This is a genomic window from Pseudomonas sp. YQ_6, assembly GCF_043103245.1.
In the GTDB taxonomy this organism is placed as follows: Bacteria; Pseudomonadota; Gammaproteobacteria; order Pseudomonadales; family Pseudomonadaceae; genus Aquipseudomonas; species Aquipseudomonas alloputida.
This window is the reverse complement of record NZ_JBICJR010000065.1, coordinates 1-57,671: the sequence shown is the minus strand read 5'-3', so window position 1 is coordinate 57,671 and position 57,671 is coordinate 1. Positions and strand designations below refer to the sequence as shown.

Annotated in this window: 51 protein-coding genes (1 of these 51 running past the window's edge); 19 read left to right on the top strand and 32 right to left on the bottom strand. The window is 62.4% G+C overall.

Annotated features, from left to right (window positions below):
* From mcpP to ACF8FG_RS22015, 11 genes are all read left to right on the top strand, one after another.
* Positions 1–1,245 carry the 3' portion of a methyl-accepting chemotaxis protein McpP gene (gene mcpP, locus ACF8FG_RS22065; RefSeq protein ID WP_014591271.1) on the top strand. It extends 390 nt beyond the left edge of the window, so only the last 1,245 of its 1,635 coding nucleotides appear in the window; the start codon falls outside the window, past its left edge; the stop codon is at positions 1,243–1,245.
* 179 nt (positions 1,246–1,424) lie between these two features.
* Positions 1,425–1,991, top strand: coding sequence for a nicotinamide riboside transporter PnuC (gene pnuC / locus ACF8FG_RS22060; RefSeq protein WP_014591272.1), 567 nt, complete (start codon positions 1,425–1,427; stop codon positions 1,989–1,991).
* A complete protein-coding gene (locus ACF8FG_RS22055) occupies positions 1,988–2,557 on the top strand; it encodes an AAA family ATPase (RefSeq protein WP_019437159.1) in 570 nt (189 codons plus the stop codon). The genes pnuC and ACF8FG_RS22055 overlap by 4 nt, the downstream gene beginning before the upstream one ends.
* 298 nt (positions 2,558–2,855) lie before the next feature.
* Positions 2,856–3,293 (top strand): hypothetical protein, encoded by a 438-nt coding sequence (locus tag ACF8FG_RS22050; RefSeq protein WP_014591274.1) that lies wholly within the window; start codon positions 2,856–2,858, stop codon positions 3,291–3,293.
* 1 nt (position 3,294) lies between these two features.
* Complete coding sequence (locus ACF8FG_RS22045; protein ID WP_014591275.1) at positions 3,295–3,873, top strand: hypothetical protein; 579 nt, start codon at positions 3,295–3,297, stop codon at positions 3,871–3,873.
* Between the two features lie 49 nt (positions 3,874–3,922).
* On the top strand, positions 3,923–5,374 hold the full coding sequence (locus ACF8FG_RS22040; protein ID WP_318081853.1) for a heme utilization protein: 1,452 nt from the start codon (positions 3,923–3,925) through the stop codon (positions 5,372–5,374).
* A gap of 61 nt (positions 5,375–5,435) precedes the next feature.
* Complete coding sequence (locus tag ACF8FG_RS22035; protein WP_019437161.1) at positions 5,436–6,116, top strand: C39 family peptidase; 681 nt, start codon at positions 5,436–5,438, stop codon at positions 6,114–6,116.
* A 45-nt stretch (positions 6,117–6,161) separates the two neighbouring features.
* Entirely contained in the window at positions 6,162–6,914 is a 753-nt protein-coding gene (locus ACF8FG_RS22030; protein WP_014591278.1) for a hypothetical protein, read from the top strand.
* Positions 6,915–6,960: 46 nt separating this feature from the next.
* Positions 6,961–8,241, top strand: coding sequence for a hypothetical protein (locus ACF8FG_RS22025; protein ID WP_019437162.1), 1,281 nt, complete (start codon positions 6,961–6,963; stop codon positions 8,239–8,241).
* Positions 8,242–8,376: 135 nt separating this feature from the next.
* On the top strand, positions 8,377–10,578 hold the full coding sequence (locus ACF8FG_RS22020) for an LTA synthase family protein (protein WP_318081852.1): 2,202 nt from the start codon (positions 8,377–8,379) through the stop codon (positions 10,576–10,578).
* A 94-nt stretch (positions 10,579–10,672) separates the two neighbouring features.
* Positions 10,673–11,401 (top strand): thioredoxin family protein, encoded by a 729-nt coding sequence (locus tag ACF8FG_RS22015; RefSeq protein ID WP_070383867.1) that lies wholly within the window; start codon positions 10,673–10,675, stop codon positions 11,399–11,401.
* 311 nt (positions 11,402–11,712) lie between these two features.
* On the opposite strand, the gene ureG is transcribed toward ACF8FG_RS22015, so the two are convergent.
* From ureG to xerC, 9 genes are all read right to left on the bottom strand, one after another.
* Positions 11,713–12,336, bottom strand: coding sequence for an urease accessory protein UreG (ureG, locus tag ACF8FG_RS22010; protein ID WP_010953755.1), 624 nt, complete (start codon positions 12,334–12,336; stop codon positions 11,713–11,715).
* Between the two features lie 11 nt (positions 12,337–12,347).
* A complete protein-coding gene (locus ACF8FG_RS22005) occupies positions 12,348–13,022 on the bottom strand; it encodes an urease accessory protein UreF (protein WP_019437165.1) in 675 nt (224 codons plus the stop codon).
* Complete coding sequence (locus ACF8FG_RS22000) at positions 13,022–13,567, bottom strand: HupE/UreJ family protein (protein WP_318081783.1); 546 nt, start codon at positions 13,565–13,567, stop codon at positions 13,022–13,024. Before ACF8FG_RS22000 ends, ACF8FG_RS22005 begins: the two co-directional genes overlap by 1 nt.
* A gap of 18 nt (positions 13,568–13,585) precedes the next feature.
* Complete coding sequence (gene ureE, locus ACF8FG_RS21995; protein WP_019437166.1) at positions 13,586–14,089, bottom strand: urease accessory protein UreE; 504 nt, start codon at positions 14,087–14,089, stop codon at positions 13,586–13,588.
* 9 nt (positions 14,090–14,098) lie between these two features.
* On the bottom strand, positions 14,099–15,802 hold the full coding sequence (gene ureC, locus ACF8FG_RS21990) for an urease subunit alpha (RefSeq protein WP_014591285.1): 1,704 nt from the start codon (positions 15,800–15,802) through the stop codon (positions 14,099–14,101).
* Complete coding sequence (locus tag ACF8FG_RS21985) at positions 15,799–16,116, bottom strand: urease subunit beta (RefSeq protein WP_014591286.1); 318 nt, start codon at positions 16,114–16,116, stop codon at positions 15,799–15,801. The genes ureC and ACF8FG_RS21985 overlap by 4 nt, the downstream gene beginning before the upstream one ends.
* Before the next feature lie 19 nt (positions 16,117–16,135).
* Entirely contained in the window at positions 16,136–16,438 is a 303-nt protein-coding gene (locus ACF8FG_RS21980; RefSeq protein WP_003253929.1) for an urease subunit gamma, read from the bottom strand.
* A gap of 9 nt (positions 16,439–16,447) precedes the next feature.
* Positions 16,448–17,281 (bottom strand): urease accessory protein UreD, encoded by an 834-nt coding sequence (locus ACF8FG_RS21975; protein ID WP_318081787.1) that lies wholly within the window; start codon positions 17,279–17,281, stop codon positions 16,448–16,450.
* 277 nt (positions 17,282–17,558) lie between these two features.
* Entirely contained in the window at positions 17,559–18,473 is a 915-nt protein-coding gene (gene xerC, locus ACF8FG_RS21970; RefSeq protein WP_004576552.1) for a tyrosine recombinase XerC, read from the bottom strand.
* Between the two features lie 215 nt (positions 18,474–18,688).
* Between xerC and ACF8FG_RS21965 the strand changes: the two genes are divergently transcribed.
* Positions 18,689–19,870: an NnrS family protein gene (locus ACF8FG_RS21965; RefSeq protein WP_014591289.1), complete on the top strand. Its 1,182-nt coding sequence runs from the start codon at positions 18,689–18,691 to the stop codon at positions 19,868–19,870.
* Between the two features lie 98 nt (positions 19,871–19,968).
* Here ACF8FG_RS21965 and ACF8FG_RS21960 read toward each other — a convergent pair whose 3' ends face one another.
* The 8 genes from ACF8FG_RS21960 to ACF8FG_RS21925 form a co-directional block, all read right to left on the bottom strand.
* Positions 19,969–22,230, bottom strand: coding sequence for an ATP-dependent DNA helicase (locus tag ACF8FG_RS21960; protein WP_318081790.1), 2,262 nt, complete (start codon positions 22,228–22,230; stop codon positions 19,969–19,971).
* Positions 22,227–23,876, bottom strand: a complete 1,650-nt coding sequence (locus ACF8FG_RS21955; protein ID WP_019437169.1) for a VRR-NUC domain-containing protein — start codon at positions 23,874–23,876, stop codon at positions 22,227–22,229. Before ACF8FG_RS21955 ends, ACF8FG_RS21960 begins: the two co-directional genes overlap by 4 nt.
* A 125-nt stretch (positions 23,877–24,001) precedes the next feature.
* Complete coding sequence (locus ACF8FG_RS21950; protein ID WP_014591292.1) at positions 24,002–25,309, bottom strand: MFS transporter; 1,308 nt, start codon at positions 25,307–25,309, stop codon at positions 24,002–24,004.
* Between the two features lie 99 nt (positions 25,310–25,408).
* Positions 25,409–26,626 carry a fumarylacetoacetate hydrolase family protein gene (locus tag ACF8FG_RS21945; RefSeq protein ID WP_392519210.1) on the bottom strand — a complete coding sequence of 406 codons (1,218 nt, stop codon included), beginning with the start codon at positions 26,624–26,626 and terminating at the stop codon, positions 25,409–25,411.
* Between the two features lie 20 nt (positions 26,627–26,646).
* The gene (locus ACF8FG_RS21940) at positions 26,647–27,705 is read right to left on the bottom strand and encodes an Ldh family oxidoreductase (RefSeq protein WP_318081921.1); all 1,059 of its coding nucleotides are present in this window, start codon (positions 27,703–27,705) and stop codon (positions 26,647–26,649) included.
* 35 nt (positions 27,706–27,740) lie between these two features.
* Positions 27,741–29,282 carry an altronate dehydratase family protein gene (locus ACF8FG_RS21935; protein WP_318081922.1) on the bottom strand — a complete coding sequence of 514 codons (1,542 nt, stop codon included), beginning with the start codon at positions 29,280–29,282 and terminating at the stop codon, positions 27,741–27,743.
* 146 nt (positions 29,283–29,428) lie between these two features.
* Complete coding sequence (locus tag ACF8FG_RS21930; RefSeq protein ID WP_014591296.1) at positions 29,429–30,388, bottom strand: LysR family transcriptional regulator; 960 nt, start codon at positions 30,386–30,388, stop codon at positions 29,429–29,431.
* A gap of 27 nt (positions 30,389–30,415) precedes the next feature.
* Complete coding sequence (locus tag ACF8FG_RS21925) at positions 30,416–31,363, bottom strand: LysR family transcriptional regulator (RefSeq protein ID WP_019437173.1); 948 nt, start codon at positions 31,361–31,363, stop codon at positions 30,416–30,418.
* A gap of 101 nt (positions 31,364–31,464) precedes the next feature.
* Here ACF8FG_RS21925 and ACF8FG_RS21920 point away from each other — a divergent pair, with 101 nt between their 5' ends.
* Complete coding sequence (locus ACF8FG_RS21920; protein WP_003253941.1) at positions 31,465–32,778, top strand: L-fuconate dehydratase; 1,314 nt, start codon at positions 31,465–31,467, stop codon at positions 32,776–32,778.
* A 67-nt stretch (positions 32,779–32,845) separates the two neighbouring features.
* The gene (locus ACF8FG_RS21915; protein WP_014591298.1) at positions 32,846–34,147 is read left to right on the top strand and encodes an MFS transporter; all 1,302 of its coding nucleotides are present in this window, start codon (positions 32,846–32,848) and stop codon (positions 34,145–34,147) included.
* Positions 34,148–34,274: 127 nt separating this feature from the next.
* Here the strand turns inward: ACF8FG_RS21915 and ACF8FG_RS21910 are convergent, their stop codons facing one another.
* From ACF8FG_RS21910 to ACF8FG_RS21900, 3 genes are all read right to left on the bottom strand, one after another.
* Positions 34,275–35,630, bottom strand: coding sequence for a GntR family transcriptional regulator (locus tag ACF8FG_RS21910; RefSeq protein ID WP_081384696.1), 1,356 nt, complete (start codon positions 35,628–35,630; stop codon positions 34,275–34,277).
* Positions 35,630–37,015, bottom strand: coding sequence for a hypothetical protein (locus tag ACF8FG_RS21905; RefSeq protein WP_019437176.1), 1,386 nt, complete (start codon positions 37,013–37,015; stop codon positions 35,630–35,632). Before ACF8FG_RS21905 ends, ACF8FG_RS21910 begins: the two co-directional genes overlap by 1 nt.
* A gap of 516 nt (positions 37,016–37,531) precedes the next feature.
* Complete coding sequence (locus ACF8FG_RS21900; RefSeq protein ID WP_014591301.1) at positions 37,532–38,554, bottom strand: zinc-dependent alcohol dehydrogenase family protein; 1,023 nt, start codon at positions 38,552–38,554, stop codon at positions 37,532–37,534.
* A gap of 206 nt (positions 38,555–38,760) precedes the next feature.
* On the opposite strand from ACF8FG_RS21900, the gene ACF8FG_RS21895 reads away from it, so the two are divergent.
* The 5 genes from ACF8FG_RS21895 (at position 38,761) to ACF8FG_RS21875 (ending at position 41,963) form a co-directional block, all read left to right on the top strand.
* Entirely contained in the window at positions 38,761–39,675 is a 915-nt protein-coding gene (locus ACF8FG_RS21895) for a LysR family transcriptional regulator (protein WP_014591302.1), read from the top strand.
* 144 nt (positions 39,676–39,819) lie between these two features.
* A complete protein-coding gene (locus tag ACF8FG_RS21890) occupies positions 39,820–40,137 on the top strand; it encodes a type II toxin-antitoxin system PrlF family antitoxin (protein ID WP_014591303.1) in 318 nt (105 codons plus the stop codon).
* On the top strand, positions 40,137–40,598 hold the full coding sequence (locus ACF8FG_RS21885; protein WP_014591304.1) for a type II toxin-antitoxin system YhaV family toxin: 462 nt from the start codon (positions 40,137–40,139) through the stop codon (positions 40,596–40,598). Before ACF8FG_RS21890 ends, ACF8FG_RS21885 begins: the two co-directional genes overlap by 1 nt.
* Positions 40,599–40,835: 237 nt before the next feature.
* A complete protein-coding gene (locus tag ACF8FG_RS21880) occupies positions 40,836–41,414 on the top strand; it encodes an NAD(P)H-dependent oxidoreductase (RefSeq protein WP_014591305.1) in 579 nt (192 codons plus the stop codon).
* A gap of 165 nt (positions 41,415–41,579) precedes the next feature.
* Complete coding sequence (locus ACF8FG_RS21875; protein ID WP_003253954.1) at positions 41,580–41,963, top strand: MerR family transcriptional regulator; 384 nt, start codon at positions 41,580–41,582, stop codon at positions 41,961–41,963.
* Between the two features lie 69 nt (positions 41,964–42,032).
* Here ACF8FG_RS21875 and ACF8FG_RS21870 read toward each other — a convergent pair whose 3' ends face one another.
* The 12 genes from ACF8FG_RS21870 to ACF8FG_RS21815 all read right to left on the bottom strand — a co-directional run.
* On the bottom strand, positions 42,033–44,642 hold the full coding sequence (locus tag ACF8FG_RS21870) for an RND family transporter (RefSeq protein ID WP_019437178.1): 2,610 nt from the start codon (positions 44,640–44,642) through the stop codon (positions 42,033–42,035).
* Between the two features lie 33 nt (positions 44,643–44,675).
* On the bottom strand, positions 44,676–45,512 hold the full coding sequence (locus ACF8FG_RS21865; RefSeq protein ID WP_014591307.1) for an outer membrane lipoprotein-sorting protein: 837 nt from the start codon (positions 45,510–45,512) through the stop codon (positions 44,676–44,678).
* A 50-nt stretch (positions 45,513–45,562) separates the two neighbouring features.
* Positions 45,563–46,846 (bottom strand): hypothetical protein, encoded by a 1,284-nt coding sequence (locus ACF8FG_RS21860; RefSeq protein ID WP_392519208.1) that lies wholly within the window; start codon positions 46,844–46,846, stop codon positions 45,563–45,565.
* 2 nt (positions 46,847–46,848) lie between these two features.
* A complete protein-coding gene (locus ACF8FG_RS21855; protein WP_014591309.1) occupies positions 46,849–47,613 on the bottom strand; it encodes an SDR family NAD(P)-dependent oxidoreductase in 765 nt (254 codons plus the stop codon).
* Positions 47,610–48,347, bottom strand: a complete 738-nt coding sequence (locus ACF8FG_RS21850; RefSeq protein WP_019437181.1) for a 3-oxoacyl-ACP reductase family protein — start codon at positions 48,345–48,347, stop codon at positions 47,610–47,612. Before ACF8FG_RS21850 ends, ACF8FG_RS21855 begins: the two co-directional genes overlap by 4 nt.
* A gap of 9 nt (positions 48,348–48,356) precedes the next feature.
* A complete protein-coding gene (locus ACF8FG_RS21845) occupies positions 48,357–51,227 on the bottom strand; it encodes an aminotransferase class III-fold pyridoxal phosphate-dependent enzyme (protein WP_318081864.1) in 2,871 nt (956 codons plus the stop codon).
* 38 nt (positions 51,228–51,265) lie between these two features.
* Positions 51,266–52,477, bottom strand: coding sequence for a beta-ketoacyl synthase N-terminal-like domain-containing protein (locus ACF8FG_RS21840; RefSeq protein WP_019437183.1), 1,212 nt, complete (start codon positions 52,475–52,477; stop codon positions 51,266–51,268).
* Entirely contained in the window at positions 52,474–53,772 is a 1,299-nt protein-coding gene (locus ACF8FG_RS21835; RefSeq protein WP_014591313.1) for a beta-ketoacyl-[acyl-carrier-protein] synthase family protein, read from the bottom strand. The genes ACF8FG_RS21840 and ACF8FG_RS21835 overlap by 4 nt, the downstream gene beginning before the upstream one ends.
* Complete coding sequence (locus tag ACF8FG_RS21830; RefSeq protein WP_014591314.1) at positions 53,769–54,683, bottom strand: beta-ketoacyl synthase; 915 nt, start codon at positions 54,681–54,683, stop codon at positions 53,769–53,771. Before ACF8FG_RS21830 ends, ACF8FG_RS21835 begins: the two co-directional genes overlap by 4 nt.
* A 169-nt stretch (positions 54,684–54,852) precedes the next feature.
* Positions 54,853–56,127, bottom strand: a complete 1,275-nt coding sequence (locus tag ACF8FG_RS21825) for a beta-ketoacyl-[acyl-carrier-protein] synthase family protein (protein ID WP_014591315.1) — start codon at positions 56,125–56,127, stop codon at positions 54,853–54,855.
* 11 nt (positions 56,128–56,138) lie between these two features.
* The gene (locus tag ACF8FG_RS21820; RefSeq protein ID WP_014591316.1) at positions 56,139–56,708 is read right to left on the bottom strand and encodes an acyl carrier protein; all 570 of its coding nucleotides are present in this window, start codon (positions 56,706–56,708) and stop codon (positions 56,139–56,141) included.
* A 291-nt stretch (positions 56,709–56,999) separates the two neighbouring features.
* A partial coding sequence (locus tag ACF8FG_RS21815; RefSeq protein WP_392519205.1) for a citrate:proton symporter occupies positions 57,000–57,671 on the bottom strand: 672 nt, incomplete at its 5' end.

The window sequence follows — 57,671 nt, the reverse complement described above, 5'->3', positions numbered from 1 at the left end:
GAAATGGTCGCCCTTGCCCGCCAGCAGGACGCCGGCCCGGTCAACTATCGCTGGCCCAAGCCCGGCGCCAGTGAGCCGGTAGCCAAGACCTCGTATATTCAGCTGTTCAAGCCGTGGGGCTGGATCATCGGTTCAGGCGTGTACGTCGATGACGTGCAGGCCGAATTCGCTCGCCAGTTGCGCGACGCTTCGCTGATTGGCGTGGGCATTGCCCTGCTGATGGCGCTGGTGGTCATGCTGATTGCCCGCAGCATCGCCCGCCCGCTGCAGGAGGCGGTGCAGGCAATGGGCAACATCGCCAGCGGTGAAAGCGACCTTACCCGGCGCCTGGACACCCATGGCAGCGACGAGATCACCCACCTTGGCGAGCACTTCAACCGCTTCAACGGCAAACTGCAAGGTGTAGTCGGCCAACTGCAAGGCGCGGCCCACGCATTGGCCCAGTCCGCCGGGCACGTCGGTGACAATGCAGGTGCCGCACAACAGCGCAGTGCCCAACAATCGCTACAGATGGACCAGGTGGCCACTGCAGTCAATGAGGTGACCTACGCCGTGCAGGACGTGGCCAAGACCGCGGAACAGGCCGCCGGAGAAATGCGTACGGCACAACAACAGGTGACGCACGGCCAGCAGGCCATCCACGGCAGCCTGGCGCAGATCGACCGCCTGTCGCTGACCATCGATGAGGCCGTACAGGTAATCCGCGACCTGGCCGGCCACAGCACGCGCATCGGCGGCGTGCTGGACGTGATTCGTTCCATTGCCGAACAGACCAACCTGCTGGCGCTGAATGCCGCCATCGAGGCGGCACGGGCTGGCGAGCAAGGCCGAGGCTTTGCCGTGGTCGCCGACGAGGTGCGCCTGTTGGCCCAGCGTACAGCACAATCGACGGCCGAGATTCATACCATGATCGAGCACCTGCAGAGTCAGTCGGACGCTGCGGTCAAGGCCATAGACACCAGCAGCGAGGCATCGCGCCAGACTGTCGAACAAGCCCGCGAGGCCGGCGCCAGCCTGGACGCCATCAACCAGGTGCTGAACAACCTCACCGCATTGAATGCCTCCATTGCCAGCGCTACCTTGCAGCAGTCGCATGTGGTCGAAGAGATCAACCGCAATGTGCTGGATACTGCCGGGTTGTCGCAGCAGACCGCCGATGCGGCGCGTCAGTCCAGCGATGCCGGGGTGGCATTGGGGCGGTTGAGCGAAGATCTGGAGCAGTTGTTGCGGCAGTTCCGGGTCTGAGAACAAGCCCTTTTGCGGGCATGCCTGCGAAGGAAGCAACGCGGTGGGTGGCACCGGCGCTGCCGGTGTTCGCGGGTAAACCCGCTCCTACAACCGGGTATCCCGCCGCTGCGCCCTACACCTTCCCCGGCCGACCCGCTACAATCTCGCCCCTTCCCCGTAGCCTCCAAGGATCGCCGATGTCCGGCCTTGAACTCATTGCCGCCCTCCTCGGCGTAACCGCTGTCTGGCTCACGGTCAAGCAGAACGCCTGGTGCTGGCCGATCGGCCTGGTCATGGTACTGATCTATGGCTGGCTGTTCTACGAGGTAAAGCTGTACTCGGGCATGTTGCTGCAAGTGGCCTACGCCATCCTGCAACTGTACGGCTGGTGGCAATGGAAGCGCCCCGACCACGCTGAAGAGGCCCGTCAGGTCTCCCGCCTGCCACGCCCGGCACTGCTCACCGGCCTGGCCGCCGGGGTGCTGCTGAGCGCCGCCCTGGGCGCGGCCATGGCCAACTGGACCGATGCCGCCCTGCCCTGGCTGGATGCCACCCTGACCGGATTCAGCCTGGTAGCGCAACTGTGGATGGCGCAGAAACGCCTGCAGTGCTGGCCTCTGTGGGTCGTGGTCGACATCATCTATGTGGGCCAATACCTGCATCAGCAGTTGTATTTCACCGCCGGCTTCTTCGCCGTGCTCACCCTGATTGCCGTACGCGGCTGGCTGGAATGGCGCCGCGACCCGGCGCTGGTACAGCCATGAGTGCGTCGCAAGCAATGAAAGTGCTGGTACTGTGCGGCCCAGAATCCAGTGGCAAAAGCTGGCTTAGCGGGGTGATCCAGGCACATTTTGGTGGCCTGGTCGTGGGCGAATACGTGCGCCATTTCATCGACCAGCAATGCCGTGACACCTGCTACGCCGATATTCCCGCTATCGCCCGCGGGCAACTGGCATGGGAGGACCGTGCGCGTGAGCAGGCGCCCCCGCTGCTGATTCTGGACACCCACCTGCTAAGCAACATGCTCTGGAGCCACGCACTGTTCGACGACTGCCCAACCTGGCTGGAAGAGGCACTGCTGGCACGGCGTTACGACCTGCACCTGTTGCTCAGCCCGCAAGGGGTGGACTGGATTGCCGATGGTCAGCGTTGCCAACCCGACCTCAGCGATCGTCAGCGCTTTTTCGATGACAGCCAGGCGTGGCTGAGGCGGCACAACCAGCCGCACCAAATACTTGATGGCAATTGGCCGCAACGCCAATTGCTGGCCTTGCAATCGGTCGCTATGCTGCTTGGTAGCGATGCGCCATCATGCCCAACCGAGTGTTAAACCACTGACACACTCCGGTGGGGCAAAGCCCCCGAAATTGCGGGGCTTCCCCCTGCCCTGGTGGCAGTGTCAAGCCCGTGAAACACACTTGCAAAAACCCTTCCAATCAAGGCCACAGCCGACTTTGCCGGCAACGTGCAGGGCACGCTGTTTCAAGCCTGAGACAACATGCGCCGCATTTTGTCAGCCTCTTGCCCTAACTATCTGACCTGAAACGTATTCTAAAAAGCGGCACACCTTCTGCTCTATCGTTCGCATCGCTGAACTAGGGCCAGCGCTCTAAGAAGGAGTTGCCGTCGTGAGGAAACGTGACAAACGCCTCTATCACCTATTACTGGTGGGTTGTGTACTGGGGTCACTAAGCCTGACAGCTCAGGCGGACAAGGGGATCATCATCATCAAGCGCGATGTGCAGGTGCGCAACGCGACCATCCCACCCCTGATCCCAGACCCGAGCCCTACCACCGTCAATGCCAACCCTTCTGCCCACGTGCTCAAGCAAACCAACGAGCTGAGCGATGGCGACTTCGCCAGCATCAGCAGCGGTGCAGGCATCAGCAACCTGGTCACCCAGCAGACCAACAACCTGGGTGGCAACCTCGGCAACCAGAACCAGCTTCCCAACTTGGCGGGCGGACGCGGCACGGGGTCGGGTAACGGTATCTCGAACATGGTCAACTCAAGCGTGCAGCGAGGCCTCGCGCCACTGCAGATTCTGACCGGCGGGGGCAAGTGAGATGAAGCGCACACTGCTGATGCTGGCCGTCCTTTGCACTGCACCGGCCTTTGCGCAATCCCTGGTTCCCGTCATCAACAACGCCGATATCGACAGCTCCGGCAGCCGCTATCAGGGCAACCTCTCTGTCAACCAGGCCGCTGGTGACAAACAGCAGCAGGTCAATGCGCGCGCCATCGCCGTCGGCCCCGAAGCCAATGCAAGCACCCAGATCCGACAACGGCTCGACACGCCCGCCGACCCCGCGATGGACGCCCGCTCGACCATCCAGGGCAACGCTTTCAGCAACGGCAGCGGCGCCCTGGGGGTCAACCAGAGCGCAGGTGCCAACACCCAGCAAGCCAATGCACTGAGCATCAGCATTGGTGCACAACCGCAAAGCATCGACGACAGCGTCCTCATGCAACAGAACGTGGCGCTGATCAACAACTCGGGAGCAACTGACATTCCAGCAGGCTATCGCCAGGTCACTACCAGTGACCAGGCCTTCACCGGTAGCCGAGGGGTGATCCAGTTGAACCAGAGTGCCGGGGTGGGAAACCGAATGGCCAACACCTTGAGCATCCGGGTCGCGGATTGACCCTGCAGTTAAGAACGACACTTAACCTAATAGCGTACGGAGAATCACCATGAAACCCTCGATGGCAATCAAGCCTCTGGTTTTCGCAATTGCTGCGGTCATGGCTGTTGCTGTACAAGCTGGGCAAAATGATCGGCGTAATGACCACCATAACGGCCACCATAACAATGGTCATCACAAGCCTCCACCCACCAAGATCCCTGTGTATGCAACGGCCAATGCCTGGGATACCCAAACCAGCACTCGCAACCGCATCTCCAATGAAGGCACCATCAACGAAGCCGAGATGAGTGACTCTGGCACCGGCTCCAGCGGCAACGTTGGCATAAACGTGGCGGCCGGTAACGGCAACCAGCAAGACAACGCCGCTGCCATTGCCAACGCAGGCTCCGACTCGAGCCTGGACAACAGCTTCGTGTTCGGCATGGCCAGTGCCACGGCTGACGTCGTGCAAACCAGCAGAAACAACCGGGTCGACAACTATTCGACCCAGTCTTCGGCTGTGATGAGCGGCTCAGCCAGCGGGGCTGAGGGCAACATCGGCATCAACATTGCCGGTGGCGACCTCAACCAGCAGAAAAACACCATGGCCATCGCCAACACCGGTGCTCCGCTGGGTAACGCCACTGCCACGGCTTCGGCCAATCAGGACGGCCCAGGCCTGATTGTAAACAACAGCGCCGACCGCACCTATCGGGTGGATACGATTACCATCACCAAGTCGGCCAGCGGTTCAAGCTCGAAGGAAGGCAGCTTCAACTCGACCGACGACCGCAGCTCGTCTTCGAGCTTCAGCGTCGCCGGTGCGCAAAGCGCCAGTTCCAGCGGCTCCAGTGGCTGGAACGCCAGCGGCTCGCAATCCAGCAATGCCAGCGGCTCCCACAACTCGAGCGCAAGTGGCTCGTTCGGCTGGGGTACCAGTGGCTCTGCCAGCGGCAGCCACAGCGCGTCGAGCAGCGCCAGCCTGGCAGCTTCGCTGGACGCTGACGTTAGCGCCTCGCGTACCCATACCACCGACTATGGCCGTTACGAGCGCTCCCACACCAAGTCCTTCGATGGCTCGCTGAATGCGTCGCTGGATGTGTCGGTCGACAAGTCGCACGAAAGTGCATACGACTCGTCGTTCGAGAAAGCTTTCGACTCCAACTACGACAAGTCGCATCAATCGGCGTATGACAAGTCCAAAGACTCTTCATACACCAAGTCTCACGACTCTTCGTACGAGAATGCTTCGGCGTCCGATTTCTCGAAGTCTGGCGAGCAATCCAAGGAATCCTCGAACGACGTTTCGAAGAGCTACAGCGAAAGCAGCGCCTACGACTTGAGCAATACTGTGTCCTTCCAAGTGCTGACCCCGACCGGCTGGGCCAACCCAGTCACCAACACTGCAACCCTTAGCGGTTCGGTGAACGGTGGCAGCGGTAACCTGGGCGTGAACGTAGCAGCCGGTGTGGGCAACCAGCAAAGCAACTCGCTGGCCATCTCCAACACCTCGTTCTGACCGCTGTGCTTGAGGCCCCCTTCGGGGGGCCTTTCTTCAACACACCGTAAGGCACCCGATCATGCGTATTTTCGCCTTGGCGTTTTTGCTGTGCCTGGCCAGCGTGAGCGAAGCTGCACAAATGCCGCTGTCCGTCCTGCCGGGCGGCGCCGTTGTTTTCAAACCGATCCAGAGCTTGCGCGAACGCAAGTTCGCCGACCTGGTGCAACAAAAGACCGACTTCAGCTGCGGCGCGGCCGCGCTGGCGACCATCCTGCGCCAGGCCTACTGGCTGGATGTGGACGAACATCAGATCATCGAAGGCATGCTGGCCCACGCCGATCAGGACCTTGTGCGCACGCAAGGCTTCTCGATGCTCGACATGAAGCGCTACGTCGAAAGCCTCGGGATGCGTGCCCGCGGTTACCGGGTGGCGCCCGAAACCCTGCACAGCGTGCGCATTCCTGTCGTGGTGCTGATGGATGTGCGCGGCTACAAGCACTTCGTGGTCATGCAGAAAGTCGACAAAGGTTGGGTGTACATCGGTGATCCGGTGCTGGGTCACAAACGATACAAGCTCGACGATTTCCTCAAGGGCTGGAACGGCATCATCTTCGCGGTGATCGGCCAGGGTTACGACAAGAACAACATCCTGCTCGACCCGCCCCTGCCACTGACCGCCAAGGGCCGGGTGAACAACTTCACCCCCGTGCAGGACTCAGAGCTGCTGGACTTCGGCTTCATCAGAAGCGACTTCTTCTAACGACTGTTCTAATGACAAGGAGCATGATGCTCCAGGGAGCATTTCATGAAGACTTCATTGTGGTTGGCCATCGCCTGCCTGGCAGCCAGCTTGCCCAGTCACGCAGAGGCCTTGAAACCCATCGAACTGAAGGACCAGGAGCTGGCCAACCTGCGGGGCCGCTATGTGATGCCCGGACGAATCGTGAGCTTCGGCATTGTCATGTCCAGCACCTGGCAAAATGCAAAAGGGGATGTGATCGGGGCAACGTCCACGCTGCAGGTTCAGCAATCGACCATCAAGCCTCAGTTCTATGTATCGATGATCGATAGAAAAGGCGCAGGTACGGCACCGAGCAGCGCGTCCGCTGCCGGGACTGGCGTGGTAACGGGCGGCAACGGCCTGACCACCACCGAAGGTGTGACCCAGGTGGTGCGTGCAGCCGGTGACAACAACGCCGCTTACAACAACGTCGATATCAACGTGACCAAAGCCAACCAGGCCCCTGCCGTACAACAGCAAGGCCAGGTACTGGCCGCCGGCCAGACCCTGGTCGGGGAAAATGGCGCCGGCGCGCTCAGTGTGTCTTCCAGCGGTGTGGGTGTGCAGCTCAACATCAATGCCAGCAACAACCAGGGCAGCAGCGTGCAACGCCTGGCCCAGGGTGGCCTGCTGCAGAACTCGACGCTGCTCGGCAACGGTAACCTGGTCAACAACGTCACGAGCCTGAACGTTGTCATGCGCGAGAGCGTGCCGACAGCGGCTTCCCTCAACGGTAGCCTCGACCAGCTCAAAGGTCTTCGCACCTTCGGATACTGATCTACGCTCAGTCTCATCGAAAGTAGTTGGAAGGGACGGCAACTCCATGTACCGATCTTTTACGCTCAGAGCTTTTGTGTGCTTGACTACCTTGGCCCCCGCCACCGCACTTTACGCAGCCGCCGACCCACAAGTCGAAGCGCTGAAACAGGAACTGATTGAACTCAAACGCCGCTATGAGGCACAGCAACAGGCGCTGATGGTGCTGGAGCAACGTGTGCGCCAGGTCGAGGAGGCCCCTGCTGCCGCGCAACCCAGACGCTTGGTCAAGTCTCCGGCAGAGGGGGTGAAAGGTGCGCAGACCGTCGCCTCTGGCGCGCCGGGCACTACTGGGAGCTCCTACGGCCAGGCGCTGACAGCCGATTCCGAGCCGGCACAAAGCGTTTCCAACCTGTATGACGAAGCCAGCGGATTCTTTGGCGGGGGCAAGTTCAGCTTCGAAACCGGTGTCACCTATACCCATTACGATACCCGTGCGCTGACACTCAATGGCTTTCTGGCACTGGACTCGATTTTCCTCGGCAGCATCAACCTCGACCGAATCAAGGCTGACAACTGGACCCTGGACATGACCGCGCGCTATAACATGGCGCAGCGCTGGCAGTTCGATATCAACGTCCCCGTGGTTTACCGCGAGTCCACCTACTCGTCCGGGGGGGCGGGTGGGGCCGGGGCAACCACTTCCGATGCCAGCGTGACCCGCGACCCGGAAATCGGCGATATCAACGTCGGGGTGGCCTACAAGTTCCTCGACGAGGACGAAACCTGGCCTGACGCAGTGGCCACCCTGCGCATCAAGGCACCAACCGGCAAAGACCCCTATGGCATCAAACTGCGCGAGGTGGACGGCAACAATAACCTCGCGGTACCGGAAAGCCTACCGACCGGCAACGGTGTATGGTCGATCACACCGGGCATCTCGCTGGTCAAGACCTTCGACCCGGCCGTGCTGTTCGGCAGCCTGTCCTACACCTACAACATGCAAGACTCGTTCAGCGACATCAGTCCGCAGGTGAACAGCAAGGTGCCGGGTGACGTCAAGCTTGGCGACTCGTGGCAGATCGGCGGGGGCATCGCCTTTGCCCTTAACGAAAAGATGAGCATGTCGTTCTCGGTATCCGACCAGTTCGCCCGCAAGAGCAAGATCAAACCTGATGGCGGCGACTGGCAATCGATCTCCAACAGTGACTACAACGCCGCCAACTTCAATATTGGCCTGACCTTCGCCGCCACCGACAACCTGACCATCGTGCCCAACCTGTCCATTGGTCTGACCGATGACGCACCTGACTTTTCTTTCAGCCTGAAATTCCCTTATTACTTCTGATAGTTGCCATCGGCCGGGCCCGTGCGAACGGGCCCGGCTTTGGTTACAAGCCTTGTAACCGGCCGCCTTCCCTGCCCTGGCCTGATATCATCAAGCACAGATGTATGACGATTTAATGGCAAAAGGGAAGTTTTTGTGAAGAACCTGTCCGACCACCCAAGCACCCGGCTTGCCACTTTGGCCGCCCTGGTACTGGTGATCCCACTGGGTACACGCGCCATGCTGGGTTGGTCCAACCCGTTCGGTTACCTGTCCGATCTCGCCCTCGGCAGCCTGTTGATAGTGCTGCTACACCGCAGGCCGTGGTGGCTGGCGCTGCCGGTGCTGCTGGCCTGGGCGGCGCTTTGGGTGGCCTCGGCCGAACTGGTGAGCGCAGTGGGTCGACTGCCCACCAGCGCCGACCTTAACTACCTGACCGACCCGCAGTTCATGGAGAATTCGACCGGTGGCGGCCTGGCCCATGCCTGGCTGCCCTGGGCCCTGGGTGGCGGCCTGCTGGCCTGGCTGGCCTGTGCGTGGCGCAGCCGTGCACGGCGTAGCCAGCCACTGCCGCGCAAAGCCTGGGCCATACCCGTAATGCTGTTCGGCGCGCATTGGGGCAGCCAGCAGTTGCTACCCTCCGATGCCGACCAGTGGCGGCAATACAACCTCCCCCACCAGTTGATGTCTGCCGGGGTCGGTAACCTGCAACGCCAGGTCGAAGGCTGGATGGGCCGCACGCAAACCTTCACCCCGCTGGCCAGCAGCGGCCTGACTCAATCCGACCTGCATGGGCAAAGGCTGCTTGCCGGCCCGGGAAGCGCCCGCAACTTGCTGGTGATTACCCTGGAAGGCATCCCGGGCGCCTACCTGCGGCCTAACCGCCAGGCGCTGAACAGCCGTTTCAACGAAGACTTGATGCCCAAGCTCAGCAAATGGGCCGAGCGCGGCATGAACACCCCAGACTACGTGCTGCACACCCACCAAACCATCCGTGGCCTGTATGCGATGCTGTGCGGCGATTACGACAAACTGGCCAACGGCACGCCCAAGGGCGTGGAACTGCTGACCCAGAACCAACGCAACCAGGCCTGTCTGCCGGCACAATTGCGCCAGGCCGGTTTCACCACCCACTACCTGCAAGGCGCGGGCCTGCGCTTCATGGCCAAGGACCGCATCATGCCGCACATCGGTTTCGATGCGGTGCATGGCCAGGAGTGGTTCAGCAACAAGAACTACCTGCACTTCCCATGGGGCAAGGATGACCGCGCTTTCTTCGAAGGCGCCCTGGGCTATGTGGGCCAGTTGCAGAAGCAGGACAAGCCATGGATGCTGACGCTGCTCACCGTGGGCACCCACCAGCCCTATTCGGCGCCGGCCGAGTACCTCGAGCGCTACGCCACACCGAAACAGGCAGCGGTCGCCTACCTGGATGACGCAGTCGGGGCATTTCTTGACATTCTCGAGCGCCAGGGGGTCCTCAAGGACACACTGGTGGTGGTGACTTCCGACGAGTCTCACGGCATCGATGGCGTGCGCCTGGCCTCGTCCTGGGGCTTCAACCTTACATTGGCGCCGGAGCAGGCCCAACTGCCAACCATCAAGCGCGGCACTTACGGCCACATCGACCTGGCCACCTCGCTGCTCGACTACTTCGCACTGCCCATTCCCGTCGCGCTTGGCGGTCGCTCGTTGTACCGCGACTACGACAGCGGCCGCGAAATGATCTCCTACACCAACGGCATGCTGCGCTACCACAATGGCCAGGGCCTGTTCACCGAATGTGACTTCCAACAGCGCTGCCGGCGTTATGCCAGTGAGGGCTTTATCGCCGACCAGGCCCGCTACCTCGGGCCGGCCGACAGCTTGCTGGGCCAACAGATCGGCGCCTTGGCCGTGGTACTCGACCAATCCTTGCTGCAAACCCCGCTCAACCTGCGCTACCAGTTCGGCGGCCCTTCGCCGATCAAGTTGCGCAAGCGCATTGACGATGACTGGGCCGACAACCTCATTGGCGCCCAGTATCTGGAAATGCCCGGAGGCTCGCACACCCGCGTGCGGGTCAAGGTCCGCTCGCTGGACCCCAAACGTGCGGCCTATATCCGGCTCAAGGCCAAGCAGTTGGAACAGGACGTGCCGCTGGGCCTGCCAGAAGAGGTAAAGGTCACCGCCGACGCGCCACTGGAGATGGAGTTCAGCTTCGACAACCCGACCGAGCGCAAGGCGTTTTCCTTCCACTTGCTGGGCTATGGCGGCGGCAAGGTAGAAGTCAGCGACTTCAGCGTGATCACCGCCCTGCCGGGTGAGGATGACGGCGCCGATGAACTGGCCGAGGGGCATATCGCCCAATCCGGCTAAGCAGGTACCGCTCATCGCCCGGCCACCGGTGCTTGTCGAATCGACCTGATCGTACTCGACCAAGGTGTGAATCCCCCAGCGAGGAGACAGCACCATGAGCAACAGCGAAAGCAGGCACCCGGTGGTTTCCCGCAGCCAGTGGCTGGCGGCTCGCCAGCAACTGTGGCTGCACGAAAAAGCATTTACCCACCACCGCGACGCGCTAGCTGCAGCCCGTCGCGCCCTGCCTTGGGTAAAGGTCGAGCAGGATTACCGCTTCTTCGGGCCAAACGGCGCGTTGAGCCTGGCCGACCTGTTCGCAGGCCGCAGCCAGTTGCTGCTTTACCACTTCATGTTCGCCGAAGGCTGGAGCGAGGGCTGCCCCGGCTGCTCTTTTCTGGCCGACCACTTTGACGGCGCCAACCTGCACCTGGCCCACCACGATGTATCGCTGGTGGCGGTGTCACGGGCGCCGTATGCCGAATTCCAGGCATTTCGCCAGCGCATGGGCTGGCAGTTCCCGTGGTATTCGTCGCATGGCAGCGACTTCAACGAGGACTTTGGCGTCAGTGTCGGCAGTGAAGGCCAGCGGCAGTACAACTATGAGCCGTATGAGGGCAATGAAAGCGAGCTGCCCGGCTTGAGTGCGTTTTTCCGCGAAGCCGACGGCAGTGTGTATCACACCTACTCAACCTACGCCCGCGGGCTGGACATTCTGGTCAACACCTACAACTTCCTCGACATTGCGCCACTGGGGCGCAACGAAGGTGGGACCATGGATTGGGTGCGGCACCATGACCGCTATGAAGGGCAACCGGACAAGCCTCACTGCTGTCACAAATGATGCAGGCAACACCCACACCTGTGGGGGCAACTGTCCTGCTCATCATTCGACCGCCTGCGCGGTCGCCCGTAGGAGCGGGTTCACCCGCGAAAGGGCCGGCCCTGCTGGCCAATCTCGACCTGCCGTTCACTGTTGCGGCCGCTACCGTATTCGCGGGTAAACCCGCTCCTACACAGATTGATGGTGGACACCCATCGGTGGTTGGACACAGCCCGTCGTAGGAGCGGGTTCACCCGCGAACACCGGCAGAGCCGGTGCCATCCACCGCGTTGGTTTCTTCGCGGACATGCCCGCACAGAGTCCTCGATCCGTCAGCCTCGCACCCCCAGCATCCCGCGCTCGACGATAAAATCGATCACGGCCTGCAACCCCTCGCCCTTCTTCAGGTTGCTGAAGGTCCAGGGCCGCTGCGGCCGCATGCGCTGGGTGTCGCGCTCCATCACCTCCAGTGAAGCCCCGACATAAGGCGCCAGGTCGGTCTTGTTGATCACCAGGAAATCGGACTTGGTAATGCCTGGCCCGCCCTTGCGCGGGATCTTCTCGCCCTCGGCCACGTCGATCACGTAAATGGTCAAGTCAGCCAGCTCCGGGCTGAACGTGGCGCTGAGGTTGTCACCGCCGCTTTCCACGAAAATGACTTCAAGATTACCGAACTTGCGCGCCAGCGCTTCGACCGCCGCCAGGTTCATCGAGGCGTCTTCACGAATGGCCGTGTGCGGGCAGCCACCGGTTTCAACGCCAACGATGCGCTCCGGCTCGAGGGCGCCGGCCTCGGTGAGGATGCGCTGGTCTTCCTTGGTGTAGATGTCGTTGGTAACCACGGCGATCTGGTAGTGATCGCGCATGGCCTTGCACAGCGCTTCCAGCAGAGCGGTCTTGCCAGAGCCGACCGGGCCGCCGACACCGACGCGCAGGGGTTGTTGATAGCTTTGCATGCAGGCAGTCCTCAGGAACGGAACAAACGGGTGTATTGGGTTTCGTGACGCGATGAAGCGATGGCCAGCAGCGGCAGGCCGCCGCCGAGCTGGTCATCGCCCAGGACCAGCGCTTGGTCCAGTGCAGCGGGCAATTCGGCGCCAAGGTCGCGCAGCAAGGTCTGGGCAGCCTGCTGGCCGAATGGCACCAGCTTGACGCCCGCCATGACCGCGCCCTCCAACCAGGCAAAGCCATGGCCCAATGCCAGCTGGCGCAGCGGGATGGCCCAGTGTGCAGCCAGCCAGGCCATACCGCCCAACTGGGTCAGCTCAAGGCTGGCACGCCAGGCTGGTGCCTGGCCCAGTTGCCAGCCGTCGAGCAACCGCGCCAGCGCTGCGCCGCGCTGCTGTTCTTCCAGGCGTAGCTCGGCGGTTTCGCGGTTGGCCAGCAAGAACCGGCTCCAGTGGCCGAACGCTTCGGCGTCCTCAGCCTGGCAGGCGTGGTACAGACGCGCCAACACCGGCCAGTCGAGGCAGGCCAGGGTGTCGTGAACCTGCTCACGCTGCCAGCCGACAAAACTGTCCACGCCCCGAACCCAGCCGGCCTCGACCGCCCACTCCAGGCCTTGCGAATAGGTAAAACCACCCACCGGCAAGCCGGGGCTGGCCAACTGCAGTAGGCGCAGCAGCGCCAGGTCGCTGTTCATCAGCCGGCCAGCACCAGCGCGGCGCCGGCCAACAGGCCACCGCCAAAGGCCTTCTGCAGGCCGCTGTGGCGGCGCAGCAGGCAACCGACTGCAAAGCCCGCCGCCAGCAGCAAGCCGCTGACTGCGACAAACCCTGCACTGAATTGCCAGAACGCGGTCGGCGTGGCTTCTACGCCATGGGCCCAGCCATGGAACAAGGCGAACATCGGCATGGCCATGGCCAGCAGCGACTGGCGGCTCGGCAGCAGCACCGCCCCGGCAGCCACCAGCAGCGACACGGCAATCAGGGTTTCCATACCCAGTACATCGCCGAACAGGTGACCGCACACGGCGCCACCGAACATGGCCGCCAGGGTCGCCAGGGGCAAGGTCAGGTTGCGCCGGGTCAACGCGGCGAGCACGCCGGTGCCCAGCAGCATCAACAGGTGATCGAGCCCGGTCAGCGGGTGCAGCAGGCCGTCCTGCAGTGGGTTGCTGTCATGGCCCGGATGGGCGAAGGCTGGCAGTGCCAGCATCAACAGAAACAAGGCGAAAGTCTTTTTCATCGGTTGCTCCAAGGCAGTTCAGGAATGGACAGGCAGGCGTACGAACGGGTGATCGTGGCCATGGGCATGACTGTGGCTGTGGCCATGCGGTGCACTTTGGTAAGCGCCCGCTTCAGGCTCGAACGGGGCCTGTTCGGCCTCTACCGTCAGGCCCAGCCCCCGCAGCATGTCGTCCAGCACATGGTCGTGCTGGAAGCGCAACAGCCCGGGCTCGATCTGCAGCGGCACATGGCGGTTACCCAGGTGGTAGGCCGCGCGGGCCAACAGGTGTGGATCGGCACAGCGCACCGTCGACACCGCCTCGGGCGCCGCCAGCACGCGGATCAGCTGGGTGCCCTCGGCATCGGCCAGTATTTCACCTCCGCGCAGCAGGTGGCCGCGCTCCAGCATCAGCCCGGCTTCGCGGCCATCGTCCAGGGTTACTCGCAGGCGGCTCTTGATACGGCTGTCCACGTCGAGGGTGACAGTGCCACTGACAACCCGCGTGCCGGGTTCGGAGATACGGCGGCTCAAGACAATCATGGGTACTCCTCAGAACAGAAAATAGCGCTGGGCCAGCGGCAGTTCGCTGGCCGGTTCGCAGACCAGCAGCTCGCCATCGGCACGCACCTGATAGGTCTGCGCATCGACTTCGATCAGCGGCTGCAGGGTGTTGTGGACCATGTCCGGTTTGCGTACCCGCCGGCAGCCGTTGACCACGCCAATCAGGCTGCGCAGGTTCAGCTCCTCGGCCAACCCGCGGTCCATTGCCGCCTGGGGCAGGAATGTCATGCGTGTGGCATGCCGCGCCGCCCCCAGCGCGCCGAACATCGGCCTATAGTGCACAGGCTGGGGGGTGGGTATGGAGCCGTTGATGTCGCCCATGGGAGCGGTGACGATCATCCCGCCCTTGAGCACCAAAGCCGGCTTGACCGCAAAGAACGCTGGCGACCACAGCACCAGGTCGGCCAGCTTGCCGACCTCCACCGAGCCCACTTCGTGACCGATGCCATGGGTGAGTGCCGGGTTGATGGTGTACTTGGCGATGTAGCGCTTGACCCGGAAGTTGTCGCTGTATGGGGTGTCCGGTGCCAGCGGCCCGCGACGCAGCTTCATCTGGTGCGCCACCTGCCAGGTGCGCAGCACCACCTCGCCAACCCGGCCCATGGCCTGGGAGTCGGACGAGGTCATGGCAAAGGCGCCCATGTCGTGGAGGATGTCCTCGGCAGCGATGGTTTCGCGACGAATGCGTGACTCGGCGAAGGCCACGTCCTCGGCGATGCTCGGGTCCAGGTGGTGGCAGACCATGAGCATGTCCAGGTGCTCGTCCACGGTGTTGATCGTGTACGGCAGGGTCGGGTTGGTCGAGGATGGCAGCACGTTGGCCTGCCCCGCCGCACGGATGATGTCCGGGGCATGGCCACCACCGGCACCTTCGGTATGGAAGGTGTGGATGGTACGGTCGCCGATGGCCGCCAACGTGTCTTCGATACAGCCCGACTCGTTGAGGGTGTCGGTGTGAATCGCCACCTGGATATCCATTTCCTCGGCCACGCCCAGACAACAGTCGATGGCTGCTGGCGTAGAGCCCCAGTCTTCATGCAGCTTGAGCCCGACAGCACCTGCGGCAATCTGCTCGCGCAGCGCGTCCGGCCGCGAGGCATTACCCTTGCCCAGCAGCCCGATGTTGATCGGCAAGCTGTCGGCAGCCTGCAACATGCGCGCAAGGTACCAGGGGCCGGGCGTGCAGGTGGTGGCATTGGTGCCAGTGGCCGGCCCGGTTCCACCGCCGATGAACGTGGTGACACCGCTGTTCAATGCCTCGTCCACCTGCTGCGGGCAAATGAAGTGGATATGCGAATCGACACCACCGGCGGTGACGATCTTGCCCTCGGCCGCGATCACCTCGGTCCCTGGCCCGACCGGTACGTTCACGCCTGGCTGCACATCGGGATTGCCGGCCTTGCCGATCACCGCGATGCGTCCATGCTTGATGCCGATGTCGGCTTTGACGATGCCCCAGTGGTCGATGATCAGCGCATTGGTCAACACCAGGTCCATGGCCTCGGCCGCCAGCATCTGGCCCTGCCCCATGCCATCGCGAATGACCTTGCCGCCGCCGAACTTCACCTCTTCGCCATAGATCGTGAAGTCTTTCTCGACCTCCACCCACAGCGCCGTGTCGGCCAGGCGCACGCGGTCGCCAACAGTGGGCCCGAACATGTCGGCATAGGCCTGACGGGAAATACGGCTCATACCCTGCCCTCCAGCGCGCCCATCACCTTGCCCTGGAAACCATAGACCTCACGCTTGCCGGCATAAGCCACCAGTTGCACGGTACGCGCCTGACCCGGCTCGAAGCGCACGGCAGTGCCGGCCGGGATGTCCAGGCGAAAGCCCAGGGTGGGCGCCCGGTCGAACACCAGCGCGTCGTTGACCTCATAGAAGTGGTAGTGCGAGCCGACCTGCACCGGCCGGTCGCCATGGTTGGCCACACTGACGCTGACCGTTTCTCGGCCACTGTTCAACTCGATGTCGCCCGCGGCGACCTGGATTTCACCTGGGATCATGCGACGCTCCTTGGCGGTTTCAGACGATGGGGTCATGCACGGTCACCAACTTGGTGCCATCCGGGAAGGTCGCTTCAACCTGCACGTCATGAAGCATTTCAGCGATACCGGGCATCACCTGCTCACGGGTCAGCACTTCACGCCCCAGGCTCATCAGCTCGGCGACTGTGCGGCCATCGCGGGCGCCTTCGAGCACCGCGGCACTGATCAGCGCCACGGCCTCCGGGTAGTTGAGCTTCAGGCCACGGGCCAGACGCCGCTCCGCCAGCAGCGCGGCAGTGAACAGCAGCAGTTTGTCTTTCTCTCTCGGGGTAAGCTCCATGGCGCTCTCTCAGGTAGCCCAGATACGCGGCGGGCAGGCTGGCAGGCCGAGGATGGCCGGGCGCAGCACATGCCACAGGCGTTGCAGGGTGCGTTGCAGGTGTTGGTTGTCATGGTCGAGCACGCGGATCACCAGCAACGACCCGAGCAGGGTCGCACCGGCCGGGTTGCCCAGTTCATCGAGTAGCGGGCGAACCTGCTCCAGCACTGCCTGATCGGCAGGTGCGGCGCAGAAGGTGGCGAGTAGCGGGTGCCCACCCAGCTTGTCCAGGTGCCCGCCTGCGAGTCGCAGGCGCTCATGCAGGCCAACCTCGTCAGGTAGTTCGATGTGCAAAAGGCTGTCGAGGGCGCCGTGGTCGAAACGCTCGTGCATGACCGGACGGCCCAGGCACAGGGTTTCCCAGGCCAGCAGGCGGGCGCCCGGCTCGAGGGTAAAACGGCTGGCGAGGCTGGCGCGGGCGCCGGAGAAGAAGATGCTGTCCTGCGGCAGCCACTCCAGGGTGCTGCCCGCGGCCAAATGGAAGCGTTGGGTCAACCGCGCGGTCGGGCCAATGCTGCGGTAGAACTTGCTGGCGCCGGGCATGGTCAGCAGCGCGTGGCTACCCGGCTCCAGGTGAATGTCCAGTTCCAGGCGGTCGCCGGCGACGATGCCGCCTGGCGGGTGCAGGACATAGACATGGCACGGCGCACCTTCAGGATAGAAAGGCCGCTGCACCAAAAGAGGTCCGAAATGCTTCCACGCACCAAGGCGGGTCACGCCGTCACGCTGGACAAAGCGCATCTGCAGGTGAGCACTCCAGCCCGCATCGTCTTGCTGTTGTTCGATCTGCTCCGCGAGCGACATCCTGCGGCCCCTGAAATCCGTGGCCTGCTGGCCGTTTAGAGGGTCCGGCGCGGGCGCCTGCTAGCGCGCACGGCCTGACCACTCGATCAAATTCGCAGGCTGGATATAGCAGGTTGCGGGCCAACTTCGCAGGTGAACGATGATGAAACCTGTGCTGTGCCCGCTCTGGCATCGGGCATGCGGGAGAATGGCGCACAAAGCAGGGGCGTGTGTCGGCCCTGTTTCGGTGCCGGCATACGTGAAAATGGGGCTGCTTTGAGCCCCACAATATCAAGCCTCAGTAATCGAAGCGGTCCACGGCACGCCGACGCTCGTTGTCATCACGCCGGTCATAGATGGCCGTGGTCTGGATATTGGCATGGTGCGCCAGCTTCTGCGCAATCGACAGGTCGTGCTCTTCGATCACCCGGGTAATGAATGCCCGGCGAAAATCGTGCGGCATGATCTTCACCCCCACCTGCGCGCCGCGCTGGCGGGCAATGTAGTAGATCGCATGCTTGGTAATGCGCGCCCGGGTAATGTGGTTGCCGCGACGGATGCGGTTGAACAGGAACGGGTCATCTTCCGCCCCGGCAGGCAGGTCCTGGCGGCGCAGTTCAAGCCAGGCCTGCAGCTTCTCGAACGCCCACGGCGGTGCGTACTTGACCAGCTGGTGGTTGCCCTTGCCCACTACCTGCAGGCTGCGCGCCTCGAAGTCGACCTGGTCGAGGTCGATGTCGACCGACTCCGACTTGCGCATGCCGGTGCCGTAAAGCAAGGCAATGATCGCCGCATCACGTACCCCCTGTGGCCGCGGGTCGGCGGCGCACACATCCATCAGCTCGCGGATCAGGCTGCGGCGCAGGTTGCGCCCTGGCGGCAGGCGGCTGCCCGTGGCGGGCTTGACCTCGCGAATACGCAACAGCTGCTCGTGGTCGATCAGGCCCTGACGCCAGGCCTCGTTCATCACCCCGCGAATCGCGTTGACGTACAGCGACGAGCTGTTGGGCGCGTAGCCATCGGCACGCAGGGCAGCCACCAGTGCAATCACATGGCCCGGCTCGAGCCGATGCCAAGGCACATCGACAATGTTGCAGTCGACAAAACCTAGCCGGTCGGCGGCGTCCTGAAGAATGTAGCGCATGGTTTGCTGGCTGGATGGGGCCAGACGGGCCATGTACTGCAGCAGCGGATTTTTCGAGAGGTCGGACAAAACGTGAATCCTGTAGCGAAGCGTCAGCCGGCACTGAACCAGGCAAACCCTGAAGCAAGTCAAAACGACATACAAGCTAGTCTGAATGACCGCAACACGCGCGTGTCATTCGGACCCTGAGAAGTGCCATCACCTTGATATTCAAGGGCTTTGCAAGTGGCACGGATCGTGATCTTACCCCAATTGAAGCCTACTGAACGAACCAAGGACTGCCCATGCTCTTGCAACCCACTGCTTCACGCCCACGCCAAGCCGTCTGGAGCCTGGGTTTTCGCCCATTCTTCCTGGGTGGCAGTTTGTTTGCGCTGATCGCCCTGCTGTTGTGGGCCGGCGTACTGGCTGGGGCACTGGCCCCTGCACCGCCCGGGGGTATGCTCGCCTGGCACCGCCACGAGATGCTTTACGGCTTCGCCGCCGCCATTATCGCGGGTTTTCTGCTGACCGCCGTGCAGAACTGGAGCGGCATCCCCGGCTTGAGCGGGCGGGCGCTGCAGGGTTTGTTCCTGCTCTGGCTGCTGGGGCGGGTAAGCTGGTTTATGCCACTACCGGGTAGCTTGCTGGTACTGGTCGAAGGCAGCTTCCTGCCATTGGTGGCACTGAGCCTGGCACGACCGATCCTGCAACGGCGCCTGCGCAACAACTACCCGATCGTCGTACTGGTGCTGTTGATTGCCGCCTGCCAATGGCTGACCTTGGCCGGCTGGCTGCACCAGGACGAACTGTGGCAGCGTCGTGGAATATTTGCTGGGCTGTGGCTGGTGACGGCGATGATGACCGTGCTCGGCGGCCGGGTCATACCATTCTTTACCCGCCGTGGCCTGGGTCACCTTGGCGCGGCCCCTGCCCGCCCATGGCTGGACCGAGCCTGCCTGTTGCTCAGCGTCGCAGTACCGCTGGCGTTTGCCACTGGCCTGGCCGATACGCCGCAAGCAAGCCTGGCGGTGCTGTTTTTTGCCTTGTTCGCGCTGCACGCGACCCGACTGGTGCTGTGGCACGACCGTGGCCTGTGGCGCGTACCGTTGCTGTGGTCGCTACACCTGGCCTACGCCTGGCTCGCCCTGGCCTGCCTGGGCATGGCGTTGTGGCATAGCGGGGTGGCCCTGAGCCCGAGCCTGGTGACCCACGCGCTGACCGTTGGCGCCATGACCGGGCTGATCCTGGCCATGATGGCGCGGGTCAGCCTGGGCCACACCGGCAGGCCATTGCAGGTGCCGACCAGCATTGCCTGGGCCTTTACCCTGATGCAACTGGCGACCTTGGCCCGGGTGATTCTACCGCTGTTCACATCGCTGGGGGTAAGCGTTTCGGCACTGTGCTGGAGCCTGGCGCTGTTGCTGTTCCTGCGCCATTACCTGCCCATCCTGCTAAGGCCCCGGGCAGACGGAATGCCCGGTTGACGCGCTTGGGCCGCCTTGCGGCGGTGTGCCATGAGGGGAACTTGGTGGGTGGTTTGATCCCCCCCTGATTGCGACTGATCGTCAAAGGCGAAAGACCGCTAGACAATAGCCGCCGCCCACCACCCTGGAAACATCTGCTGCACCCGCGGCTCGGCGAAGCGTTCGTCAATCAGCACCAGTACACCACGGTCCTGATCACCCCGAATAACCCGGCCCGCCGCCTGGATCACCTTGCGCACGCCCGGGTAGAGGTACGCGTAATCGAAACCCACGCCAAATTGCCGCCCCAGGCGCTGTTTGAACTGCTCGTTGACCGGGTTGACCTGAGGCAGCCCCAGGGTAGCGACAAACGCGCCAATCAGCCGCGTGCCGGGCAAATCCACCCCTTCGCCGAAAGCGCCGCCCAATACGGCAAAGCCCACACCTCGGCCATCGGCGACAAAGCGATCGAGAAATGCCTGGCGGGCTGCCTCGTCCATGCCCGGCTCCTGTGACCACAGCGGAATCTGCCCATGCTGCTCGGCCAACAGCCCTGCCACCTGTTGCAGGTATTCGAAGCTGCTGAAGAACGCCAGGTAGTTACCCGGCATGCGCTCATACTGCCGGGCAATCAGGTCAACGATCGGCGCCAGGGAGGCTTGGCGCTGCTGGTAACGGGTGGACACCTGGCTGGCAATGCGCACCTCCAGCTGTTCGGCACGGAACGGTGCGGCCACGTCCAGCCAGGCAGTATCGGCTGGCATGCCCAGCAGGTCGCTGTAGAAGTGCCGTGGGCTCAACGTGGCGGAAAACAGCGTCACACTGCGCGCCGCCTGCATGCGTGGTGCCAGCAGCCGCGCCGGGGTGACATTGCGCAGGCACAGCGTGGCCAGCCGCCGCTTGCGCGGGCCCTGGCGCTGGCTGATGTCGAACAGAAAGTGCTCGTCGAACAGCTCGGCAACCCGGCAGAACTGCAAGGCCTGATAGTAGAACTGCAACACCTGGGGGTCGATGTGCGTCGGGGCCTGGTTCATCTGTTCCTGAATCACCCCGACGCACTGCTGCAGGGCGCGCAGCAGGCCTTCGGGCAGCGACTCGCTGGCCTGGTACGGCGCACGCTGCTCTTTATACAGCGCGTTCCACTGCCTGTTCAGGCGGTCCAGCGCACTGACCAGCCCAGGCGGTTTGCTCTGTCGCAACGCCAGCAGCTGGCCCTGGTCAAGGCTGGCGCTGTACATGCCGCGCCCACGCTCGACCAGGTTATGCGCTTCGTCCACCAGTACTGCCACTCGCCACTGGTTGAGCTGGGTCAGGCCGAACAGCAAAGCATGCGCATCGAAGTAGTAGTTATAGTCGGCGACCAGCACGTCGGCCCAGCGTGCCATCTCCTGGCCCAGGTAGTACGGGCACACTTGGTGCGCCAAAGCCACTTCACGCAGGTTTGTGCGGTCGAGCAACGGCAGTGCTGCTGCAGCCTCGCGCGCAGCCGGCAAACGGTCGTAGAAACCTGCGGCCAAGGGGCAGGACTCACCATGACAGGCCTTGTCCGGGTACTCACAGGCTTTGTCGCGGGCGATCAACTCCAATGTGCGCAGGGCAGGTTGCGGCGTGGCATCGGTGATCTGGCGCATGGCATCCAGGGCGAGTGCCCGGCCTGGTGTCTTGGCGGTGAGAAAAAACAGCTTGTCCAGCTGCTGCGGTACCATGGCCTTGAGCAGCGGGAACAAGGTACCGAGGGTTTTGCCAATGCCGGTGCTGGCCTGGGCCATCAGGCAACGGCCGGTGCTCACCGCCTTGTACAAGGTTTCAGCCAACTGCCGCTGGCCCTTTCGGAACTGTGGGTAGGGGAAACTCAGCGCCAGCAGGCCTTGGTCACGTTCGGCCAAGCGTCGTTGCTGCCATCGGGCCCAGCCCAGAAAGCGCTGGCACTGGGTTTCAAAGAAGGCCTGCAACTCGGCAGCCGAACAGTGCTCCGTGAACAGCGTCTGGCTATCGCTGTCCACGTCGAGGTACACCAGCGCCACCTCGATGGCGGGCAGTTGTCGTGCCTGGCACATCAACCAGCCATAGACCTTGGCCTGTGCCCAGTGCAACTGACGGTGATTGGCCGGTTGACGCGCCAGGTCACCACGGTGCGTCTTGATCTCTTCCAGGCGATTGCTGCCAGGGTCATAGCCATCGGCGCGACCCCGCACCCTGAGGGTTTCGAACTGGCCTTCAAGGGCGATTTCCGACTCGTAGCCGGCAGCCCGCCGTGCCACCACCCGCTGATGCCCTTCGATACCCTCCTGGGCAGTGGGCGATGGCGTGAAGCGCAGGTCCAGGTCGCCGACCTTGGCGCTGAACTCACACAAGGCGCGCACCGCTACGCTGTAGCTCAAAGTGTTTCGCTCCAGCGCACGTGGCACACCGCGACCGGCAGGCCGTGTTGCCTGCAGAACTCCAGCCAGCGCAGCTGATTGTCCTGCAGGCGGTCACCGGGCCCCTTGACCTCGACCATGCGATAACGGCCCTGCTCGGGCCAGAACTGAATCAGGTCGGGCATGCCGGTACGGTTGTTGCGAATGTCCTGCAACAGGCGCAGGAAACATTGCTTGAGCGCTGCGGCCGGCAGGCAAGCCAAGGCCTGCTCCAGCAGTTTATCGCTGAGCATGGACCAGGACACGAACGGCGACTGCAGCCCCTGTTTGGCCACGTAGCAGTCGAGAATCGCCTGGCGATGGCTACCCTCGTCGAGCCGCCCGAGGCAGCGTTCGAACAGTGCACTGCGCCGTTGCTGGAAGTCGCTGTCGTGCAGGTCCTGTGGCGCGGCCTGGAACGGGTTGAAGAATGCGCCGGGCACCGGAGCGAAGATGGCCTCCCAGCACAACAGGCCAAACAGGCTGTTGAACAGCGTGTTCTCCACGTAATGCGCATGCCCCCCCTCTTGCATCAGGTGTTGACGCACGGCTTCTTCAACGCCCAGCGCAGCGTGCCCACAGGGCAGTTCGAGCTCGATCAGTTCCAGCGGCGTGGTGCGCTGGCGCCGCTGTGGCGGACCGCCGAGTTTGCGCGCCAGGCGTGGCAGCATGCGCTGCAGCGCCTGCTCCTCCAGCGCATTGGCAGGTGCCGCAGCCAGTTGCAACGCCCGAGCATGGGCCAGGTGCCACTGTTCGCTGCGCTCCAGCACCCTCACCTGGCGAATGCGCGCCTGGGGATGGTTGCACTGCGCATACACAGCCGTGGCCAGGTCCCATTCACCCAGGCGTTCGCATTGTTGGCCCACGGCGAATTGCAGCCGCGCATGGCGCCGGGCCAGCCAGGGGTTGCTGCTGTGCAGGCCCTGCAGGGTGGCAAGGATCGGCAGGGGGTCGCCGCCCTGCTCCAGGCGCTCGGCGCACTGGTGCAGCGCCATGGCCAGGTCGACATCGTCACGTTGCTGCAAGGCACGAGAATCGGAGCTGAACGGCACCTGCTCGTAACGCAGCAAGCCCAGGTCGGCGAGGACGAAGTCTGACCAGTCCTGGTACAGGTTGCCGAAAAACAGCAGGCGTATGCGGTCGCACAGAGGTTGCAGGCACCACTGGAGGATGCGCACCTCGCTGTCAGGAAACCATTCGACCAGTGACCGGGCCGCCAGCGCCAGGGGTTGCAGCTGTGCCAACAATTCATGCTTGGCCGCGCGCGGGCGGCTCAGTTGCCGGGCGAAGCAGCGGGCCAGTTCTTCCTTGCGCAGCAACGCGAATAGCTGTTCTAGGTCCAGTTGCTCGGGCTCCCGTACCCAGCCGAGGGCCAGCAACGGCTGCAGCGCCAGCGCAGTATCGCCGATTTCGGCGTAGTCGAGCCGATCGCTGCGAAACAACTCGCCTTTGCGCATCACCATGCGCACCATCAAGGCCTGGGCTGGCGCTTGCAGTTGACTGAAGGCACGGATGAAGGCCAGTTCCTGGTCATCGAGCAAGTCCTGGTAGCGCTGTTCGACCCACAGCACGACCTGCCGGAAGTTATGCAGGTAGTAGAACGGGTCGTCGACGGAATGGGCGATCACGGGTGGAGGTCAGGTTGCGGCAACAGGCACTGTTTATACATACAGATACCCCTCCATGACAAGCGCCGCGGGTCGCCTCACCATCAACCAATGGTTCAGGGGCTGCATTGCAGCCCCCGCAGCGTTCACGCCTGTTCAGTTGCGCCAGCCATCGCGCCCGCCTCGACCTTGGCAAGGCCAATGGGTGCCTGAAGCAGCAGGAAGTACGCCACCGCCGAGCACAGCGCTACCACCGCGCTGATCATGAACGCTGTGGTGAACGAGCCCGAGTACTGGATGCTGAAGCCCGTCACGATCGGTGCCACCGAGCCTGCGATGTAACCGCCGAAGTTCTGGATCGAGCCAAACGAGGCCACGCGCTGGCTGTCGACAATGGTGTTGACGATCATCCAGGCGGTGGCACTGGCCATATTGATGCTGAACAGCGCCAGGCAAAGCAGCATGATGCACCCCGTCAGGCCGGTGACGAACGACAGTGGCAAGGTGAACAGCGCTGCCAGCACCAGGCCAGTGATGACACTGAACTTGCGGCTGCCCAGCACGCTCATGCCACGCGTTACCAGCCAGTCACAGAAGCGCCCGGCAACGATGGTACCCGCCGCACCGAAGCCATACGCCAGCGACACCACCCAGGCGGTCTTGTACAGGTCCAGGCCATGCTCGCGCTCGAAGTAGCCCGGCAGCCAGGTCAGGTGCAGCCAGAGCATGTAGATCACCCCCATGAAGCCCAACACCGCGCCCCAGGTACTGCGGTGCTTGAACAGATCAAGCCAGCCGGCAAAGTACGAAGCCTTCGGCGCGGTTGCAGTGGCGGCCGCAGCCTGGCGCTCACTCGGCAGCGGTTTGCCCTCGGCGGCAAGCTCTGCCAGAAAACGGGCCTTGCTCTTGTAGAAGGTCAGCCAGCACAGCGCCAGCACCACGCCGATCACGCCGGTAATGATGAACATGCCGCGCCAGCCAAAGTTGACCATGAACAGCGTCAGCAAAGGCGGCGCCAGGCAGGGGCCAAGACAGGTCGACGACCAGACCACACCGGTCGGGGTGCCGCGCTCGTTGGCGTCGAACCACTCCGACAATGCTTTGGCCGCCGATGGGAACATCGGCGCCTCGCCAATCCCCAACAACACCCGCAGGCCCATGAACCCGGCAAAACTGTTGACCATGCCAAACGCCGCCTGGGCAACCGACCAGCCCAGCAACGAGGCGCCGAGGGCGATCTTGCTGCCCAGGCGGTCAATGATCATGCCCATTGGCAACTGGGCAAAGGCATAGGCAATGGAAAACGCCGATAACAGGATGCCCATCTGCGACGGGCTGATCATCATGTCTTTCTGGATGGAGGTATTGGCGATCGACAGCGCACTACGGTCCAGGTAGTTGACGATGCCGATCAGCAGCAGGAACACGACGGTAATGCGCTGGTACTTCTTCATTGGGTTCATGTGATGACCTTTATTATTATTGTTGCCGCGCTGTCAGCGCCTTGACGATCCCTCGATGATGCTGCGCCCCTCCCTGACGCAGCGAGCCGTTCAAAGCGGGCGGGCGGTGGCCGCGACCTTCAGCAGGCCACGCTGGCCGAGGTTGTCGATCAACGCGCGCAGGCCGAAGTCCCACTGCGGTGCCAGATCGCTGGTGGTCACGCGGTTGCACAGAGTACCCAGTTGCGGATTGCTGATGCTCACCACGTCACCCGGTTTGTGGGTAAAGCCGTTACCCGGCTGATCGCGGTCCTGCTTGGGGGCGAACAGGGTACCGAGGAACAGCACCAGGCCGTCAGGGTACTGGTGGTTTTCGTTGAGGGTTTGCTGCACCAGGTCTTGCGGGTCACGGCTGATCTGGCGCATGGAACTGCGCCCGGACAGGACAAAGCCGTCCTCGCCTTCCACCCGCAGGTCCACCTCGGCAGCGCGCACATCGTCCAGGCCGAAGCTTTCGTCAAACAACCGCAGCAGCGGGCCCAGTGCAGTGGAAGCGTTGTTGTCCTTGGCCTTGGACAGCAGCAACGCGCTACGCCCTTCGAAGTCACGCAGGTTGACGTCGTTGCCGAGCATGGCGCCCTTGATGCTGCCATTGCTCGACACGGCCAGCACCACTTCCGGTTCTGGGTTGTTCCAGCTGGACTTGGGGTGGATGCCGATGTCGGCGCCGTGGCCAACCGCGGACAGCGGTTGGGCCTTGGTGAACACTTCGGCATCCGGGCCTATACCCACCTCCAGGTACTGCGACCACAGGCCCTGCTCTACCAGCACCTTGCGCAGCGCTTCGGCCTGAGCCGAACCGGGCACGATCTGCGACAGGTCGGCGCCGATGCGGCTGGCCAGGGTGTCACGGATGGCGTCGGCCTTGGCCGGGTCGCCCTTGGCCTGTTCTTCTACCACACGCTCCAGCAGGCTGGTGGCGAAGGTCACACCGGCGGCCTTCACCGCTTGCAGATCGATCGGCGCCAGCAGCCACGGCTGGTGCGGGGTGCGCCGTGTGGGATCGCTGTTGCCCAGCAATGCCGGCAGCGCAATCAAGGGTTCGGCCAGCGGCAAGGCACGCAGGTAGGCCACCGGATCGTCCACTTCCAGCAGCGCCGAGACGGTCGCCACGTGGCTGCTGATATCGTAGACGGCGCCGGCTTTCACCAGCACCACCGCCGGCCCCTGCGCCGGCAACCAGACGCGCCCTACCCAGCTGCCGCTGTCAAAAACGCTGGCATCATGGCTCAGTGGCAGCGTTTGATTGACGTTCGTTCGATCAGTCATGTGTGTTCCCTTGCTGTGCATCATTGGAAAAGTCCCGGCAGTTGCAACTGCCCAGCCACGCGCTCAAGGTCGGCTATCAGCTGCGGCGAAAGGCTCACGCCCTGCTCCAACGCCTGGCGACGCAGGGCAAGGCCTGCTTGCCCGGGCAGGCGTACCGGGCGTTCGGGGTCGAGCGGGCGGCTTGCCAGAACCAATCCCCCCAGGAAGCTGGTTTCGTCGATGAACGCCTCCAGGCCGCCGAACATGCGCGGGTCAATCACCAGCGCAGTGGCCGAGGCGCCCCACTGACCCGGTGCATCCTTGCGCCCATGGCCGGCCAGCCCCGAGGTGAGGGCTTCGACCAACAGCGCAAGGGCAAACCCTTTGTGGCCAAAGGCCTGGCCGCCGAGCGGCAGGATGCTGCCTTGCGGGCGGGTAAAGAAATCGTCCGGGTCATCGCTGAGCTGCCCGTCATTGCTCACCAGCACCGGGTGCGGCAGACGCCGGCCGGCATCGCGGCATTGGCCGACCAGGCCGAGGGTGACGGTGGACATGCTGACATCCAGCAGAATCGGCTCACCCTGGGTCGGGATACCGGCAGCAATCGGGTTGGGGGTGTACACCGGGTCGATGCCGCCATGAGCACAGACCAACCCCACCGACGGATCCGACGAGTAGACGATGGCCAGCAACCCTTGGTCGGTGTATGGCTTGAGGTAGGCGGCCAGGCAGCCGATATGGGCAGCGCGACGTACTACCGCAATACCGATGCCCTGCTTGGTCGCGCCTGCGGCCGCACAATCCAGTGCCCGGCTGACGCAATAGGGCCCCAACACATAATGGCCGTCGAACAGGCTGGAAATACCACTGTCGGCGACCTGTTCCAGCGCCTGCGCGCGGGCTTTGACCTGCCCGCTGAGCATGCCGTCGATGTAGCGGCTGACCAGGTTGAGGCCATGGGTACGGTGGCCGAGCAGTTCGCCTTCGAGCAGCACCCGGGTCACTACCTGGGCGACGTCCACGTCGGCTCCGGCTTTCATGAACAGTTGCTCGACAAACGTGGTAAGCGTTTGCACGTTGTACCGTGTGGTTTGAATCATTGCAGTTGCCTCGCAAATGGGACGGGAGCGGTCGATCAGGTCACGGCGCCGATCTGCCACGGGACGAACTCGTTTTGCCCGTAGCCGTGCTGTTCGCTCTTGCTGCGTTCCCCGGAGGCAATGCGCAGCATCTGCTCGAAGATGAATGCGCCGCGCTCCTCGATGCTGGCGGAGCCATCGGCGATGCCGCCGCAATTGACGTCCATGTCCTCTTGCTGGTGCTCGAACACCCGGTTGTTGGTTGCCAGCTTGATCGATGGCGCCGGGGCACAGCCGTAGGCCGAGCCGCGGCCGGTGGTGAAGGCGATCAGGTTGGCCCCGCCGGCCACCTGACCGGTGGCCGAGACCGGGTCGTAGCCGGGGGTGTCCATGAACACCAGGCCCTGGGCACGCACGGCTTGCGCGTACTGATACACATCGACCAGGTTGCTGGAGCCCGCCTTGGCCACTGCGCCCAGGGATTTCTCGAGGATAGTGGTCAGCCCCCCTGCCTTGTTGCCGGCCGAGGGGTTGTTGTTCAATTCGGCGTTCATACGCTGGCAGTAGTCTTCCCACCAGCGAATGCGCGCCACCAGCTTCTCCCCCACCTCACGGCTTACCGCGCGCCGCGTGAGCAAGTGCTCGGCACCATAGATTTCCGGGGTTTCGGAGAGAATGGCGGTACCGCCGGCGGCCACCAGGCGGTCAACGGCATTGCCCAGTGCCGGGTTGGCGGTGATCCCCGAATAGCCATCTGAGCCGCCGCACTGCAGGCCGACCACCAGGTGGCGGGCACTGACCGGCTGGCGCCGTACCTGATTGGCCTCGGCCAACAGCGCCTTGACCTGGGCGATACCGGCAGCGATGGTTTTCGAAGTGCCCCCGATCCCTTGGATGGTAAAGGCGCGCAGTTGCGCACTCGCCTGCAGGCCCTGGGTTTCCAGCAGGGTTTCGATCTGGTTGGTTTCGCAGCCCAGGCCGATGATCAGCACGGCAGCGAAGTTGGGGTGGACGGCGTAACCCGCCAGGGTGCGGCGCAACAGGCCCAGGGCTTCACCGCTCGGGTCAACTGCGCAACCGGCACCGTGGGTCAGGGCGACCACACCGTCGACATTCGGGTAGTCGGCCAGCACCTCGGGGTGAATGTCACGGCGGAAATGGTCGGCCACGGCCCGGGCCACGGTCGCCGAACAGTTCACCGAGGTGAGAATGCCGATGTAGTTGCGGGTGGCGACACGGCCATCGGCGCGCACGATGCCCTGGAACTGCGCGGCGCTGCCTGGCAGGCTGCGGGTATCGACACCAAACGCATAGTCACGGGCAAAATCGCCCATCTGCACGTTGTGCACGTGCACATGGTCGCCAGCGTCGATCGCCTGGGACGCAAACCCGATGATCTGCCCGTAACGGCGCAACGGCTGGCCCTGCGCCACAGGCTCGGTGGCGAGCTTGTGGCCTGAAGGGATGGGCTGGCGCACGGTAGTCGCCTCGGCATCCAGGCGCACGCCTGGCAGCAGGGCCTGGCGGGCGATGACGACGTTGTCCAAAGGGTTGAGGCGGATGACGGCGGGGTCACCGGATTTGGCAATCAGTTGCATGGGACCTCTCAGGGCGGAGCGGCTGACTTCTTGTTATGGCTGTAGCCACTGTAAGAAGCCTGGTGCCGCATTCCCAATGAGATGATCCGATCGAGCGATAACCTGGAGTTATCGCAAGGGTATTTCGGTGCGTGATCTTCAATCGGCTAGGCATCTGCCGGAGATTGCCGCCGTCGCTGCGCGCCCTCCAGCAGAATCTCGACAAACGCCCTGGCGGAAGCGCTGAGCGGTTCATCCTTGCGGGTGACCACTCCATACTCCAGCGCGGGCACCTGCAAAGGGCTGCGCAGCTCCTTGAACTGCCCGCTGGCCAACTGCGCGGCCACCATCGAGCGCGGTAGCATGGCAATCATCGGTGCCGATTGCAGCAACTGCAGGAACATGGGCATGGAGATGGTCTCCACGCAGTCGGCAGGCGTGGCGATTCCGGCCACCCGGAACGCCTGCTCCAGGCGGTTGCGGATCGGCGTACCCACCGGGTACAGCACCCACGGCCAATCGCCTAGCGCCTCAAGCGGTGTGTTGTCGAGCTGATTGAGCGGGTGCTCGCTGTTGACCACCAGGCTGAAGGGTTCAGGCTCCAGCGGCTGGAAGTCGAACAGCTGACCGAAGCGTTCCTCGGTGAAGCGGCCAATCATGATGTCCAGCTTGTTCTGCTCGAGCATGGTCAGCAGGTGATCGCTGGAATGCTCCACCACTTCAATCGACAGTAACGGGCTTCGCGCCTTGATGGCGGCGATGGCCTGCGGCAATACCAATGCGGTCGCGGCAAAGATCCCGCCAACGCGGATGAAACCGTGCCCGCCGTTGCGCAGGCGGTTGACCTGATCGACGAACTGTTGCGACTCGGCCAGGGCACCCTGGGCGTATCGCACCACGTATTCACCCAGCTCGGTCGGCGGCATGCTGCGAGGCAGGCGCTCGAACAGGGCAAAGCCGAACTGCTCCTCAAGGTCACGCAGCATTTTGCTGAGCGCCGGCTGGCTGAGGTTCATGCGCGTGGCGGTGGCGTGCATGTTGCGGGTGCGCGCCAGGGTGTCGATCAACACCAGGTGCTTGTAACGGATCCAGTTGCAAAAACTGGAATGGGTCATGTCCGGCGGCATAGACGCAGGGCCTCATGCAGGTGAAAGTTATTGTGCCCGCAGGTAGCGCAGCAAGGTATCAAGGGCAACCGAGTTGGGCCGCGAGCGCAGGGTCAGCACGCCGAGGTTGGCCATCGCCAGGGGCAACTCCACCGGCAGGATGGCGACCATGCCATAGCGGGCATAATGCTGGGCCACGTCATTGGGCACCACCGCAATCATTTCGGACGCTTCGAGCATGGCAGTGGTCGCCAGGATCGACGCGGTTTCGACGATATCCAGCGACTGCACCATGCCGCCGGCCTGCAATGCGCTTTCGACGCGACGGCGCATCGGGCTGCCGATGGGGTGCAAGATCCACGTCAAGCTCACCAGGTCGGCCAACTGCAGCCCTGTGGCTGTCGCCAAGGGATGACCTGCGCGAGCAATCACGCGCATCTGCTCACCGCCGTCGAACAGCTCGATATTCAGTTCCTGGCTGTCGCTCTGGTCCGGCAGGCGCCCCACCACCATATCGAAATCACCGCGTAGCAAGGCCGGCAGCAAGGTGTCGCTGGTGCCCACTTCCAGCGAGATACGTACCTTGGGCTGGTCGCGCTTGTAGGCCAGCACCGCCTTGGTCAGCACGCCCGGTACCGGGCCCATGACGCTGCCCACCCGCACCAGGCCCAACGCACCGCGCGCCAGTTCGGCGATTTGCGCCTGGGCATGATCGAACTCATGCAATGCGTTTTGCGCATAGCGAATCATCACCTCGCCATACAGCGTCGCTTGCATCCCCCGGGGCAGGCGCTCGAACAAACGTACCCCCAGGCGCTCCTCAAGCTGCTGTAGCAACAGGCTGGCGGCCGGTTGCGTGGTGTGCATCGCGGCGGCGGCGCGGCGTAGGTTGCCGAATTCACCCAGGGCATTGAGCAACGTGATCTGACGGCTGGAAATCTTCAAGGCACCGAGGCTGGCAGGCGCCTGGGCCTTGTCAGGTGGCAAGCGAGACATATCGAATCCGGTATCACTGATTAAGATTTGGCGATTATGCCTGTATCGCTCGACAACCTACAGTCAGGTCTCCCTGTGCCTGAGCAGAACAAGAGTCGACCATGAGCATACGCATTACCCACCTGAGCGTTCGCGATATCCGTTTCCCCACTTCGCTGTCGCTGGATGGCTCCGACGCCATGAACAGCGCCCCCGACTATTCGGCGGCCTACGTGGTGCTGCACACCGACGCTGCCGCCCTCGAAGGCCATGGCCTGACCTTCACCATTGGCCGTGGCAACGAGATATGCGCGGCGGCGGTGCAGTCGCTGGCCCCCTTGATCGTCGGCCTTACGCTCGAAGAAATCAGCGCCGACATGGGCGCTTTCTGGCATCGCTTTACCGTCAGCGACAGCCAGTTGCGCTGGCTGGGCCCGGAAAAGGGCGTGATCCACCTGGCCACCGCCGCCATCATCAACGCAGTGTGGGACCTGTGGGCCAAGCATGAGGGCAAGCCTGTCTGGAAACTGCTGGCCGACATGACGCCAGAGCAGCTGGTGCGCTGCCTGGACTTCAGCTACGTCACCGACGTGCTCACCCCCGAAGAGGCCATCGCCCTGCTGCGCCGCCAGGCGCCGGGCAAAGCCCAGCGCGAGGCACACATGCTGCGTGAAGGCTACCCCGGGTACACCACTGCCCCGGGCTGGCTGGGCTACAGCGAAGAGAAAATGCGCAAACTGGCCCGCGAGGCCGTGGCAGACGGCTGGACCCACATCAAACAGAAGATCGGGGCCGACCTGGAAGAGGACATCCGCCGCGCCAGCATCCTGCGCGACGAAATCGGCTGGGAGCGCACCCTGATGATGGATGCCAACCAAGTGTGGGGCGTCGAAGAGTCGGTGGCCAACATGCGCCGCCTGGCCGCATTCGAACCGCTTTGGATCGAAGAACCGACCAGCCCCGATGACATTCTCGGCCACGCCACCATTCGCCAGCGCATTGCGCCAATCGGTGTCGCCACCGGTGAGCATTGCCACAACCGGGTGATGTTCAAACAGATGTTCCAGGCCGGTGCACTGGACTTCTGCCAACTGGACGCAGCCCGCCTGGGTGGCCTGAACGAAGTCCTGATCGTGCTGCTGATGGCCGCCAAGTACGACGTGCCGGTCTGCCCGCACGGCGGTGGCGTCGGCCTGTGCGAATATGTGCAGAACATCGCGCTTTTCGACTACATCGCGGTGTCTGCCTCGCTGCACAACCGGGTGCTGGAGTACGTCGACCACCTGCACGAGCACTTCATCGACCCGGTGGTGATCCATCGCGGGCGCTACATGCCGCCACAACGCCCTGGCTACAGCATCGAGATGCACGCTGAGACCCTGGAACGTTACCAGTACCCCAACGGCGCAGTGTGGCTCGACATCAACCGTTCCTGACCCACAGACCTGAGTGTGCCGCTGCTGCGCGGCACACCACCAGCGCTTTTTCACGGGGAAAAAAACAATGACAACCCTCACCCGCGCAGCGGCTTGCGCCCCTGCCACCACCCATGAGCAGCGCTTGAACGGCCTGCTGCTACGCAAATTGATGCCACTGCTCATCGTCGTCTACGTGATGAGCTTTCTTGACCGCACCAACATCGCCCTGGCGAAAGCCAGCATGGGCATCGACCTGGGCCTTTCGGCAGCAGCCTACGGCCTGGGCGCGGGCTTGTTCTTCCTTACCTACGCCTTGGCCGAAGTGCCCAGCAACCTGATCATGCACCGGGTGGGCGCGCGCTTCTGGATCACCCGTATCATGATTACCTGGGGTTTGCTCTCGGCGGGCATGGCCTTCGTTCAGGGTGAGACCTCGTTCTACATCATGCGCCTGTTGCTGGGGGTAGCCGAAGCTGGCCTGTTCCCCGGGGTAATGCTGTACCTGACCTACTGGTTCGACCGCGAACAACGCGCCCGTGCCACGGGGTACTTCCTGCTGGGTGTGTGCCTGGCCAACATCCTTAGCGGCCCGCTGGGCGGTGCCCTGCTGGAGCTGGACGGTGTACTGGGCTGGCATGGCTGGCAATGGTTGTTCGTGCTCGAAGGCCTGCCCGCCGTAGCCCTGGCCTATGTGGTGTGGAAAAAGCTGCCGGACGGTCCAGCCTCGGCGCCTTGGCTGACGGCTGCCGACGCCCAGGACATCGAGCGCCGCCTGGCCGCAGAGCAGGCGGCCGCACCGCAGCAGAGCAAGCTGGGGCAGATGTTCCGCGACCGGCAGATCTGGCTGGCGATCGCGGTCTACTTCGTGCACCAGATCACCATCTACACGGTGATTTTCTTTCTGCCGGGCATTATCGGCACCTACGCTGCGCTTTCGCCCTTCCAGGTCGGCCTGTTGACAGCGGTGCCGTGGATTGCAGCAGCCATTGGCGCAGCTACCTTCCCACGCCTGGCCACCTCGCCGCGCCGCTGCCGCACCCTGCTGTTCCTTGGCCTGCTGACCATGGCGGCCGGATTGCTGCTGGCATCGCTGGCCAACTCGTTCATTGGCCTGCTCGGGTTTTCCCTGACCGCGCTGATGCTGTTCGTGGTGCAGTCGATCATCTTCGTCTTCCCCTCCAGCCGACTGAGCGGCAGTGCGTTGGCGGCGGGACTGGCCTTCGTCACCACTTGCGGTCTGTTTGGCGGCTTCGTCGGGCCGTCGGTGATGGGCTTGATCGAGCAGACCACCGGCAGCACCCGCAACGGGTTGTGGATCATTGCCGCGTTGCTGGTAGGTGCGGCGCTGATCAGTACCCGTTTGCGTCAGGGGCAAGAGCAACCCTGAGGAGTACTCAATTTACGCCCCCTGCAGGTGGCTCTTTGTGCTGCGAATGAGCCTTGAGGTTTACAGGCCGTCATTTCACTTGTCGGCCCTCTCGCAGCACTTGGCGGCACCTGCAAGCGTCTTGATCTCAACTTGAGAAGCGGGTGTTTCGCCCGCAGCGCGCCTCCAGCGCCTGCGCCAGTCGCCTTACCGCCAGTTGCAGTTCATCCGGGCGCCCCCCCAGCCAGATCAGCGCAAGGTGTTGAGGGTAATGCCCCGGCAGGCCGAACTGCTCGCCCGGTAGTGCGTGCAATGCAGAGCCTGCCAACGCTGCGGCAATACCGTCCCACGCCAGCGGCTGGCAAAAGCTCACCCACAGCATTTGCCCACCTTGCGGCATGTCGAAAACCACCCGTTGGCCGAATTGCGATTGCAGTACATCCGCCAGGTGTTGCGTACGCCTTTGCAAGTCTGTGCGTAGCTGTAACAGCTGCGTTTCGATTTCCCCCTTGCCGAGCATGTGAGCAAGCGCCTGCAAACGTAGCGGCGCAAGCCGAAACGCCCGTTCAGCGAATGCCTTGGCCAACACAGCGTCACGGCTCAGTAAATAGGCATACGGCGCCTCTGCCCCCACTGCGGCCTCGAACGTGCCCATCACCAAAAGCCAGCGCGGGTCGATCCAGTCACGCAGTCGTGTGCTCGGCGGCCCGTCATAACAGAGCTCGCTGTCCAGGTCGTTTTCCAGCAGCCATACAGGGTGTTGGTCAAGCAAAAGTCCAAGCTGCTGCTGGTAATGCGGTGAAGCTAGCCGCCCTTGTGGCATGCCCAGGCATGACGGCATGACCAGCAGGCTTACCGGCTCGCTTCCCAGCAGCTTGGCCAATGCGTGCAGCTCTGGGTTGCCACGGGCATCCAGTGGTGTTTCCAGCACGCGCATGCCGGCACGCGCCAGGGCGCGCAACACTTGCCAGCAACAGGGCGAATGCACCAATGCGGTACCACCTTGCATGGCCAGCGCCGCAAGCAGCGTCTCCAGCAACGCGAGCACATCGGGGGCCAGATGGACGTCATCGGCATGCCAGTACTGGTTGGAGCAGCGGGTGTATCGCTCAGCCACGGCATTGCGCAAACGGGCGCTACCCAGCGCTTCCCAGGACGCAACGCTGCGGTCACGCTGACGGGCCAAACGCCGTTCGTGGCCAAGCAGCATGCGCTCCAACAGTGGCTGCGTCGGCAAGGGAGGCTGCCGGGCCACGGCCACGGCCTGATCTTTGCCACCGTTCTGTACGTAATAGCCCGACCTCGGCAGGCAGTGTACACGGCCCTCCTCTTCCAGCAGGCTGTAGGCACTTTGTACCGTGGCCAACGACACCCGCAGCCGCCGGGACAGCTCACGCAATGACGGCAACCGGCATGTGCCAACGCCTGCAGCTTGATCGATCAACGCTTCCAGGTAGCGATACACCTTGCGATACGCGAACTCGCCTGGGGCCGCTCGCCCCATCAAGGCAGCCCCGCAACACCACGCCGCCGCCCCAACGCCAGCTGTGGCAGCAGCCTCAGGTGTGCATCGCGGCGGGCCAGGTTGTTAAGCAGGCGCCATCCCGCCAACGGCAACTGCCCATCATAAATTTGCCGCAGTTGCCCCAACGGCAAGCCACTGGTATTCACCAGCCAGGCTTTGACTGCATCGGGGCAGGGTTTGCCTTGCAAGGCCCTGTGCAGGTACGGCAACGCCACCACCATGTCGGCGTGCCGACACTGCAAGAACCGCTCGAGGTTTTTCCCCTGCCTGGCAAACGGGCTGAACAGCAGGCACACCAGTTGGGCCTGGTTGATGCCATAAGCTTTGCCAAATAGCAACGGCGCGGCGTCACACTGCTTGCGGCCACCCGCCTGCCCTGCCAGCCTCAGTGCAGGGCGCCCGGCCAGCGGCTCCAGACTGCGGGCGCGCAGTTCATGCAGCTGTGCCGTGGCTAGCGAGTCGACGAATTCGGACAGCGGCAAAGCATCCGCAGGCGTCTCGAAGTGACAACCCAGCATCGCGTCAAGCTGCTGCTCTTCAAGCAAGTGCGGCAACAGGTCATCAATAGCAATCAGCCGCACCGGCGCGCGCTCCGGTACGGCGCCTGGAACCGGCTCGTGCTGCCCACCCGGCGCGCCCCCAGCAGCACCGTGCAATCGGCTCAGCCCTTGGGCCAGCGCCGCCAGGCACTGGTGCACTGCATGCGAGCCACGCACGCCGGCCAGGCGCAGGCTACGCCGGGCCCACGCCAGGTATCGGCGCCGCTGGAGCCCGGGCATGGCGGTGACCAACGCATCGGGAGGCACCGCTGCCTGCAGGGCCTGAACCACGGCCCCCGCCAGTTCCAGGTGCAGGCGGCAGCCCAGCAGGGCTTCCGGCCTGGCATCGATCATGTGGCCGAACATCAACATCGCGTCCCTCGCCAGCAGCCAGCGCTCAGGCATTACCGAGAGCCGACGACTGAACGGCACCACTGCGCGCCCCTCAATCATCTGCAATTGCACCCGCGGGTCATCCTGCATGAACAACGCGCTAAAACTGCGCTCGTGAGCTTCCAGCGTGGCGCTATCGGCAACCGGCAGGCTGACTACCAATACCCGCAGCTGGAAGGTTACCGGCGAACGCAGCGCAATGCTTAGTTGCGCGGCACGCAACATGGCCAGCAGCCGGCTGCTATGGCGGTCGCTCCCTTGCAATACCTGCAAGCTGAAAGTACCGATGTACTCGGGCCCGCCTGCAGCGACCAACAGGCGTTGTATCAGCAACTGCAAGGAAGCGCGCTGCGCCTGGGACATGTGATTCAACAAGCGCTCGAGTACTTGCTGGTAGATATAATGCATCGCCTGGTCGTGAATAGCAGTCACGCAATCACCTCATCAACTTCATGCAGCCAGCGCATGCGGCACCTAACATTTGCACGTGAACATGCGCCAACTTACCTAGAAGAAATTTCTTACAACAAAATGAAAGTAATGACGTAACCCTTCACTGTCGCCAAGCCATCGAGAAAAAACCGCCCCTGCGATGGCCTGTCGCTGTCACATGCTGCTCTATATCAGGCATAGCCATGCTCATCCCACGTTCCTTGCACAAACTATCATTGGGCCATTATCGAGAGGGAGGCAGCGCGAATTGAAGATACAGTTCAGGGTAAAAAAACCATTCAGCATACGTGTCAGTTCACAGTGACTCGCAAGGCGAAAGCGTTCAAGGCTGATTATTTGCCGGGATATTTCTGACTTCCCGAAAGATACGGACTTATATGTAGTCCATATCGTGATTTATTGTAGGAACAGTCCTACTTTAAGTGTTGAATCACTTTATCCCGCGCACAAAAAACCCGGGACCTTGCCCGGGTTCGCCGCTTGCGCCATCCACCGTCAGTGATGCGCCATGTCCAGCACGACGCGCCCGCCGCACGGGCATTGGTCCATGTAGCGATGCGCCTCGACCACCTGCTCGAACGGGTACACCTTGATGATCTGCGGTGTCAGCAGCTGGTCGGCCGTGAACTGGTTGATATCGCGCAACGCACGCTGCAGTGCCACCTGATCCTGGCTGATGCCAAGCTCTGGCTTGCCGGTGAAGTTACCGATGCAGTGCACATAGAACTGAATGTTCTTCTGGAATGCCGCGCAAGCCGGGAATGGCGTCTGGTTGCCGCCTTGCAGACCGTACAGCACCAGGCTGCCACGCGGCGCCAGCACATCACCCAACAGCGACATCTGCGGGCCGCCCATGCCGTCGAGCACCATGTCCACACCACGGCCATCGGTGTACTTGCCAATCTGCAGCAGCAGGTCTTGCTCTTCGGTGACGATCACTTTGTCTGCGCCCAAGCCCAGCAGGTAGTCACGCTGCGCCGCTTCCTTTGTGGCGGCGAACACTTTCAGCCCCAGGGCCCTGCCCAGCTGCACGAAGGCAGGCCCGGCGCAATGGCTGGCATCGGTGACCAGTGCTGTCTGCCCGGCCTTGGCCCGTGCCAGGTCGACGTAGGCGAAATAGGCGATCAGCAGCGGGGTGTAGTGCACGCTGGCCTCGATCGGGGTGAGCACATTCGGGTAGCGCGTGATGGCTGTACGGGGCAGTACGATGACATCGCCGTACACCGGGTGGTCGTTGGCACTGGTAGCCGGGAAGCTGGCAACCCGGTCTCCGACGGCAATGTCATCGACCCCTTCCCCGACCGCAGTCACCACCCCGGCCATTTCGTGACCGATCCCCGCTGGCAGACGCGCCTGGGACGGTGCCAGATTCTGGCGCCAAAGCACGTCATACCAGCTGACGCCAACCGCTTCGACGCGGATCTGCACCTCGTCGGCAGCGGGTGACGGTTCGGCCTGCTCTTCGCAACGGAGCACGTCGGCAGCGCCGAACTTGTGGAAACGGATCATGCGGGACATCGCATACCTCGCCTTTGTGAACCTCTAATTACCACTGACTCTATCCGGGCTTTGCCCGTTAGACCATCAGTGGGCATTAATAGTCGACATGCTTGTCATCGATTGGGCACCTGACTTTCCCTGCGATTGGTCCCCCTAAACCCGTGCAGGGTAACAGCCTTTGGCCTTAAGATTCACCTCTGCCCCACATTAGGCGAAGCGCACCGATGAATCGAAACGACCTGCGTCGTGTAGACCTCAACCTGCTGATCGTGTTCGAAACGCTGATGCACGAGCGCAGCGTGACCCGTGCCGCAGAAAAACTGTTTCTCGGCCAACCGGCCATCAGCGCGGCGCTCTCGCGCCTGCGCAACCTGTTCGATGACCCGCTGTTCGTGCGCACGGGGCGCAGCATGGAGCCGTCGGCACGGGCCCACGAGATCTTCGCCCTGCTGTCACCGGCACTGGATTCGATTTCCACTGCAGTCAGCCGCGCCGCCGAATTCGACCCGGCCACCAGCAATGCGGTGTTCCGCATCGGCCTGTCGGACGACGCCGAGTTCGCCTTGCTGCCGCAACTGCTCAAGCGCATTCGCGCCGAGGCGCCCGGTATCGTGCTGGTGGTGCGACGGGTCAACTACTTGCTGATGCCAACCCTGCTGGCCTCGGGCGAGATTTCGGTGGGGGTCAGCTACACCAGCGAACTGCCGGCCAACGCCAAGCGCAAGGTGTTGCGCCGCAGCATGCCGAAACTGCTGCGCGCCGACAGCGTACCCGGCAGCATCACCCTGGATGACTTCTGCGCCCGGCCCCATGCGCTGGTGTCGTTTGCCGGGGACTTGTCCGGGTTCATCGACGAAGCCCTGGAAGAAATCGGCCGCAAGCGCCACGTGGTGCTGGCTGTGCCGCAGTTCAACGGGCTGGGGAGCTTGCTGGCAGGCACCGATATCGTGGCGACGGTACCGGACTACACGGCGGATGCACTGACGGCCGCCGGCGGCTTGCGGGCCGAGGACCTGCCGATACCCGTGCGCAGTTTCGAACTGCACATGGCCTGGCGCGGGGCACAGGACAATGACCCGGCGGAGCGGTGGCTGCGGTCGCGGATACAGATGTTCTTCGGGGACCCTGAGAGTCTTTAGAGGATCGTGTCCCGAGAGGTGGTGTAACTCATCCTGCGGCGCTACTGAGCGTCCTCCCCGCCTATGCTTGATCAGCAGAAAACCAAGATTGACCGTGTAAGGATTATTCCTTACCATTCAATCAATACATCTGGGAGAACGCTCATGCCTGCCATCCACGAAATCGCCACGTTGACCTCGAAGGGGCAGGTCACAGTGCCCAAGTCCGTTCGCCAGCTTTTAGGCCTCGACACGGGTGGCAAGATCGCATTCGACGTACGCGCCGGGGAAGTCGTGGTCAGCCGCGTAGAATCCATCCATGAGGACCCTGCCATCGGTGCATTCCTGGGTTTGCTGGAGGCTGATATCCGAAGCGGGCGCAACCTCACCACCCTGCCGGAAGACCTGGCGCAAACCATGCTCGCCAATGCGGGCCACGCTGTAAATCTGGACGAAGATATCGACGGTGAGGTCGCGATCTGATGCTGCGACATGGCTGGACACTGTTGTTCCATGAAGGTGTGACTTTACAGCTACGCAAATTGCAAGAAGCCGCCGCCCGGGCCGAGCAGAACGACCCGCAAGGTTTTGAAAGCAACGCCAACGTCAAGCTGTTTCGGGCATTGAGCCATCTGATCATGGAGGCTGTGCCTGCCGACCCGGGCCGTGACGAGTTCCGCCAAGGCAACACGCTGGGCACCGCCTACCGACATTGGCGGCGGGCGAAAATCGGTAGGCGCTTTCGGCTGTTCTTTCGCTACGACTCAAGGTCCAAGGTCATCGTCTACGCATGGGTGAACGACGAAAATACTCTACGGTCCGCAGGCAGCAAATCCGATCCCTACGCCGTATTCGAGAAGATGCTGGGCCGCGGCAACCCTCCTGATGACTGGGATACGCTGACTGCTGCGACGCGTAGCGACTGGGACGAGCCCAAAGCATAAGCTGCGCGACTGGGTGAGGGATTGCACGTTCGACACCGCCCCCTCGGTGCTTCCACTGTAATCCACTCGTAGCTGCCGGAAAAACGCACATTGCGTTTCTGCGCCCCTTCATTCAACGGTTTGCCGGGCTACACCCGAGCGCTGCTGGACTGTTTGTCTCTACCGCTAACCGGCAAGGCTTGACTCTACCGTAAGGGGCAGACTTTACCCTTGGTACTTCATTACCTGGAGTTTGTCATGAAGCGCAAACGCATGCTCGTAATCCTCGGCCACCCTTCGAACGACAGCTTTTGCGGCGCTGTGTCCGAACGTTATGTCGAGGCTGCCACGCAAGCAGGCCATGAGGTGCGCCTGCTGCGCCTGGACACCCTGGATTTCGATCCGGTCTTGCACGATGGCTATAACCAGATCCAGTTGCTTGAGCCCGATTTGATCAACGCACAGAACGACATTACCTGGGCCGAACACCTGACATTGGTATACCCGATCTGGTGGGGCGGCATTCCGGCGTTGCTCAAGGGGTTCTTCGACCGCGTGTTTCTGCCCGGTTTTGCCTTCAAGTACCGCAAGGGCTCGCCCTTCCCGGATAAGCTGCTCAAGGGCCGCACGGCTCACCTTTTGGTGACCATGGACACGCCGCCGTGGTACTACCGGTGGGTGTATCGCATGCCAGGCCTGCACCAAATGCGCAAGACCACCCTGGAGTTCTGCGGCATAAAACCCCTGAAAACCCTGACCTTCGGTCCGGTATTGGGCTCCAGGCCGGAACAGCGTGAAGCCTGGCTCAAACAAGTCCAGGCAGTCGCCAGCCGCTGATCGGCCCCGGTCGGGCCGTGCCCCTGCACTGTCCAGCCGAGCCTCCCTGCTGTGACGCCTTGTCCAACTTGGCTTCCCCCCCCCTGACGCTTGTGCAAAAATGTCGCGCGCCTGTACGAGCACGCGACATTTTTTCGCTTCTGATGCGTCAAAAAAGGGATTTTCATGTACATCGGCAAAGCCGCCCAGCTGTCGGGCACCACCGTCAAAAGCATCCGCCATTACGAAGAAATCGGCCTGTTGCCCCCACCGCAACGCGAAGGCAAGTACCGCATCTACAGCCAGCAAAGCGTAGAGCTGCTGACCTTCATCAAATGCGCTCAGCAACTCGGTTTCAAGCTCAAGGAAATGCAGGCCATTCTGCAGGATCATCGCGGCCAGGAGCTGCCCTGGGATCTGGCCATGCAGGCCATCGATAACAAAAAGCAGGAATTGATGGGGCAGATCCAGGCATTGCAGCAAGTGCATGACGGCTTGGTTGAGTTTGAGCTGAGCCTCAAGGATGCTCAGATGCAATGCCAGTTCGAACACCTGGAAAAGGCCCGCTGAATCCGCTCCGCCGCCCCTGAACGGCCATGGCGCCCCGTGCCGTTTTCAGCACGCAGGCGCCCCGTCGATTTAGCCTGGCACAGCCCCATCCCCCGGCTGCTCGCCCTCTTGCACTGCTGGCTGCGGCACAATCGAGGCAAAGAACCACGGCGAAATCAGCGTGACCAACAAAATGGTCATGAAGCCGCTGGATGACAGCGCCAGTATCACCAATACCCCCAGGTCAATGACAGGTTTGTAGGCGGAGAACAGCAGCGCGACAAAGCCCATCGAAAAGATCACGACGTTGACCACCGTCGAGCGCCCGACGCCCTGCATGGCCGCCAGGATGGCCTCGTCGATCTCGATGCCCTTCTGCACCAGCATCTTGATCCGTGACAGCAGGTGAACGGCGTAATCCACTACGCCCACCACCAGGAACGTCACCAGTGTGGTACCGATGTTCAACTCGATATCCAACAGGTACATGCTGCCGTACACCGTCACCGACGTGGTCAACAACGTCAGCATGCCGAGGATGCCCAGGCGTACTGACTTGAGCCAGAACATCATCATCAAGGTCACGGCCAGCAACGCCAGCGAGAAGCTCAGCACCTGACCCTGGGTGATTTCCTGCAACACCCCGGTCCATATGTACGGCGTACCGGCATGGGTGACTTGCAGGTTGGCCGGTTTGTTGATGACCAGCCAGGCGTCCAGTTTATCGAGCATCGCCTGATAATCGCCCGCCACAGAGGAGGTCATGGTGAACAGCGTCACCGCCTTCGAGTAATCGGCATTGAGCACGTTCTGCAAGTCAGTACCGCCACCGTTCTCGAACATCATGATGTGTTGTTCGATGAGTGAGTTGCCATCGACATCGAAGGTCTCCGGTTTGCCGTCATCATCGACCACCGTCACCTGCTCCACCGCCTGCGGCACCCGCAGGAAAGCAGGGTTCATGTCGTTTAGCACGAGGTTCATGCGCTTGATGTAGGTCGCCACCGAATAGGTGTAACTCACGTTCGGCTGGGCCTTGATGAACTGGTCCAGACGTTCGAGGAACTGCACGGTTTCAGTGGTCAGCGCGCCACGCGGAGTCTTGGTGTCGAAAGCGATCCAGCCCGGCGATGTACCCGCGACTCCGGCCCGGTTGATGAACTCGTCGGACATCCGCACCGGGCTGTCCTTCTTGAAGTAGGCAATGCCAGAGTCTTCGATATCGACCTTGAACGTGAACACCGTCATCATCGCCAACAACGGCAGGGTCACCAGCAATACCGGCTTGCGCCAGCGAATCAGCCAGGCACAGAACACCACCAGATAGTGGGAGATCAGCGACGCTTTGAGTTGCACTTTGCGCGGGACGGCATCTTTGCCCCAGATCGAAATCCACGCCGGAATCAGTAGCAACGAGATGATCAGCGCCGCCGTCAGGCCGATCGACATGAATACGCCAAAGTTGCGGATGCTGACAATGTTGTTGGTGGTGGAAATCAGGAACGTCGCAATAGTCGTGACCGTTGTCAACACTACGGGCGTGACCATCAGGCGCTGGGTTTCACGGTTGGCTTCGCGGAAAGACTTACCCGAATTGAGCTGTTCGTAATACTCGGCCATGACGTGGATCGCGTCGGCACAACAGATGGTGAACAGGAACACCGGCAAGACACTGGTGAGCAAGTCCATCGGCACACGCAGCAGCGCCATCAGGCCAAGGGTCCAGATGGTGCAGAACAGGATATTGAACAGCGGCAGCACCACGCCCAGTGGTTTGCGAAAGAAGAAAACCAGCAGAGAGGTCACCAGCAGGAACACGATCGGGAACAGCATCGCCAGGTCGTGATCGATGATTTCCTGCTGGGCCGCAATGAAGATCGGCATGCCGGCGATGAACACCTCGTCGGTGAACTCCGGGTGGGCGGCCTGGTACTTCGCGATGATCTCGCGGACCTGGTGATAGGCACGCAACTGGGCCTGAGCATCGTCCTGTTTGGTGCCCAGTTCGGCGACGACCATGGCGACTTTCTTGTCCGCCGAGACGACGCCACCGACCATCTGCTCGTTGCCCATGATCTGCGCTTCGACCTTGATCGGGTCCATATCCAGGGCGTGCAGGGTCTTGTGGATCCACAACTCGCCATCGGCACTCAAGCTGATGTTCTCCAGGTCAGCCATCGAGGCCATTTCCTGGATCGGGTTGAGCCGCTCGGCAAGAAAGCTCAGGAACTGCAGGTCATGGCTGTCCCAGTGCCGGGCAATCCCGAGGTCGCGCAGCGCTTTGGCGGCAGCGTAATCGTTCTGCGAAAAACCCTCGGCGAGGATCTGCACCAGCAAAGCCTGAGCATCAGGGTCGCCACTGTGCAGGCCGACGATGCGCTGCAGTTCGACACGGTCCTCATCGTTCGCCAGCATCAACTGGCGTATGGCCTGGGACAGTTCGAACTGGGCGTTCAGCGACGTGGTGTTGAAGACACTCTCGGGGTTGTTCAGCGCCACCATGACCGAGTCATACGTGCCGGTGAACTCGCGCTGCAAATCAATGATCGTCTTGCGCGCCGGGTGAGTGTCCTTGAGCAGATACGGATTAGTGTCCGACATCAGCGTGCCGAGGGTGTAGGTGAAGTAGGCGGTGATCGCCACCAGCACGAACACAATTGCCCGCGCATAGCGCTCGACGAAGTTCAGGTATCTTTCCATGAATGAGGGTTCCAGATGAATCGGTAGCGGCGCTTAGCGGGCAGACACGGCGTATTCCGGCAAGTCGCCGGCTTTCAGCCCGCGCTTGATCGCGGTCTGCGTGAACAGGCGGTCGTCCAGCGCGACGTTGTACTGCAACTGGTTGAAGCGCAGCTGAGAGCGTGTACCGGCGATGAAGTCCTCGGTTTCGCTGAAGGTAATGCTGTCGATCTGGTCGATGGTTTCAGTCTTCAGGGTGCGCATCTGCTTGAACATCACACCTTTTACATCGAAGAAGTCCTGGCGCAGCACCAGTGAGTTCTTCTTGTCAACCCAGACCTTGAGCTTGTTGTAGCCGGTCTTGGCCAACACGGCAGGCGTCGCCGGCTCACGCTCGATCACGTAGCAATCGCGGCCCTGCAACTGCTCTTCGCCAACCAGCGTTTGGCGATAGTCTTCGGCGCGAATCTTGTCGAGGTCGGCATAGGAGTAGTCGCTCCCCATGAACGCCCCGCGTTTGTCGGTGGTGGAAATCCTTCGGGTCTGTCGGCTGACCGGCAAATACATCCATTGGCTGTCTTCGAGGCCCAGGACCTCGCGCGGGTTTTCGATGTGGAACGCGACGTCACGCACATCACTCGGCGCGGAGAAATACATGGTGAATTTGTCGCTGTCCGGGTAATCCTTTTGCAGGTAGCTGAACTCGCGGATGCGCCTGTTACCTTGCTTGTCGATCAGGATCAGGGACACCTGGGACATGAAGCTCTTGCCGTCATCGCGGTCCCGGGCCTGGCGAATGATGTCGTCGGCCGTGCGTGTTTCAGCTGCCATGGCGGCAGCGGCGCTCAGCAGCAGTGCGCTTACAGTCAGGGTCTTGAAGATGGGCAACATGGCGATTTCCTTTTCATTGTTTGAGTGGTTCGCACACCGCACCGGTGTGGTCAGAACAGATAACCGGCGGACAAGCGCACCTGGTCGCGGTTGTCGTACGCACCGAACTGGCGGTCGGGCTTGCCGAAGAACACATCGACTTCGAGCCCCAACTTGAGCCAGTCCACCGGTTTGTAGGTGAAGATCCCCTGAACGAAACTGTCGTCCTGCGCTGGCGGCGACATGCCAAAAACCAGACGGGTCTTGAGGCGATCCTGGAACTGCGAGCCTTCGGCAGACACGGTGAACAGGTCGTCGCGCTTGCCCTGGACCATGCCGGGCTGCCAGTCGAGCAGCCGCTGATGTTGCCACTGCGTCGAGATCAGCCAGTCCCGCAATAGGTAATCGACGCCCAGCAGCGACTTGGTCATCGCCGTCTGGTCGCTGCCGTAAGCGCGGTAAGGATTGGTGACGCGCCAATTGTCGAAGTAGGCGACTTCACTGCGTACCACGATGCTGTGGCCGGCATCGATGGCCACACCGGCGCCGCCCATGGAATAGCGCGGGAATTGCCGTTCGAGGCGAATCAGGCCCTCTTCGGTCTGGCCTTCGACGGCGTAAACCGGGTCCTGTTGGCGGGCGTTGAGGGCAACGAAGCTGACATCCACCGTGCCGACCCGGCCGTTGGCACTGGCGCCGTAACCGAAGCCACTGTGACCGTCATAACCGGGCCGCGAATCGACCACAAACATCTGCGGATCGGGTGTGGCAAAGATCGGTGCATCGAACTCGCTGCCGACGGCCGGCGCCTGGTTTTTCACAAAATCAGTGATCACCAGCGCTTCCAGCTCCCACTCGGCGACCGGCTGCACCAGGCGAATCATCGGCACGGCGATGCGGCTGTCTTCCAACAGACCGATCACACCCTCGCGATAATCCAGCGGGTTGATCTGATCGAGCACCCGTAATTCATCTGCACGCCCCCACACCACCTGCTGCCAGCCCACCGTCAGCTCGCCGTCACCGGCGTAGAGCCCCCAGTACAGGTGCCGCCAATCGGCAGTCGCCCGGTAATCGTCCCGGGCTTGCGCGCTGTATGGGTTGTTGCCGTCATAACGGAAGTCGTAACGGGCTCGGCCCTTGGCCTTGTAGTAGCCGCTGTCCCAGGCATCCTCCAGGCTGAACTTGAGGTACACGGCCTTTTGCGTGACCTGGTCGTCACCGTGCAGACGCACGGCCGTGGCAACGCCGATCTCCGCTTCATGATGCTCCGGCAACCACTCGGCGATCGCCACTGGCGAGCCGAGGCTGACCAGCGCGGCCAAAAGGCCGCGGTTCAATCCCAGTCGAGCCATGGCTACATTCCCAACCCGGCACCGCCGTCGATCATCAGGCTTTGCGCCGTGACACCACTCGCCTGCGGGCTCGCCAGATAACGAACCATGGCCGCCACTTCGTCGCCCTGAATGAAGCGCCGCAGGGGCAACTTCTTCTTGGCATTGCGCAGGATTTGCTCGTGGGTGATCCCGGCGATGCGCGCTTGAGCCGCCAATTCACCTTGCAGCATCGGTGTGTCGATCCAGGCGGGCAGGATGGCATTGACGGTGATTCGCCGTGGCGCCAGGTCCAGCGCCAAGGCTTTGGTCATGCCGATGATGCCGTGCTTGGAGGCGCAGTAAGCGGTGTTGCGGACCTTGCCCGCCCGGCCGAGGATCGACGACATGTTGATGATCCGCCCACCCTCCGCCATCAGTGGCAGGCACAACGAGGTGACGTAAAAGGTGCCGTTGAGGTTGATCGAAATGACCTTGTGCCAGTTGTCGAGGTCTTCGGGTTCGTTCTCGTCGCAGACCCCGGCGCTGTTGACCAGCACATCGACAAAGCCGAGCCGGTCGGCCAGGCCCTTGAACAGAAGTTGCAGGCTGGCGAGATCGGCGATGTTCGCTTGATGGGTTTCGATGCGAGCGGCAAATTCGCCCTCGGTGACCCACCTCTGCAAGGTTGCCAGATCCCGATCAAGCAAGATCAAAAGGTGCTCGGCCTGGGCTGCGAAATTTTCCGCGACGGCGCGGCCAATACCATTGGCCGCGCCGGTAATCACAATCGTGCGTGCCTGGCTCATAGCATTTTCAATCCGCCGTTGACGGACAAGACTTCGCCCGTGACGTACAGGCCGCGCTCGGCCAGATACAGCACCGCGTCGGCAATTTCTTCAGGCCGGGCGAACCGTTTGATCAACAGCCGCGACTGGATTTCCTGCTCATGGGCGCCGACCAGGGCTTGGCTCATGTCGGTGCTGACGATGCCGGGCGCCACCGCGTTGACCCGGATGTTACGCGGCGCCAACTCCACCGCCAGTGCGCGTGTCAATGCTTCTACACCGCCTTTGGCGGCGGCGTAGTTGCTCTGGCCCTTGCCGGGCTTTTGCGCGGCCACCGAACTGAGGTTGACGATGCACCCGCTGCGTTGGCGCATCATGCAGGGCAGCACCTGCTGACAGCACAACAACGTGCCGACCAGGTTGGTCTGGATGACCTCGGTGATGTCGCTCAACGATTGCGTGGCGAGCAAACCGTCACGGGTAATACCGGCGTTGTTGACCAACAAGTCGATACGCTCGAAACGTTGCTCGACCCGTTCAAAAAACGCCTGAATGCTCGGCGCTTCCTTGACATCACACTGCACGGCCAGGCACTCCCGGCCGAGCCCTTCGACCTGCGCCTGCAAGGCAGCGGCTGACGCCTCGTCACGGACATAACTGAAGGCAACCTGATAACCCGCGCCGGCCAGGGCCAGCACGATGGCCTTGCCAATGCCGCGACTGCCGCCGGTCACGACAGCTATTTTCTGAGTCATGACCGCTCCTTACAGTGAATTTTGAGTTTTGAATTGCGCGAGGGTGAAGCCGTGGGTCGCGGCCAGTGCGCGGACCTGCTGCACTTGCTCACGGCTGATATCGCCGTAGGAGCCGTGCTGGCTCATGCCAGACAAGCCCATCAACACCGACTCGGCCATGCACGCATACAGCTGACCTTTTTTCAGATAGGCCCGCACGTTGGGCGCCAGGCCGTCGTCGAACGGCGTCTGGACGATGCCGCCGTGCATGTAGAGCACGTCTTCGCGTTGGCTCGGCAGGTCTTGATGGACGTTCAGCGGCACGGCGATATCGCAAATCACGCTGCGCTCGGCGAAATGTTCGGCACCGAGGAACGGCTGAGGCGCATTGGCAGCGCACAGGACAATCCGTGCGCCCTTGATGGCGTCGAGATCGTTGGTGACCGTGATGAAGGCGTTCGCGCCAAGGCGCTCATCCACCAGGCGGGCGATGTGCAAACCGAGGTCGGCTTTTTGGCCATGTGAGTGCAACAAGCCACAAAAACCATCAAGACTCAGCAGTCGCTGCGCCAACCGGTCGTGTTCGGCCGTGCCTTTGAGGATCGAACGGGCCGCGTCGGCGTAAATCTGTTGCGCGGTTTTCTCCAGGCGCCGAACCGAGCCGTCACGACCGCTGCCAATCAGAATCAGGTGATCGACGGTGGCGGACAGCACCGAGGCATAGGTCGACGCAACGTTACCGGCGGCACCGACAACGGCAGCGGTTTGCTCGCGCAGTGCCAGACCTTGCTGTACACAGCCTTGCTCGATGGCTTCGAGCCCCATGCCGATGGTCAGGGCGTTGCCGGACGTCAGCGCCATGTCGGCAATCTTCAGCGCCTGACAATTGTTGGTGACGATCGAGGTGTACATCCCGAGGCCGGCGATGCTGCAGCCATCGGCGCGGGCATCGGTGACACGCCTGCCGACTTCTTCGCGAATGCTGTCCAGGTCACCGCTGCGGATGTACTCGGCCATGGCATCCGAGTCCATGCACAGCGGGTATAACGTGAACTCCACCGCCATGCCGAGGCGCGACCGAATGATCACCGGGCCGACTGGCACAGCGCGGCGTTCAGGCTTGGTGCGATTGATGAACGTGCGTTTTTGTTCCGGGCTCAGGGCTGCCAGCGAGGGATCGACGTCACCGAGGATATCGGCATCGATCAGGTGGTTGATGAACGCTACCCGAGCGACGATTTCGACCTTGGCATCGATGTTTTCAACGGGCTCGGTCACCCGAAAATCGTCCTGACGGGCTGGCACGGTGGGCATCGAGTCCGCGCAGATACCCGCCGCCAACGGCAACGCATCGCCACGGCGCAGCATGTCGCAGACCCGTTGCAGGGCAGCGATCAGCCCGTCGATTTCGCCCAGGGTGATACAGGCTGGCGGCTCCAGGCGAATCACGTTGGAGTTGCTGCCCGACGGTGCTACCCGCAACGCTTCGAATTGCAACAGGTAACCGGCGATCAAGTAACCCAAGGCATCGTTGTACTGGGCCGACGCCTGTACCAGCGAGCTGCTGACACTCAAGTCGTGCAATTCCAGACCCACCAGCAAGCCACGCCCGCGCACATCGGCGATCACATCCGGATAGGCCATCTTCAGTTCATTGAGCGAGGCTTTGAGGTAGGCGCCCTTGGTGCGTATGTCTTTGAGCATCGCGTCGTCATTGGCGAACAACCGGCGCAATGCCGACAGCGCGATATGGCAGGACGGGTCGTCCTCGGCGAAGGTCGAGCTGTGGATGTAGCTGAACTCGCCTTCGTAGTGGCTGCTGCGGATCACCGTCGCGGCGATTTTCATCAAGCCGCCGCCGAGGGCCTTGGACAGGCAGTAATAGTCGCCTTGCAGGTTGAACTGGCTGCTGGCAAGAAACGTCCCGGCGCGCCCAAAACCCGACTGAACTTCATCGACTACCAGCGGGCATTGTTGCTCGTTACACAGCTTGCGCAGCCCCAGATAGAACTCCGCCGCGAACTCGTTGATACCGCCTTCGCCCTGAATCGGCTCCATCAACACGGCGGTAATCGCACTGAACGGCAGTTGCAGTACGTTCAGGTGTTCGCCGTCCCATTGCAGGCTCAACCAGTGGTGCGTGTGCCGGGCCGGCAATTCCTGCAACTGATGGGGCTGCTGTGGGTCGATGAACTCGACGTTCAGACCAAAACGGGCAAACGGCGCGCGGTACTGACGGCCATAGGTCAGTTGCACGGTATTGACCAATTTGCCGTGGAAGCTGCCGCGCAGGGCGACGAATACCGGTTCGATGTGCAACTGCGCCAGGTTGTGTTGGCGAACGGCTTCAACCACCTGACGCAAGGTCACGCTGTTCAGGGTGGCTGGCAGGACACCTGCAGGCAGGTCGAGGTCGGCCACATCCAGCTCGCGGTAAGCGTGTTCGCTGGCGGTCAGGCTGGCCAGGGTGAAATCGATGTCGTCGAACTGCTTCTGCAGGCTCTTCTGGCGACGGAACTCCGCGTGCTTGACGGCAATTTCCACCGCCTCCGCGCCACTGTTGGAGAAAGTCGAAATATAACGTTCGGTGTTCTTCAGTTCGCGATTGAAGGCGTCACTGAGCGCTCGCCCCAATTGCCCGGCCGCACCGCGGATCGACATTTGTGCGTTGAACGGCACGTCGCTGCGCAGCAGCGCACATAGCTGATCGACAAACTGTGGGTCGTTGTGGCCGAACAGTGCCGCACCGTAACCGCCGAGAAAGTCGGTGACCGTGACCATGTCGCCCTTGGGGTTGCGGTAGAACAACTGGCTACCGAGGGCGCGCTGAAATTCACACTCCAGGCCCAGTGCCTGGAGCAGGCCGACGAATTTGGGCCGAACGAAATCGCGATAATCCATGACAGTCATATCCCTTGAAAGTAAAAAAGAGGCGGTAGTCAGCGGCAGTCCTGAGTGGCCTTTGCGCTGTAGAGCACTTGATAGGCGGCGCTGAATCCGTTGTCGTCGCGGTTCAGCACCAGGCAATGCGCAAGGCTCGCGGCGTGGGGCGCGCCCTGAATGAACGGCAGGTTCGCCACTGGTTGCTGCAAACCGGCAATCGGCGGCACGCTTTGGGCCTGCAATGCGCAACGCGCAAGCATCAGATCCACCAGGCTCGGCGCCGCGCTGAGAATGCCGTTGATCGCCAACCCGCTGGTGATGTGCGAGGCGCGCGCAAGGGCCAGCGTCTGGCACAACACGCGGTCTTTGTGCGCATCGCCGGTGCCGCTGCACACCAACACATCGGTTGGGCTGTCGGGCAGGCTCAAGCGACCGAGGGTGGCATGGGCCGTCATGTCGGCGAGGCACGCCTGAGGACCGGCCGGCAGGTCTTCGCGCCGGCGCAGCACCAACGCTGCCGCGCCCTCCCCGGCAATGCCGCCGGTGCCCCGAAGGTCAAACGGCAGCAGCGTGTTCGAGCCGTTGGCGCTGATGACACCCGCCTGGACCAACCCGGACAGCGCCAGGGCATCCAGCTCGCTGCCCGCACCGACAACGATTGCCGCGTCAATCCGGCCAGCCTGCAAAGCGGCCGTAGCCTCACGCAAGGCTGCCAGGTTGCCGGCGACACCTTGCATATAGGCGTTGCACTCACCCACCAGTTTCAGCGCCAGGCTGGTGACACCCAGCAAGCAGTTGCTCAAGCCTTTGAGCACCAGAAAAGGGTCCTGGGCACGGTCTTGCAGGATCCGTTTGGCGAACGCCGCCATGTCGGCGACGCCGTCCTGCCGACAGCCGTGCAACAACTCGGCATAGGATTCCAGAGACGGATGGGTGTAGCCGCCCTGACAGCAATACAAACCGAAACGGACATCCGGCTGCTCATCGGCCAGGCCGGCTTCTTCCAACGCCTGACGTACCGCGCTGACACCCCAGATCACTGCCGGCGTGCAGTAACGCTGAAGGTTTTGCGCAAGGTCTTGTCGGCTGCGTTGGTGGTCCTGATCCTGAATTTGCCCGAACGCCACCACGCGTTGGCTGCTGAACCGTCGGGCGTTCAGCGCCGTAATAGCACTGCGCCCTTCGGTTGCGGCCGCCCAGAAAGACTCGACACCCCAGCCGCTGGGCAACACGCAACCCGCACCGGCAATCGCGACCGCCTGTTTCATCGCGGCGCCTCCCGGTACTTGCCCAGCGCCAGTGAAGTGTTGAGGCCGCCGAAACCGAAGGAGTTGCTCAGGGCAACGTCGACCTTGCGCTTGACCGCTTGGTGGGCGCAGTAGTCGAGGTCGCATTGTTCGTCGGCATCCTGCAGGTTCAGGGTCGGCGTGACCCGATCATCCCGGCAGGCCAGGGCCGTGAGCATGAACTCCGGTGCTCCGGCGGCCGCAATCAGGTGGCCGAACTGGGATTTGTTGGCCGTCACCAGCAACCGCCGATAATGTTCGCGCTCGGCGAACAGGGTCTTGATCGCCAGGGTTTCGGCGGCATCGTTGAGGGGTGTCGACGTACCATGGGCATTGATCAGATCGACCTGTTGCGGCGCCAGCCCGGCATCCGTCAGGGCCGCCTGCATCGCCAGCACCGCGCCCCGGCCCTGCGGGTCGGGTGCGGTGATTTTGTAGGCATCCAGGCTGCTGCCGAAACCCAGCACTTCGGCGTACGGCGTTGCCCCTCGGGCGAGCGCCCGTTCAAGGGTTTCGAGCACTACGAAACCGCCGCCTTCACCCGCAATCAAGCCACTGCGATGGCGGTCGAACGGCCGACACAGTTCGGTGCCCCAACGCTGTTCGCTGCTGGCGGCGCCGAGCAGATACAGCGCGGTCATGGTGTCCAGGCTCAGCACCGAATCGGCGCCCCCGGCAATGGCCAGCTCGACCTCGCCGCGACGGATCATCTGGAATGCATTGCCGATGGCCTGGGACGCTCCCGCGCAGGCGCTGCTGACGTTGATCACCGGGCCTTCACTGCCGATGCCATCGGCAATCACCCGCGCAAGGCGGTCGTTGCTCTGACACAGTGAACTGTCAGGATCGACCTGCGCCTGTCGCGCCATCAATTGAGCCCAGGACGGCGCCTGTGCCGGGTTATCCGCCAGGCTGAGCAGCATGTCCTGCAAACGATGAGCAGGTGCGCCGGACGCTGCCAATACCGCCGCGCCACGCAACTGTTCGGGGCTCAGACCACTATCAGCAATGGCTTGGGTGGCCGCGACCCAACCAAAGCGGGTGCGTTTTTCCAGCGACAATCCCCAGGCCGGATGGTCTTTCAAGTGTGCCGGCATCAAGCCCATATCCACGGGCGCTGCGTAACGCACGGGGAACGCACCCGCCTCGACGCCTTCCGGTTGCCATGGCCGAATGCAATGCTCGCCGGCCAACATTCTTTGCCACATGGACTGCCACTCGAAACCGAAGCCGGTGACGGCGCCCATGCCCGTGATCACGATCCGTGTGGGGCTCATGGGTAACTCTCCATTGTCTCTGTGTCCGACGACGTTCTGGCCAGCAGCACCGCGCCCCAATGTCCGCCTCGGCTGTGTTCGAGCAACAGCGTGTAACGGCTGCAATCCAGTGCCCAGGTCACAGCGATTTCACTGAGCAAGGCGCTGGCGCCCAAGTCACCTAGCAACGCCTTGGAGTGTTCGAGGGTGTGCCCCGATAGGGTAAACAACGCGGCAATCTGCGGATCCTGTGCATCGGCGACGACTTGCCCGACATCGCTGAGGCACAGTTTTTCGTTGCTCAAAGCGCGCTCAATGACGTCGCGACCAACCGCCAGTCCACGCTCGGGTTGCGCGCTGTAACCACGGGCAAACCCGGCAATACGCAACGCAGATCGAGCACCGCTGCCTGGGTTGGTCGTCAGCAACAGTGCCGCAGCACCTTCGCCGAAAACCCACGGGCCGGGGTTCACAGGTGGGTGAGTAGCGTCACGCAGGTACAACGCCGGGGTGATGTTCGGACTGCTGCTGACGACGACGGCAGCATCGGCACGGCCTTCGCTCAGATGGGCAGCGGCCTCCATCAAAGCATCCAGCCCCGCATTGCCCTGGGAGCAAAAACCGCCCATGGGCCCCTTGCAACGCAAGGCCTCAGCCGCGTGGGCCATGACGCTGCTATTGAGCATCATCAGCGCATGCAGTGGCGGTGTGTGGGCAAAGAATTGCGCCAACAGATCTGCCGGTTGTGCGCCAATGGCCTGCACTGCATCCCAGCACGAGCTGGGGCCATCCACTTCCGGAATGGCAGCGGTCAATGCGATCCGCTCGTCGGGCAGTTCCAGCCCACGCAAGGTCTCGGCGAGACGGCCGGCGCAATACAGCAGGCGCGCGCCCTGAGGCTCAAGGCTACGGGACAGTCTGCGGTCGTACACACCCGCCGGCAAGGCGGGCGCTGCAACACAATGGGCCAGACGTGCCGGGTCGAAATCCAGCGGTTGTGCGGCCTGAGGTTGACTGTCACGAGGCGTACATTCAGTACCGGCGGCGTTGAGTACCGACGCCGCAGTGATATAAACAGCGGTTGAATTGGATCTGGTCATGTCATGCCCTGCCCAGCACCAACGAACTGTTCACGCCACCAAACCCGAAGGAATTGGAGAGCACGACATTGATCGGTTGCTGCAACGGTTCGCAAAGGAATTTCAACTCCGGAAATTCGGATTTTTCCGGCTGAAAGTTGAGGGTCGGCAAGGCCACGCCCAACTGAATGCTCATCAACGACAGCACCGCCTCAATGGCACCACTGCCGGCCAACGAATGCCCTACGGCAGATTTGTTGGCGGTGAACGTCATCTGCTCCAGGGTTTCGCCGAAGACCTGCGCCAGGCCCAGGGCCTCGCAACGGTCATTGGCCTGTGTCGACGTACCGTGAACATTCACATGGTCCACAGCCGCACTGGTCAGTTCGGCATCGGCCAGGGCCGCCGTCATGCAGGCGGCATACTTGCTGCCGTCGCGGCTGCTGGAGGTGATTTTCTCTGCCTCGCACAGATTCGCGTAACCCAGCACCCGGCCCAGCGAACAGGCCTGACGACGCTCGGCATGCTCGCGGGATTCCAGCACCAACAGCGCCGCCCCTTCACTCAGCACAAAGCCGCAGCGGTCCGGCATGAACGGCCGGCTCTGTTCTTGTGGGGAAAAGTCCACGCGCTGGCAGAGTGCGCCCAGCCCATCAAAGCTGTAGTAGGACAATTCATGGGCCATCAACTCCACCGCGCCACACAATGCCAGGTCGATCTCGCCACGGGCGATCGCTCGATAGGCGCTGCCGATGGCCATGGTGCCGGCGGCACAGGCATCGGAATGTGTGGAGATATGGTCACGGACACCCAGCCATTCGGCGAGATGGCGGGTTTGCTGATCAACCCGCCGGGCAAACGCCCCACCGCTGAGGGTGTGGTTATCCAGGAACTGGTCGAGATCGACCCGCCCCTGATCGTCCATGTAACGGCTGGCGTCCCGCAAATCACCGCTCACGCAATATTTGTTGGCCCCGACGAAAATACCGCTGGCGACTCGGGCAAATGCGCCGTCGGCCAACCCGGCATGGGCCAGCGCCTGACGGGCCACGTAATGCGCCAGCCATTCCTGGCGGGAGGTGGTCTGCAGGTCGCCCGGAAAGGCCGCCGCGATGACCTGCCATTGTTGCTCATCGATAAATCCGGCCGCCGGGTTCGCAAACCCCAGTTCGACAAACGCCGGGTGCTGGCCAATGCAGGAACGGTTTTCGCTGATCGTCGTGAACAGCGAGGCCGCATCCAGTGCCGTGGGAGCCACCAGTCCATAGCCGGTGACCAGAACCTCTCGGGCCTGCATCAAGGCACCCTCTACGCCGAAGCCTTCAACTGGGCGGCCGCGTACTGCTCAACCAACAGACGCGAGATCGAGTCACCGTCCAGAGGGGTCAGGCGAGCACTGCAACCGCCACACACCACTTGCTGGCGTTCATTGAGTTGGGCATGAACCGCGCCACACTCAGGGCAGGTCTCGGGGAGGTAGTTGAAAACGTTATGGCATTGCTGCGCCCAGTTACGCACGGTGGTGGCCGAGAAGACATCGCCCGGCTGCATGCCCACGTGCAACTGGCCCGGCGCATAAGCGCTGAGGCTCTGCTCCAGCAAGGCCACGCCGTCCTGCGTGATTCGGCCATTTTCGACAAACCGGGTGGCGTCGCCGAACACCGCTACCGCGTGATCCAGCACGCTGGTTTTCGGCAAGGTGCAACCGTACTGACGGCCCAGCTGGAAGCTCAGGTCGACGATGTCCAGCGAGTCGGCGCTGAGGTCGTCAACGATACTGCTGTGCTCTGTCACGTCGCCCCTATCCAACACCAGCAACTGCGCAAGAATCTCCTGTGTACTGCTGATAACGCTGTCCAATTCCAACGGATTATTCATTGATTGTTTCCCTACAAAAGCCGCATTGAATGAATAAAGTCATCGGGCCCAAAAAGCTGTTTCAGGCCAGATCTATCGGGGGCCGGGAGTCTAAAGTCTCCCCCTAAGGGGAGAGTCAACGTGCCATCAGTGCTTTTTGTGGGAAATCCCGACGCACCCTGAAACCTTTGATTTATGCAGCTCAATGGGGCTTGGAGAGGGATCGTAAAATGACAAAATCGGCTGCTCGAAACAGCACGATAATTCCAGAAGCGGGATATCACCGTACCCGCAAGCGGCGCCCTGAGTGCTTCAAACCATGAAGGACAAGGCGCCCGTCAGCAGTGCCAGCGCAGTGATCACCAGAGAAGTGAGCACGGCCCACTTGAAGGTGGCTTTCTGGAAATCACCGATATCCCTGTCGACCATGCCCACCAGCAACAAGGTGGAAGCCACCAGCGGGCTCATCAGGTGCACAGGCTGCCCCAGCACCGAGGCGCGGGCGATTTCCACCGGGTCGATGCCGTACGCGGCCGCGGCATTGGCCAGAATCGGCACAACGCCAAAGTAGTACGCGTCGTTGGACAGCACGAAGGTCAGCGGCATGCTGGTCAGCGCCACCACCAGCGGGAACCAGTGGCTCCACGCTTCCGGAATCCAGTCCACCAGCGTCTGGGCCAATGCATCGACCATCTTGGTACCCGAAAAAATACCGGCAAAGATGCCCGCGGCGAACACCAGCAGCACCACCGTCATGGCGTTGCCCGAATGGGCGAGGATGCGCTCTTTCTGCAGGTCCAGCTTCGGGTAGTTGATCATCAGTGCGGCGACGAAACCGATCATGAACAGGATGGCCGCGTGCATCAGCCCCAGCACCAGCGCGGTCATCACGGCGATCACCAGCACCAGGTTCACATAGGCAAGGCGCGGGCGCTTGTGCGGGTTGTCGCCGAGGATTTCCTTGATGTAGCAGTTGCCGCCACC

Bases quoted from the DNA above. Each gene is read 5' to 3' on its own strand.
- ACF8FG_RS21835 (WP_014591313.1), bottom strand. From the start codon at position 53,772: ATGAGCCCCACACGGATCGTGATCACGGGCATGGGCGCCGTCACCGGC.
- ureG (WP_010953755.1), bottom strand. From the start codon at position 12,336: ATGCAAAGCTATCAACAACCCCTGCGCGTCGGTGTCGGCGGCCCGGTC.
- ACF8FG_RS21890 (WP_014591303.1), top strand. From the start codon at position 39,820: ATGCCTGCCATCCACGAAATCGCCACGTTGACCTCGAAGGGGCAGGTC.
- ACF8FG_RS22040 (WP_318081853.1), top strand. From the start codon at position 3,923: ATGAAACCCTCGATGGCAATCAAGCCTCTGGTTTTCGCAATTGCTGCG.
- ACF8FG_RS22055 (WP_019437159.1), top strand. From the start codon at position 1,988: ATGAGTGCGTCGCAAGCAATGAAAGTGCTGGTACTGTGCGGCCCAGAA.
- ACF8FG_RS21825 (WP_014591315.1), bottom strand. From the start codon at position 56,127: ATGCAGGCCCGAGAGGTTCTGGTCACCGGCTATGGACTGGTGGCTCCC.
- ACF8FG_RS22035 (WP_019437161.1), top strand. From the start codon at position 5,436: ATGCGTATTTTCGCCTTGGCGTTTTTGCTGTGCCTGGCCAGCGTGAGC.
- ACF8FG_RS22030 (WP_014591278.1), top strand. From the start codon at position 6,162: ATGAAGACTTCATTGTGGTTGGCCATCGCCTGCCTGGCAGCCAGCTTG.
- ureC (WP_014591285.1), bottom strand. From the start codon at position 15,802: ATGAGCCGTATTTCCCGTCAGGCCTATGCCGACATGTTCGGGCCCACT.
- pnuC (WP_014591272.1), top strand. From the start codon at position 1,425: ATGTCCGGCCTTGAACTCATTGCCGCCCTCCTCGGCGTAACCGCTGTC.
- ACF8FG_RS22005 (WP_019437165.1), bottom strand. From the start codon at position 13,022: ATGAACAGCGACCTGGCGCTGCTGCGCCTACTGCAGTTGGCCAGCCCC.
- ACF8FG_RS21980 (WP_003253929.1), bottom strand. From the start codon at position 16,438: ATGGAGCTTACCCCGAGAGAGAAAGACAAACTGCTGCTGTTCACTGCC.
- ACF8FG_RS21930 (WP_014591296.1), bottom strand. From the start codon at position 30,388: ATGCCGCCGGACATGACCCATTCCAGTTTTTGCAACTGGATCCGTTAC.
- ACF8FG_RS21840 (WP_019437183.1), bottom strand. From the start codon at position 52,477: ATGAAACAGGCGGTCGCGATTGCCGGTGCGGGTTGCGTGTTGCCCAGC.
- ACF8FG_RS21850 (WP_019437181.1), bottom strand. From the start codon at position 48,347: ATGACTCAGAAAATAGCTGTCGTGACCGGCGGCAGTCGCGGCATTGGC.
- ACF8FG_RS21875 (WP_003253954.1), top strand. From the start codon at position 41,580: ATGTACATCGGCAAAGCCGCCCAGCTGTCGGGCACCACCGTCAAAAGC.
- ACF8FG_RS21915 (WP_014591298.1), top strand. From the start codon at position 32,846: ATGACAACCCTCACCCGCGCAGCGGCTTGCGCCCCTGCCACCACCCAT.
- ACF8FG_RS21870 (WP_019437178.1), bottom strand. From the start codon at position 44,642: ATGGAAAGATACCTGAACTTCGTCGAGCGCTATGCGCGGGCAATTGTG.
- ACF8FG_RS21945 (WP_392519210.1), bottom strand. From the start codon at position 26,626: ATGACTGATCGAACGAACGTCAATCAAACGCTGCCACTGAGCCATGAT.
- ACF8FG_RS21900 (WP_014591301.1), bottom strand. From the start codon at position 38,554: ATGTCCCGCATGATCCGTTTCCACAAGTTCGGCGCTGCCGACGTGCTC.
- ACF8FG_RS21855 (WP_014591309.1), bottom strand. From the start codon at position 47,613: ATGAGCCAGGCACGCACGATTGTGATTACCGGCGCGGCCAATGGTATT.
- ACF8FG_RS21880 (WP_014591305.1), top strand. From the start codon at position 40,836: ATGAAGCGCAAACGCATGCTCGTAATCCTCGGCCACCCTTCGAACGAC.
- ACF8FG_RS21965 (WP_014591289.1), top strand. From the start codon at position 18,689: ATGCTCTTGCAACCCACTGCTTCACGCCCACGCCAAGCCGTCTGGAGC.
- ACF8FG_RS21865 (WP_014591307.1), bottom strand. From the start codon at position 45,512: ATGTTGCCCATCTTCAAGACCCTGACTGTAAGCGCACTGCTGCTGAGC.
- ACF8FG_RS21895 (WP_014591302.1), top strand. From the start codon at position 38,761: ATGAATCGAAACGACCTGCGTCGTGTAGACCTCAACCTGCTGATCGTG.
- ACF8FG_RS21820 (WP_014591316.1), bottom strand. From the start codon at position 56,708: ATGAATAATCCGTTGGAATTGGACAGCGTTATCAGCAGTACACAGGAG.
- ACF8FG_RS21940 (WP_318081921.1), bottom strand. From the start codon at position 27,705: ATGATTCAAACCACACGGTACAACGTGCAAACGCTTACCACGTTTGTC.
- ACF8FG_RS21925 (WP_019437173.1), bottom strand. From the start codon at position 31,363: ATGTCTCGCTTGCCACCTGACAAGGCCCAGGCGCCTGCCAGCCTCGGT.
- ACF8FG_RS21975 (WP_318081787.1), bottom strand. From the start codon at position 17,281: ATGTCGCTCGCGGAGCAGATCGAACAACAGCAAGACGATGCGGGCTGG.
- ACF8FG_RS22045 (WP_014591275.1), top strand. From the start codon at position 3,295: ATGAAGCGCACACTGCTGATGCTGGCCGTCCTTTGCACTGCACCGGCC.
- ACF8FG_RS21860 (WP_392519208.1), bottom strand. From the start codon at position 46,846: ATGGCTCGACTGGGATTGAACCGCGGCCTTTTGGCCGCGCTGGTCAGC.
- ACF8FG_RS21920 (WP_003253941.1), top strand. From the start codon at position 31,465: ATGAGCATACGCATTACCCACCTGAGCGTTCGCGATATCCGTTTCCCC.
- ACF8FG_RS21845 (WP_318081864.1), bottom strand. From the start codon at position 51,227: ATGGATTATCGCGATTTCGTTCGGCCCAAATTCGTCGGCCTGCTCCAG.
- ACF8FG_RS22025 (WP_019437162.1), top strand. From the start codon at position 6,961: ATGTACCGATCTTTTACGCTCAGAGCTTTTGTGTGCTTGACTACCTTG.
- ACF8FG_RS21885 (WP_014591304.1), top strand. From the start codon at position 40,137: ATGCTGCGACATGGCTGGACACTGTTGTTCCATGAAGGTGTGACTTTA.
- ACF8FG_RS22015 (WP_070383867.1), top strand. From the start codon at position 10,673: ATGAGCAACAGCGAAAGCAGGCACCCGGTGGTTTCCCGCAGCCAGTGG.
- ACF8FG_RS21910 (WP_081384696.1), bottom strand. From the start codon at position 35,630: ATGGGGCGAGCGGCCCCAGGCGAGTTCGCGTATCGCAAGGTGTATCGC.
- ureE (WP_019437166.1), bottom strand. From the start codon at position 14,089: ATGATTGTCTTGAGCCGCCGTATCTCCGAACCCGGCACGCGGGTTGTC.
- ACF8FG_RS22000 (WP_318081783.1), bottom strand. From the start codon at position 13,567: ATGAAAAAGACTTTCGCCTTGTTTCTGTTGATGCTGGCACTGCCAGCC.
- ACF8FG_RS21950 (WP_014591292.1), bottom strand. From the start codon at position 25,309: ATGAAGAAGTACCAGCGCATTACCGTCGTGTTCCTGCTGCTGATCGGC.
- ACF8FG_RS21985 (WP_014591286.1), bottom strand. From the start codon at position 16,116: ATGATCCCAGGTGAAATCCAGGTCGCCGCGGGCGACATCGAGTTGAAC.
- ACF8FG_RS21935 (WP_318081922.1), bottom strand. From the start codon at position 29,282: ATGCAACTGATTGCCAAATCCGGTGACCCCGCCGTCATCCGCCTCAAC.